Source organism: Reyranella sp. (assembly GCF_004297405.1).
Taxonomy (GTDB): domain Bacteria; phylum Pseudomonadota; class Alphaproteobacteria; order Reyranellales; family Reyranellaceae; genus Reyranella.
In genome coordinates this window covers 510,060-561,369 of sequence record NZ_SCVC01000006.1, presented here as the reverse complement: position 1 = coordinate 561,369, position 51,310 = coordinate 510,060, and the positions used below count along the sequence as shown (strand labels likewise).

Here is a 51,310-nt window from a genome sequence, read left to right as displayed (position 1 = left end):
AGCCAGAATTGAGCCCGGGCGGGCGTGTAGCCCTGCGAACGGCACCATTCGAGGTGGGCCGATAAAGGTTGGCCAACGGCCTCGTAGTAGTTCAGCCAGCGAATCTCGCGGCCGATGAATTGAGCCGCCCAGATCGTGAAAGCGTCCGCTCGTGCGCCCGTGCCGCCAATGTCGCAGAACAGGCGGATGGTCATCAGCGGATCGGCTGCGACCCTGCCAATGCGGCCCTCAGCGCGGGCCTGAGTCAGCGATTTGGCGTAGTACGCACCCTCGATGACCGAGACGTAGGCGCCTTCCCAAATGTGGTCGTACTGGTCCGGGCGGTCCCTGAGATCACGTTGACGAGCACGCTCCAGCGTTGCCGGGAAGCGCGGATTGTCCCGCCAGTTCATCTCGACAATGCGGATCAGGTTATCGTTGGCGTGCCGGAAACGGCTCTCAACAGCCGCGTTCTTGCGCTTGGGGTTCCACGTCACCCACAGCTCGGCATTCCAGCCGTCGCCTTCCTCACGCAGCGTCGGGATCAGGATCGACCAGGCCTCAGCCGTCACTGGCTCGGCTTCGTCCACCCAACAATTGAGAATCCGGCCCTTTGATTTGACGCTCTCGATGCTGCGATCAAGGCCAGCAAAGGCGAAGTCGATCCGGCCGTCGCGGCTCTTGATGAACTTCTCACCCACGTCGTAATAGGCCGACAGGAAGGGCTCTTCCTCGATCGCCCGCTTGACCTCCTCCAGTGAGGAATCGTCCAGCGAGTTCATGTACTGGCGGGCGCAGAGCATGATGCCGCTCTCGCCGCTCTCTCCGAACATGTAGCCACGAACGGCGGCCATCTTGGCGAAGCTGCGGGTTTTGGCCGAGCCACGGCCGCCATGGGCACCACGCACGTCAGCCGGGCCGACAAATAGGCTCTTGAGCTTCGGGGGGAGCGCGATCTGGGCTGTGGCGCTCATGCGCCACCCAGGTCGATAAGCTCAATGCGGGCGATGCGGATCGGCTGGCTGTCTTCGTCGCCGCCAACAATAGCCTGCGCTGGCTTGCCGTAACCGCGGTCCAGAAGCTCCTTGGCTGCCGCGACGCGCGCTGAGTCGCTGTCACCGCCCTTCATGATGCTGGCGAGCGTCTTCAGCGCCTCGCTGGTGTGCTTCTGGGCAAGAGCCTTGAGCTGGGCGGTGGCCTTGTTCGGCACGCCTTTGACGCGGCCCCCTGTCTTTCGACCGGCCGCCATCTATTTGGCTCTACTTTTCGAGTGGCCTGAGGCCATGGGCTGAACGCTCTAGGTTGTGGAGCTTCAGCCTTTCCAACTACGGACTGTGTATTAGAAATTGCAAGCGGTTTCTGTTATCGTCCGCGCGTGGGGCGGGAAGGACGAGAATGATTAAGACCGCCGTTGCTATCGTGTTGTTGGCCGCGTTGAGCGGCTGTGGATTGGCCAAGAGGAACGAGGCTCGGGCCACCTATGACAAGTCGCGAGAGGCTTACAAAGCCTGCCTTGCGAGCCAATCCGCCAGTTGTGAGCGCCAGCGTCTGGCTATGGAAGCCGACCGGCAGGCTTTCGAGAACGTTTGGTCTGGTGACAATGACGCCGTGGTGATTGTGGCGCCGGGGCGCTAACCGGCTTCGTTCTGGGCGGCAATAGCGCGCTTCAGCACGTGCTCCAGGTCTGGCAGGTCGTCAAAGCTGACGTTGAGACGTCCCACGACTTCATCACTGCCGTTGCGGTGCAGTTCCACAATCTCGGTGATCTGGCCGTTCTGAGCGCTGAGATAGCATTCGGCCCTGAAGCGGCCGGCGGTGAAGGTCTTCATGCGGCCCTCGCCATCCGTCGCTGAAGGTTCACCCTCGCCATCATTGCCTGCATGGCTGGGGATAGGCCGCGCTCCAGCCCCTTGGCTTGGCGCTTGCGGCAGATGAACGATCGGTCGCGGTGCATGATCTGGGCTATCTCGCCGTCGGTCATGCCAGCCGTCGACAATCTGGCGAGCCTTGCATCGTCCTCCGGTGTCCATTGGCGTCCGCGCATTAGGGGGTTCTCTGCTCTAGAGTAGAGGTGTGGTGGGGGAGCCACATTTTTCTAGGTTTTCTCATGTGTTCGCTCGTTCGCTGCGCTCACTCCGCACCTGTTCCGCTCCGGCATCAGCCACCTTCCTGCGCCTTAAGACGCGCTTCGGCAGCGAGAAGTGCGTCGGCAAGCCACTCCTCCCGGGTGCTCTCCAGACCCAATGGCTTTCTGCGTCGCTCCGCCATCACCTGCTCTGCCAAGGCAATCATCTGTGCGCGATGGCTGGCCCCATTCTCATGCGTAGGAGGCGCATCCATGCCCCGGGTAGCTGCCGGGAACTTGATGATACTCATGGCTTCACCTCGGGGGCGGCAGGCAATGGCATCCAGTGGGTCAGCCCCGCCATCGCCGCCTTCCACAGGTAGAAGCCACCTTCATCTGCCGGCATGTGCGAGCACCAGTCTCCGTAGATGTTCTGGTGCGCGACTATCACGGGATCGACGGCGCCGGGGCGGTACACCAACACATCGGAAAGATCCCTCGGCGCCGTTTCAATCGGCTGCCATCCGTTATCAGTCACGGCCCTCTCGTCGCGAGTGTTCGCTTCGCCTACTGGGGTGGCTGCCTGTGTTGCATTGGCGATGGCTTCAGCGGCGCGGCGCATCGCGTGGTTCGTGCCGGGTCCACCATCGTCGTTGTGCAGATGGTTGATGCGGCAGTACTCGACACAGTCGGCGTGAAGGTCCTTCAGCGCTTCCAGTACTTCACAGGTGATCGCGTCGCGCGGCGTCAGCACACTCCTCGTCACTACCACCCTTCCCAGGGAGGAGATGTGGGAGAGGGCGGCTCGGGCCAGAGGTTGAGCCTTCAGCCAATGGCTGCTTTCAAAGCCCTCGTACGCTTCACCCCAATCTAGCTTGGCGAGACGAATGGCAATCGCCCTCGCTATCCCCTCTACTAGATCTGAGTTGGCGGGTGCTTCGCCTACTGGGGCTGAGTCACGTGCTTTCATGGCTTCAGCTCGCCGCGATGTAGGCGTTGCATGGACTTCGCGATGGACCGCAAGCCGGGCCAGAACGACCAGTTCGGCCCCTTGCTTACGTGCCCGCAGCGTCCAGAGATGGCGCCCAACGCTTGCCAGTAGAAGCGAATGGCGGCCAGTTCATCCATGAGCGCCTTCATGGCTACACGCTTGCCACAAAAAACGCCGAGCCATCCGGCAGCACGATAGGGCCGCCACCGGTACGCACGTCGTGTGAATGCTCGATGGCATTAGCAAACCAGCCGATCATCCACTCTTCGTCGATGTCCTTGTCGCCCAGCTTCTTGGCGTGTTGGCAGAACGCAGCCGCCCACTTGCTGGCATCGTCGCGGCAGGCAGCCAGCATTTCGGGGCCGTTCATCTTCGTGTAATCGACGTCGCTCATTGCAAAATCTCCTGATGGTTAAGATTCACGTGCGTTGATCGAGCGATACGAAGTCACTCCCCTCCCTCTCGTACTTCCTTGGTCATGTGCGTGCTTCGCCTCGGGTAGTGCGGTCCGTGTCAGATGGCTCGCTCAGGGTGTATTTCAGCGCCCGACGAAGCCGCAGACGCCCGTCCATCCGCTTCTCGCAAATCTCACGAAGCTCCGGCCAAGACGGCGTGAACTTCGCATCGCCGCCGCCCTCGACCCAGTATTCGCAGGCGAACCGGACAACATCGATCGGATAGGCCGACAGGTCCGCCACCATCGTCTCGGCCATAAGGCGGCTCTCGCCATCGCCATGAGCGCGCGACTTGGTGCGAACCATGAGCTTGGCGACCTCGTGGGCGACTTCCGACTTCCTCGCGCCCCGGCATTGCTCGCGGACGATGGCCAGATCCTGCGTCAACGCCTGTCGGTCCCAGCCCTTCTTGATCGCGAAGGGACCCAGCTTCAGGCCCTCGAACTGGCCATCGGATCCGAATGCCGAGGTCTTACTCGTCACGAGATGCGATATCAGCGAGTTGCTGATAGAACGCATCGTTACCTCGGGGAGGTTGAACGGCCCGAGCTGTTCGCACACCCACCGGCCCAGACTCGACGGCGCGACGGCACCACGTTCGGAAGGCTGCATCCCAGTCGCGCTTGACGGCGTTGCTGCCGGTGGCCGCGGACCACCAGTCGACGAAGGCATCGGCGGTCGAATCTGGGTCCAACCCTCGGTCTGCTGCGAACGCTCGTCCTGCATTGCTCGGCCTCCAACCATCGGGGATGCGTGTTCCGGGTTTCGTTTTGTGCGCCTTCGTCTGTCGGGGCTGCGCGTCAGCGCACGCCCTCTCTGAAGGTCCTACGGTCCTAGGTACTGGTCCTAGGTCCAAGGTATGAGGCGCGAATGTCTCACGAGGTTTCGCGAAGTCTCCCGAGAACGCAGGCAGACGCGACTTGCTCGGGTGATCAATCTTCTGGTGTTTCAACCACTTAGGGATGTCGAGGTACGAGTCGCCATCGATCCCGTATATGCGGATGTGCCCGGCGGTCGCCAGCTCGTCGAGCCACGTGTCGATCCGCTCTCCAGCATCATCGTCGTAAGGGTAGAGACGACTCGCGAGGAGTCGCGAGGATGCGCGAGCCCTCCCCTCATCGTCGACAAAGGTCCAGAGGAGAATGAACAGCAACCGGGCGTCACGCGACAGCTTGCCGACGCTCTCGCTCTCGACGAACTCCGGCTTTATCGTGCGGATGCGCGCCATGCTACGCCGCCCTCTTCGATGTGAGATGGAAGCCGCCGCAGTACGGGCACTCGTAGGTCCGCATCTTCCTGAACTTGCGCCGCGCGATGTAGACTTGGGCATCGAAAGCCGTGGCGAACCGCTTCGCCTTCGCCGTGCACATGCGGCGATGCGCGTAAACGTCTTTCATGGTGAAGGGCGCGACGTTCACGAAAGCCTCCACTCGATCTCCGGGTGCAGGGCCTTGGCGAGCGCCCACTTGATCTTGAAGGCCGGCGTGAGAACGCCCTTGCGATCCTCGACCACGGCGGTGTTGGGATATCCAGGTTCGCCCTTCTCGATGTAGAACCAATCCCCCACGTATGTGCAGACCTTCGTCCCCTTCACGATCAGGTCGTATCTGGGCTGTCGCTTCAGGTCGCGGATCTGGCCAGCGCGGACAAGCAATTGAAGCTCGCCATCACGCTTCGCTTCGGCCTTGGACGCGAAGCGAACGCCGTCGATCACGACAGGTTGGTTCCGGTATTTTCTCTTCACGCTGACGCCTCGGATATCGAGGGCCGTGATGCGGGACGACGTACCGGGCCGATCTGAAGGGCCTTCAAGCGCGCTACTCGCAACGCGGCCGTCAGTCCGTGAGGAACCGGCTGCCGAAGGGCCAACATACGAAGTACACGCTCCTCCAACCCCTGTACTTCACGCTCTGCCCTGCGGCGCTCGGTGCGGGGAGTCATATCAACCTCCACACATGCCGCTGTCGCAGCCGCGGACAGGCGGCTCGTACTGCCCGCGCCCGCTATGCGCCCAGCGGTAGATTTCGCGAATACCTATGGCGCCCATGTGCTGCGCCGGCCTGAACATCACGCGCGGCTTGCCAGCGCCCGTGAACCCCAACTCGCCCTCGATGCGCTCTACCTTGGCGATATCCGGGTCGCCCAAGGCGCGTATGTCGCCCTTGTTAGAGTTGATGCATGGCTCACATTCTCGCGACCGGTGAGGCAGCGGCGCAAAACCCGCTCGCGACAGCAGGGCGTCCCGCTCAACTACCTGGGTGTTCACCAGCGGCGCCCACAGCGAGCGGTGACCATGCGCGGCGCTGTCCTCTGTCCATTCCGGGAAGGAGCGTCGCGCCACACTCTCCTCGCGACGCACTCCTACCAAGCAAATCGCCTCCCGCTCGGGATCGTTCTGCGCAAGCCATGCCAGCGATGGCCTAATCTTTAGCTTCTCGGTGCAGAACTGCATGCCGTTGCGTGGCCAGCCGCGCTCCTTCTTGACCAAGGCTTCCATGCCGATGGACTGAGTTCGGGCGGCCTTGAACCCAAGCCCCTCGACCCAGGCCTCGCACTGAGCAACACGAATTGCCCAGCACGCGGCGCCCCAACCGGTTTCGTTGTAGAGCACAGTGACGTCGCGCAGCTTCCGCTCGTATGCCCACCGAATGAGCGCGAGGCTGTCATTGCCGTAACTCGCGAAGATGACGTGTACAGGCGTCACAGCCCTATCGTCGCGCGGCGAAGCACGTTCCATGCTCATGCCACCACCCTCGTGCTGTCACGACGGAGGAAGGGTAAGATGTCCATGCCGTCTGCATTGGGTGCTTCGCCGCGCGTATCGCCAGACGTGCCGCAGTCACATGGTCCAGCCGGGTACGCTGGTTCGTTGTGAACCGCGCAGCCGGACGCGTGCAGGGTATCGTGCGGCCGCGAGGGTGCCGTTGTGAGTGTCAAGCTGTCCGCTAGGCCCTTAGCCCCCAAGGGCGCAAGACGCTCGCCGCACGATGAGCGAACCGGCGCCCCGGTCGGCCGACCGGAACACTCGTCAGTGCAGGTGTCGCCACCTACGCCGGTTTCTGGTTCGGCATCGTCTTTCCCGATGCCGGAAATGGTGCCGGTCCCTACCCCGCCATCGGGAGCCGGCATTGCGGGCGGCTCGGGCCGTTCCGCCTGAGGGGCATCATCAGGCGGCCGGCTGCTGCCGGCTGCGCCCTGTTCGGGGCCCTCGGTGTATTCCGAATGTTCATGTTCACCGTCATCGCATGAACTTGAACTTTTCTTCGCCAAGCGCGTCGCGGCCAGTGTGCGCAGCTTGTGCGCCTTCCCCTGGCTGCAGCCGAGCGCCTTCTTGATAGCTTCTATCTTCGGCGGCTTGTCCGTATTCGTGAGTGCCATGACGCGGGAGACCTCATCGTCGGCTTGCGTCCATGGACGCGCATCGCCTTCGCGGCCTTCACCCAGCAAGAACTGATAATCGACCATCAGGTCTTCGAGGCGCGTAGTCTCGGCGGGGTCTTTGGCGAGCTTCTTCCGGCGCGCAAGGATCTTCCGCACTACAGCCGGCTCAATGCCGTCGTTCTCCTTGCCCGCGTCGAGCGCGCCCTTCTGGATAAGCCGCTGCTCTTCGATCTGGGCATCCGCCGCCTCCCAGATATCGACGATGTTCTTCAGCTTCTTGGCGAGCGTCTTGCTCATGCGAGCACCTTGATCGCAGCAAGCGCCATCGCGTGGCGACGGTCGCGCTCGAACTCCTCGTAAGGGCCGCGCACCGAACGCGGCATGATGTACCGCTGCTTGACTGCATTCTTCTCGGCCTTCTCCATTGCGCGGAGAACCGCACGAAAACGCGGATGCTTCGGCTTACTGGCAGTATTGGCTTGAGATTTTGCCACTTCAGACCCCTCCCCTATCCGGGTTCGCCGTGTCGCTTTTCCAGCCCTGTTGATCCCGTGCGACCCGCGTTTCCATGGTGGCGCGGAGCTTCCGGTAGGCCGCCAGCATCCAGTCGCGCTCAAAGCTCACGGTGACGAAACCAAGCCGCAGGCCCATGTAGAAAAGGCTGAACTGCACGTCGGGGCCGATGCCACGCCACCAATGCAGTGAGACGGAGACGCCGGGGCTCATGCTGCCGCCCTCGTGCCCGCCTGACGGTAGGTAGCGGCGATGTGCCGACTGAGCGGCAGCGGAATCTTGGCGATCATTGCGCTCGCGAATTTGCGCGCCTTCCCACGAGATGTGGTCCGGGGGGCCTTCCAACCGAAGGCGTTGGGATGGCTGCGCTCATAGCCGTCCGTATCTCGGCTTTTGATCCCCTCGAGCGCATGCCGTCCGGCGAGGCGCGTAAAGTCTTGCCCCCGCTTTGCTGGGTCGCTCCAGTTCATGCCTGGCGCTTTCACGCCAGTGGCTTCAACAGACGCCGTCTGAAAGCTTCCACCGCTCCCATCGAACCGAAAGCCAGGCACCTTTGACGCCTTGAGCGCGATCGGCATCAGAGCCGGAACGTCTCCCCAAAGGTAGAACGAGCCAAAATTCCAGCGGGCGCGCCCCACCCATGGGACGGCTCCGCGTACGTTCTCCACGACCAGAGGGATATGTCGCCCTGATGCCTGACATGCCTCACGCTGTATGCGGAAGCAGGCATCGAACAAGGCCGTCAGATCCTTTACGTCGCGGGAGCCGCTACGATAATCCGCAGCCAGCGCTTTTGCCTTAGACCAAGGCATCGCCATATAGCTGTACTCTTGGCACGGAGGAGACGCGACGATCAGCGTAGCGCTCTTGAATTGTGAACCGTGGAGCGTAAGCACGTCCTGAACGACAAGCTGCGCCGGGTATCGGTGATCGCCATAGACATGCTGCTCGATGTCAAAGCCGACGACATCGTAATCCTCAGCAAGCAACCCCTCGGTCCAGCCGCCAAGTCCGCAAAATAGATCGATCGCCAAGGGCCTCATTTGCCCTCCAGCTCCTTGAGCTTCTTCCTGGTGGCGAGGACTTCCTGAGCATGTGCGAGGTCGGGACGGCCGGCGGCTTCCAGCAGCTTCGCGCAAAGCTCGTCATCGTTGAGCATCGCGACTGTGTGCTTCCAGGTCGGGCCGTTCACGCCGTCTTGCCAGTTCTCAACTGTGCGGGGCGATGCGCCGATGCGACGTGCGATGGCGCGCGGAGAGAACTTCCGCAACAAATCAGGCCAACGCGCAGCCAGTTCGTATGTGCTGCCAATCGCAATGTCGCTCACGCTACTCCCCCGAAATTTTCGAGTTGTCTTCGGCTCGTACTTTTCCATGCGCGATCTCCATGCTGTGTGCATGAAGACCGACACGTGGAAGCACATCGGCACTATCGCGAGCGCAGTCGTTGAGGCCGCCAAGCACAGGCGACTCGTTCGCGAAAAGGTTTCGGGCGCGGAAGACGCGACCTTCGCTGACAAAAAGCCCGCGCATGGAGCAGCGGGGAGTTTCCCAATCGCCCACGCCGGGGAGGAAACCGGCGTGAATACAGCGGCTGGGGGGCTCAATAGGGTTGCCCGGGAGACGGAGGGTTGGGGGTGTCTCCCGGGCGGTGCTGCGCGTGTCGAGGGAAGCGGAGAGCGCAGCGAAAGTGGAAATGCATCCAGGCCAAGCGACAATGCCCGGGTGATAGAGATCGCGTCCTTGACCCCCGTCGGGACGTGCGCCGCCGAGGCCATTTCGCCCCACGCACTTAGCCTCGGCGGCATCCCCTCGTGTGTTCTGTAGGGCGATCATGCGAGCGCCTGCCTAAGCGCTTCGTCGTACGGGACGCCAATGCTGCGGAGCTTGTGATAGAATGTGCGCCGTTGGGTCGGCAGTCGGCTAATGCTGATTGCGTTCTTGGGCTTGCCAGCTCCGCGCTGCGTCCAGCCGCCCTTCTCAATCCGCCGGTAGAGTGTCTTCTGGCCGATGCCGTAGCGCGCGCAGAGGGCATCGACAGGCTCTTTGCTGCTCTCGTATGCGGCTCTGATTTGCGCCCAGGTGTGATCGTCTACTCGCCGGGCGGGATTGCGACACCACCAGTTGTGAGGCAGGTGCTCCCGCATTTCCTTGTAAGCAATGCCAGCGATCGTGCAGGCGTCACGATAGTTGAGGCCGCAGATCACGAGGCCGCAGACCGTAGCGCGATGGGTATTGCGAACGCGATGGGGGCGCACAGGCATCTAGTGGATCTCCGCAGTCGGGACGACCGGCTGAAGGTCGCGAATCAGATCACCGAGGACGGCGAGCGCGATGTCCGGTCCCTGCTCCGCAAAGATGCGCGAGAACAGCTTCCGGAAATCATCGACGGACGCGTCTGGCTCCACGATCGAGATCGAACGACGAAGCCGCTGGCGCCGCTCGATAAAGCCGCGCTCCTCAAGGCCGCCGATGAGGCGATGAATGCCGGATTGCGACTTCAACCCCAGCGCACGCGCCATTTCCCGATAAGACGGCGACACGCCGCCGTTAGCCCGGATATAGCCCTCCAGGAACGTCAGGAGATCGCGCTGGCGCTGGGTGAGCATTCAGTAGCTCATCTCTTCAAAGTCCTCGTCGAGGACCCACGGCAGCGCGCTCGCTCCGATGCGCTGCGGCCGAGTGCGGCGCTTGTAGGCGGCCGATATCTTGTCTCCACGCTCGCCGCTGAACTTTCGCGGGTCATTGGAGGGACTGCCGAACGAGCGAGGCGAAGCACCCACATCCTCTTCCAGTTGCTTGGCGTCCATGGGTTAGGCTGCCTTTGCTTTGAGGGCGGCGGCGCAGAGTGCCATTGCCTCGGTTTCCGCAAATCCGAAGTGCTTCCGGCCAACCGTTGCATTCGCTCTGGCGCCCCCAACTTTGCTTTCCACGGTCCATCCGAACCTGTTCGGCGGCACGAGTGTTGCGGCAGCGTCGAGGCTGGTGCTGAAAAACGGTATCGTGTCCCAGTCATCCGGATAGCCCGGAAGCTCCCCAACGGGGGTGCCGTAATGGGTGTGGATGTGTTGCCATCCTGTAGCCGCCGCGATCGCCGCATCCAGTTTCCGACCCGGCTCCTCTCGCTGACAGCGCTCCGCGAGCGCGAGAAGTACGGCCCTATCGACGCGAGGCGAAGCCAGTTCCGTCATTGTGCCGCCTCCCCAAAATTAGGAGCCACCACAGCAATAGCGCTGAGCCAGATAAGGGTGAGGAGGATGGCGAGGGTCATGGGTCAGGCTGCCTTTCTCAGGCCGTCCGGGATCGCTGGATGAGAAAGGACGGAGCGCGGATAGAATTCACGGCAGCCGTATCCAGGCAGGTGATGCTCGCGCAGATCGATATGAAGATGGCGCTCTTGCTGATGAGAGCCGGGTGTCATGGTTTCGAGCGTCGCGGAGACGCCAAACCTTCCCTTGAGGTGCTTAACCCGCGCCTCAGGCCTGAGGGAGAAGCCAATCTTAATGATGTCGGCCCCCGTGACGGCAGCCACATACAAGAATCCTTCGCCCGCCTTCATGCGCTGCTGGGCCTTGCGCTGCCCCTCACGCAACAGCGCCATGTATTCAGGGCCGCCCCACCCAACGGCGTCTCGGCGAGACATTACGCGGCCCTCCGCTTGCGGGCGGGCGCCATGCGCTCGGTGAGCTCTTCGCGGGCCTTTTCAGCCGCCGCCTGCGCTGCCGCGACCTTGAATTGGCTCAACCGCCATTCGAGGGTCGCACCCTTCCCCGGCAATTTGTCGGCCTTACTCCAGTTGTACAGGGTGCGAATCGGAATGCCGGAAAAGCGATGCAGTCGGTCGACGCCGACGGTCTTGATGGTTTCTCGAACGGCAATGCTCATGGCCATGGATGATGCCGTATTGGCATTGCCACGTCAATACTTCTAGCCAATCTGGCAATATGGAAGATCAGCCCGTCACGGCATCATGGGGCATGGATGCAAAATGGCTTTCAAATCAACTCGCTAGCTCGGGCAAGAGTCAGGCCGACCTCGCGCGATACCTTGGGGTCGCGTCGACGACTGTTAACAAGATGGTGAAAGGGCGGCGCAAAATTCTGGCTAGCGAAGCAGAGAAGATGCGAAGGTTTTTTGCAGGCGATGCGGAGACTCTTGCTCCCGTAAGTCGCACTACGGCTGCGCCAAACATTGACGCAAGCCTAAACCCGCCCCTACGCTCTACCATGCCGCGGAATGTTCCGATTCTCGGAACGGTCTCCGGCGGTGGGGGCTTCTTTCAAATGAACGGCGATCCGATTGACTGGGCGCGCCGTCCGCCCAGATTAGAAGGAAGAGCCGATGTATTCGGCGCATACGTTGAGGACCTTTCAATGGTCCCGCGATACGAACCGGGGGAACTCGTCTTCATAGAGCGAGCCCGCCCGCCAGCTCCAGGCGATCACGTTGTTGTGGAGATTGTAGAGGGACCGACCTCCAAGGATGAGCGTAAAGCGCTTATCAAGAAGCTGGTCTCCGTCACGACCGCCACAGTTCGACTAGAGCAGTACAATCCACCCAAGGTGCTTGAGTATCAGCGTAAGCAGGTGCTTCACATGTACCGGGTCATGCCGCTGGCCGACTTGTTAGGTACCTAACAACGCCGCATACCTGACGACACTGTCACCGCGGGGCCAATTCCCGCGGTGGATACTTTGTGTTTCGGTAGATGCCATTTTGGCATTGCCATTTGATGCCAATACGGCAATACTCCTCCTGTCCTTAGACGGGAGTGAGAGATGCCACGTGATACCGTTGAAGAGTTGGAACTGACTTCGTTTCGCTCGATCGAGGGCCGTGTCCTTCCTGAAGCGAAGCCGGTTGAAACCGACAGTGTGCTCCGATTGCTCGTAATGGCTCGCGCCATCATCGCTGATGAGCGCGACTGGAGCCCCTGTGGCGCGGTTAGCGAAGGACCAGACGGTCGTGTCCAGCGATGCACTGTTATGGCCTGCGACGCGGCCTACAAGGCCATGGCCACGCACTCCGAAGTAATGCACGCGGCTCTCCACTGGCTGCGGGCATATCTTCCTCCCGAGCCGGAGGCGGCCGACATCATTGCGTTCAACGATGACGCCAACACCACCCACGCTGACGTGCTGGCGCTGTTTGATCGCGCCATCGCTCGCCGCTCCGAGATTGGAGCGTAGCATGGCGCCGGACAGCCTTCACATTGAACGAGGCGATGCACAATCGTGTGCGCTGACGCCTCGCGCATCGGACATCGCCATCCAGCAGGCCACGGGGTTTGTGGTCATCTCCAGGTGGCGGGATAAGTCACCTCTCCCTCCGTACAAGGAGTCGCTGGAGTTCAGCCACTACGACACGCTGAACGAGGCGTGGTGGGCATACGCCGAGTACGAACAGGGCGAATGGGAGCGCGCCGAACCCGTTGCTCTCATGGCCTGCAAGCGCGGCGTGCCCTTTGCCACGATCCTCTGCGCCGACCCCTCCCTAATCGCGGGAGACGCAGCATGAGCCGCCACAAGATGCAGGCCTTCGTGCCGTTCGGGTTAGGTGATCTGGAAGTGGAGATCGCGTTCGACTTCACGCGCGGACGCCCTGCCGCGATGTATCTCCGCAACGGCGACCCCGGCTATCCGGCAGATCCCGACGAAGTCGAGTTCGTGTCGGCCCGTCTCGTCGACCGTGAGGCCGATCCGGTCATGCAGAAGATGGCCGGTGAGTGGGCGGAAGAATATCTGGCGGGGGATGCCGGGCGCGCTCTTGCTCTGGAAGCTGCGGCCGACGCGGACGACCTAACCCGCGAATACGCTGCCGAACTGAGGAGGGATGCATGAGCGCCCGCGTCGAAGCCGCTGGTGGGGTGACGCAACAAGCGGATGTTTCGATGATCGAGGCAACCATCAGGCATCTAAAGCAGAGGATTGATTACCGCCTCAATGATCATCTTTGCGACATGAAAGAGGGATGGGATGACTCAGTAACTGGATTCAACGAGGCCTGGGATGTGGTCCGGGCGGTTCTTGATGATTCTTCCGCGAATCTCGCCGCCACCATGGCAATGGCTGCGGTCCGCTCTCCCTCCCCTCGCGATCAAGCCTGCAGTGCCATGCTGGGGGCGTTGGAGAGGCTAGCAAACGCCGCAGATGACGTAGGCGTCTCGTTCTTCGACACAGACACCATGTCCGCAGAGGTCAGCGAAATGCAGGCCGCAACAGAGCGCGCGAGGGCAGTAGCGTCTTCCGCCCGCTCTGCAGGCATAGAGCCTCTTGCCCTCCCCGTGGAAGGGAAGGTGATGACGTGAGGGAGTTCGCTTCGCCTCGATTCACCAAGACCTTTTGCTCCCAATGCGGAGCGTCGCTCGGTCCCGGAGATGCTGGCATCTCAAGGTGCGCCGACCACTACATGCGGCGACCGACCATCAGTAACGCCGACGAATGGCAGCTTTGGCTTGAGGAGCACCGAGATAGCGGCTCTGCGTTCATCGCCGTCCAAATTGTCGAAGCCATTGAGGAGCATAAAAAGGCCCTCGCTCGTGAGGTCTATGCCCTCGCTGAGGATACCGCCGAGCAATGCCACGATGTCGCTCAAAGGGACCTAGAAGGCAAGCAGGGGGCCTTTGCTCGCGGTCGCGTGCACGAAGCCAAGGGCATCGCCCGCGCCATCAACGCCATCATGCCCTACTCGCGCGATACGTCTGCCTTGAAGCCACGCGAGCCCGATACGCGCGGCGAAGCACCCCCGATTACTGACAGGAGATAGAGCCATGCCTGTCTGCATACAGGTCTATGAGTGCAAGAAGATTAAGAGGAGGAGAGCACGCTTCGCCTCGCTCGTTAGACGGTTTCTCAATCTGTTCAACAGGAGCTTTTGAAATGGACATCGCTGACATCAAGCAGCGCCTGGAAGCGCTTAGCACCGGGATGGTGGCAAAGGCCCTTCAGGAGCCCATCGCGGACTTCACCGTCAAGGCGAATGCAGAGCCGAACGTCTGTCTCGGCTGGCGCGGCAAGAGCGTGATCCATGACTACAAGTGGTTTCGGGGGGTCCCGGAACAGGCCCTCAAGGATGCCGAGGCGTACGTCGCGGCGCTCCCCACTCCCGAGCAAGCGCGCATGAAGGCATTCCTCGAATCCCTCGGCGCAACCATCGAGCTGGGCAAGAAGACCAACATCGATGTGGAGTTTGTGAACCCTCTCGTTGTGCTGATGAAGAAGCTCTCCAAGAACGCCCTCACTCACGCGGCACAGACCTAACAATCCGAGGCGAAGCCACCCCCTCGTTCTTCTAAGGAGCCGAATGCAATGAACATCCGCGATCATATCGAGGCAGGGCACTATCCGACCGACGAGAAGGGGCGCGCGTTGGTGCCGACCAGTCGGCCGAACGCGCACGCCGTCATTGCTGCCACGGACTGCCCGGTAGGTGACTGGCTGCTCGGCTGGGAGGTCACAACCAGCGCTCCAGTTGAAGGCGTTTCAGACGGCGGCAAACCTTATTGCTGGCGCATCTCTTGGTGGCGCTCAGATGGAGAAGTGACGAGATCAGACATTGATCGAGTCGGGCGCCTCCTTCCTCCCCCGCCGCGCAAGGTGAAGGTGACGGCCTACGGGCTCGTTGGGCGGAAGGGTTTGATCACAGCCACCGTCTTGCGTTCATCAGTCGAATCCGTTGCCGGGGCCCGCAGTACGCACATCGTCGAACTTACCGGTGAATACGACGAGCCTTGGGACACCAAGGCATAGCTCTCTCAACCCGATACGAAGTGAATCCCCTCCCCTAATAGGAGTGAAGATATATGGAAGAGAGTAGGAACAGGCTGACGCCTCGCTCAGTCGACGCATGTGAAGTCACGGAGAAAGCTCCTGCTGCATCTCACACGGAAGGTCCGTGGCGCTGGGATAGCGACGCCATCAAAGGCGATCCGCTTGGGCGCGTTCGCTATCGCATTGTAGCAATGGGGAAGACCGTCACGCAGCTCTACTACTCCAGTGACGACGCCAATGCCGAGGCGGATGCCCGCCTTATCTCCGCAGCGCCCGATCTGCTTCACCTCTGGGATACTTTCCCCATCTACAGACAGGGGGAGTCCTCTGGCGGCTATGCCGGTCGCCTAACGGCTTGGGCGTTCAACATCCGCGATGACGCCAGCGCCGCCCTTCGCAAGGCACGTGAAGCCACCCCAGTAGGCGAAGCGAATTCCCCCACCCTCTCAAAGGCAGGTGCGTGATGCCCGACTCTCTCAATCCTATTTCAACAGGAGGACCCCATGCCTGATACGATGATGACCGCAGAAACCCGGGTGCCCGAAAACCACTCCATGGAAGTGGCCAAGCTAGCGGCGGCTCTGGCGATGGCCCAGAAGAATTTCGCCCCGATCCCCAAGGATCGCGAGGTTAAGGTGCAGTCCGATCGTGGCAGCTACACGTTCAAGTACGCCACTCTGGACGCCATCCGGTCTGCCACCATGCCCGCCCTTGCCGAGCAAACGCTGGCCATCGTGCAGGGCATGATTGAATACGGAAACGGCTATGCCGTGGAAACCAAGCTGATCCATTCCTCAGGCGAATGGATTCGCAACGTGACGCCGATGTTCGTCAGCGGGCGCGTCAAGGACGGCCGCCAGTATCCGCCGACCAACCAGGAGCTGGGCTCGGCGCAGAGCTACGCGCGACGCTACGGCATCTCTGCCCTGCTCTGCATCACGGCCGATGAGGACGACGACGGCAACACCGCAGACGGCAACCACATCGAGGGCAGTTCGCGTGCGCCCTACACACCCCACAAGCCCGGCCCTGCAGGCTCGGCAAGCGGTGGCGCTGACTTCCGTCCTCCGGGGCCGCGTCGCACTGGCTGGGCCAAGGAAGCCGAGAACGACGGCACCCTCGACACGACCCGCAACAAGGGTGAGATGCCCGGCAAGCCTCCAGCCACCAACGGCAAGAAGTCGGCCGCTGAGAAGGCCAAGACGTGGACCGACAACGCCATCCAGACGATCAAGCTGCCCGGCCAGCATGTCGGCTCCCTCGACAAGTGGTGGAAGGACCAGCAGGCGGTCCCGGCTGGGGCCAAGTTCTCGCCCCTTGGCTGGCTGGAAGAGGCCGCGCCGGACGAGTACGAGCGCCTGCAGGCGGTCTTTGAGGAAGTCCGCACCAACGCCCAGCAGGTAGCAGCATGAACAAGCATCACAATATGCCGCCCCTGAGCGAACGGCTGGAGATCGACCACGCCTCGCTGGCTGAGCAGGCGGCGGAAATCCTCAACGTCGAGGCGCTTGCCCCGATCATGGTCGACGACGACCTGGCGGACTACTCCGAGCGTGCCAAGGCCCTGAAGGGCGTAGCGAGCATGGTCGAGAAGGCCCGCAAGGGCGAGAAGGATCAGATCCTGAAGGACGGACGCACGATTGACGGCTTCTTCCAGAAGCTCGCCAAGCCCGTGCAGGAAGCCGCCGACGCTGTCGTGGCTGCCATCAACACTTGGCAGCGCGCCAAGCTGGAGGAGCAGCGGAAGCGCGAGCGCGAGGAAGCCGAAGCTGCCGCGGCCCTCCAGATGGCAGACGAAGCCCCGGAGGCCCCTGCTCCGGTCAAGGAAGTGGCTCGCGTCGTTTCCTCGACAGGCCGCGTGACGGTCTCGGCAAACACCTTCTGGACGTTCCGCGTCATCGATCCGGCCAAGGTCCCGGCCCGCTATCTGATGGTCAATGAGTCGGCCATCAAGACAGCGATTGCCGGGGGCGTCCGCGAGATCGACGGCGTCGACATCTTCGAAGACGTGCGCACGGCGATCAGGTAGGCCATGACCGACGAACAGACATTCCGGCTGGTGCACACCCGAGCCCGAGAGGGCGCAATGCGCGCCGTCAAGACGGCCCCGGACGGCTATGTCTGTGTCGTGCGGCCGCCCAACCGCAGCAAGGACCAGAACGCCCTTCTACACGACGCCCTGACGGACATCTCAAAGCAGGTCGAGTGGAAGGGCCAGCGTTTCAGCGTCGTGACCTGGAAGCGCCTGTGCACGGCGGCGTGGCTGCGCGAGACTGGTGAGGCCCCAAGCCTGATACCAGCCCTCGACGGCAATGGCTTTGACATCATCTACGAACACACGTCGGACCTGAACGTAGCCCAGATGCGCGCCCTTCTCGATTGGGTGATGGCGTTTGGCGATCAGAACGGCGTCACCTTTGGAAAGCTGGGCACATGAAGCGCCGCGAGTTCACCCCAAAGCAGCGCTTTGACATCATCAAGCGCGCCACGACCGAAGACAATCGCATCCTCTGCGAAGGGTGCAGCCTCAACGTGACCTTCAAGAAGTGGGAGATCGATCACGTCGTGGCCGAGGCCCTGGTTGTCGACAAGTCCAAGCCGCTGACCATCGAGGATGGCAAGCTTTTGGGTCACTGCTGTCATCGAGGCGAGAACGGCAAGACCGCCAAGGACGTGAAGGCCATAGCGAAGTCGAAGCGGCGCGAGGCCAAGCACTTTGGGTTTGCCAAGCGCCGCTCCACATTCGCATGCAGCCGCAACGGTCCATTCAAGGCCAAGATTGGCGGCGGTGCAGTCAGGAGGGATGCATGAGGGATAGCACGCTAACGCCTCGCGACGATACGCATGTGACTATGTCATTGCTCCCGCCTGTGGTGGCTGGCGCTGTATTCGTGGTGCCGCATCCGTTCTGCTGGGAAATGGCATCCAAGCCCGGCGATGATCCTGAGGGGCCGTACAGCATCGAAATCATGTCGTGGCGGCCCGGCGTTCGGCCGGAGCTTCGCGGACACGGCGAGTATCACTACACCGTCGAAGAATACGAGGGCATGGGCTCTCAGATTCTGACGGTCGTCGGTGTCTTCCGCCCCGGCAAATACCCAACGCGGGTCTTCTACACGCGGCGCTGGCGCGATCCGGATGGCAAGGAGTTCGGCAAAGGCGGCCTGCGCATCAAGGTGATGTCAGCCTTCAAAAGGATCATCGGCGGTTACCGGCACCACGAAGAGCCATGCCTGATGGCACGTGAAGCGACCTCAGTAGGCGAAGCGAACACCACCACCAAGGAACTCACAGATGGGTAGTAGCCGCCGAGAGTTCGTATTCGGCCGATTAAATGACGGGGTCGACGCAATGAAGGTTTGGGGTGAGGCGCAGAAGCGCTTCGGGCACTGCACCTGGAACTACGTCGATCGATTGAGACGAGAGTGGGCCATGAAGGCACGTGAGTCTCAACTCGATACGAAGTCACCCCCACCACCGCCCAAGCCCAAGAAGGAAGGACGATGAGCGATACTCCGAAGTTTGCAGAAACCTACTGCAGCCAGTGCGGTGGCTCGTTCGGCCCTGGCGACAGCGGGTTCTCTCATTGTGACCAGCATTGGAGCCCAGGTGTGCGGAAGGCGATGGCCCGGTTCGACGCCGGAATAGCTGCGCGTCGCGCGCGAGAGGGGTATCGCGTATTAGCCACGGGAAGTCGGCTCTCCGTGAACAGCGGCCCCGTTGACCGCGTTTTGGGCGCCTATCTGGAGAAACACGGCTTGGACTTGCGGCTTGCAGCAGGCGGCGCTCCCGGCATCGACACCTTGGTCGAGGAGTGGGCGCTGAGCATGGGGGTGCCGTTCAAACGCTACGCGGTCGACCACAATCTGGACGGCCCCTGGCCCGGGGCGGGTCCGCGCCGCAACCAGCGCATGCACGACGACTTCAAGCCTCATGAGGTTGCCGCGTTTCCTGGCGGAAAGGGAACGGCCTCTATGTGCCGCATTGCCGAGCAAGCAGGAACACTTGTCACGAGGGTGCGATAGCCATGACCACAGCACCGAAGCTGGAGCCGACTGATCTGGTCGACGAACTCAAGGCGCTGTCCCGCGCCTATGTCAGCCTTCTCGAGCTTGGTAGGAACCGAATTCTCGATCTCGGCGGCACGTGCGATCCCGTCGATGTCATGGAAAAGGGCGACCCTGCGCTAGTGCGGGCACGCGCGGCCGTCGCCAACGCCGAGAGCCGCGCCGCCCCTTCGGCCGGGCTGCGGGAGGCGTTGACCGAGCTTGCCAGCGTGAAGCCCGCGCTCAAGGCGGAGCAGCGCAAGCACGCGAAGGCCCGGCGGCGCATCCATCAACTGGAACGCGCCATTGCGTGGGCGCTGGGTGAATCGCCGCCCGGTATACCGGAGTTCATGTGGCCTGAAGGCGATCGACGCCCGTACTGGTGGAGAACTCAGTTACGCGCCCTCACTCTCTCCAAGGAGAGAGGGGGAGTGGCTTCGCATCATCAGACTATTGCACGTGACGAATAATCAGCAGGAGTGATTGCAATGGGCGACGACAGTGTAGAACGGTTTCCTATTGAGAAGGCGCGCAAGTCGACTGCCGGAGCGCCCGCGCAAGCGGCGACGGTCGAAAGCGACCTGGACCCGGGCAATCCGTTCGAGGACAGCCTGCGCGGGTTGCTGCGTAAGCGTCGGAAGTTGATCGACGAATACGGCGATGGCGACGGCGCGGTTTGGGACGTAGAGCGACGGATTGCTGATCGTCTCGTGTCGTTCGTGGGCGATGAATAGCGCCGCTGAGCACGTGAAGCAGCCTCAGGATACGAAGTGAATCACCCCCACCCCAAGGCCCAGTAGATGACTGAGCGCGTACTGACCCCAGAGAAGCTGATTGAGCTGATCGAAGCCTCCCCCAACAACCCGAAGGCCAACAGCGCCGGAGTGTTGCGGAGCGGAAAGCAAATCGAGGTCTTGGCCAAGCTCGACATCGAGGCCCTGACCACCCGGATTAACAACTGGTTCAAGGAGGCATCATGCCGGACGTAGTAACGAACACCGCCGAAGTGGAGGAAGCATTGGCCCGACGCCACGCGCAATTTTCTATCAACCGGCGCGGGGAAGGCAAGGAAGCCCCTGCCGAGCCCCCCATAGCCGAATCTGACAAGACCCTCTACGGACGACCCGTCAGGATGGAAGTCGATGTCTGCGTGCCTCTGGCTGACCTCAGGAAGCTCCTCGTGGGCATACGGGCCGACATCGCGGATGCTATACTCATGCTGGATAGGCCGGGGACGCCCCACGACCGGCGCTTTGCCGCCTACCTGAAGCTATGCTCTGCTCGCGCCAAGGGCTACCAACTGAAGAAGGATTTGAAGCTCCGGGGAATTGCGTTCTGATCTCACAGTGAAGTCAGTGGCCACTGTCAATCCACTACAAATTGCGTGCGCTAAGTGATTGGTCCGATTATATATTATACGATAATTGGACTTGAGATCAAAACGTATGTCCACCGGACGCCCCACCGCCGACCGGCTCCCCAAAGAACCGCTCCAGCGCCTGCTGGCGGTGATGGCTTGGCTGCGTGACCGTGAGCATGGCTGCCCCTGGGACGTCGAGCAGACCTTCCAGACCATCGTGCCGTACACGATCGAGGAAGCCTACGAGGTCGCCGACGCCATCGAGCGCGAGGATATGCCAGCGCTCAAGGAGGAACTCGGCGACCTGCTGCTGCAGGTGGTCTACCACGCCCAGATGGCTAGCGAGGCCAAAGCGTTCGGCTTCGACGACGTGGCGGCCGCCATCGCCGACAAAATGGTCGACCGTCATCCGCACGTCTTCGGCGATCTCGACATCAAGACCGCCGACGCCCAGACGATCTCCTGGGAGGCGCGCAAGGCAGCTGAGCGGGCCGCCAAGCAGCAGCAGGGCGCCCAGAACGGCAGTCAGCCTGAGGGAGCCCTAGACGGGGTTGCCCGCGCCCTTCCCGCCTTGATGCGCGCCGAGAAGATCCAGAAGCGGGCGGCCCGGGTCGGCTTCGACTGGGCCTCGACCGGACCTGTCATCGACAAGATCGAGGAAGAGCTGGGCGAACTGCGCACGGAAATCGAAGCCGGCACGGTCGATCAAGCCCGGCTGACCGACGAACTGGGCGACGTGCTGTTCGCCGTCGCCAACCTGGCGCGCCACTGCAAGGTCGATCCCGAAGTGGCGCTTAGGGCGACCAATGACAAATTCGAGAAGCGCTTCCGCTACATCGAGAAACGCCTGGCCGAGCAAGGCCGCAAGCCGGCCGATGCCGGCCTCGAGGAAATGGAAGCCTTCTGGCAGGAAGCGAAAACGAAAGCCTAGGGCTTTGGCGCCAGCAGCGGGAGCTGGACGGCCTCTAATAGGGCCCTCGCCTCGTCGAGCGCCTCACTCGACGTCGAGGAGATCAGGCCGGCGGCCAGGCCCTGGGTCGGCACATAGGGCGAGCCGTTGAACTGAACCGAGCCACCGCCCGCCTCGCGCATCATCAACGAGCCCGCGGCATGGTCCCAGGGCTTGGTCATCCGGTAGAGATTGAAGTCGGCACGACCCGACAGGAGTTCGATGTATTCGAGGCCGGCGCAGCTCAAGGTCGATAGCCGGCCGAGCTTGGCTCGTTGCTCCTGGCGGAGTTGGCGGTCGAATTCCTTGATGACCCTGTAACCGACATAGCCGACCAGCGGCCGGTTGGGCGTCCCTCCTGCTACGGAAACGCCGTCGAGCATCACGCCGCCGTCGCGATGCGCTTCGGCCAGATGATTGCGCGGCACGTCGAGTATCCAGCCGGAGATCGGCATGGTGTCGTGCACCAGGCAGACGATGACGGCGAAACGGTCCCTGCCCGCGGCGAAGTTCGCAGTGCCGTCGAGCGGGTCGACAATCCAGCAGGTCTCGCCCGCCCGCGCGATCAGGTCGAGCAGGCTCGGATCCTTCTCGACCGCCTCCTCGCCTACCACCGGTACACCCGGCAGGATCTTGGCAAGACCGGTCGCCAAGCGTTGCTCTGCCGCCTCGTCGGCGACAGTCACGACGTCACCGGGGCGCTTCTGCCTGATGTCGCTCTTGGCGAGATTGCGAAACCGCGGCAGCAACTCGGCTGCCGCCGTCTCGCGAATAAGTTCGGCGACTCGAAGCGAATCGCCGTCCGTCAGCATCGGTTCAGCCGACGACGCCGAACAGATCCTCTTCCTTCAGGATCACGTGATCCTGGCCGCCGAGCTTCACCTCGGTGCCGGACCACTTGCCGTACAGAACCGTGTCGCCGACCTTGACGTCGAGCGCCTGCAGGCGGCCGTCTTCGAGGCGGCGGCCCTTGCCGACGGCCACGACCTTGCCCTGCATCGGCTTTTCCTGGGCGGTATCCGGAATGATCAGGCCGGCCTTGGTCCGGGTCTCGGCTTCAACCGGCTTCAGCAGCAGGCGATCGTGCAAGGGCTTGAATTTCATGGGGTTTCCTTTGTCTCGGGGTTGGGCGCTTATAGGTAGCGCGCCTGCCGGGTGTCAACGCGGCCGTCAGCGCGCCTGGCGGCGCTCGAACTGCGCAGAAGCGGCCTCGTCCAGCGCCACGGTCAGCCAGGCCGTGTCGCCCTCGTCCCGCCGGCTGCGGACCTCGCCGTGGCGGTAGAGCCAGGCGATGGTCGCACCATCAGACAGCGGCACGGAAACCTCGCGGGCTTCGCCAGCGTGGCTCAGGAAGGCACCGATGGCCTCCAGGAGCTGGTCGATCCCCTCCCCGGTCAGCGCCGACACTGGATACTGACGGGCTCGCTCCGCACCGGTCGCCGCCCTGTTCTCCAGGATGCCACGAACTTCCAGCGACAGCGCATCGATCTTGTTCAGGGCCTCGATCAACGGCCGCCCAGCCCCTTCATCGAAGGCGCCGAGGTCGCGCAGCACCTGTTCGACGTCGGCGCGCTGCTGCTCGCTGTCGGGATGGGCGATATCGCGTACATGTACGATCAGGTCCGCCTCGATCACCTCTTCCAGCGTGGCACGGAAGGCCGCAACCAGATGGGTTGGCAGGTCTGAGACGAAACCGACCGTGTCGGAGATCACGCAGCCCCTGCCGTTCGGCAGCTTGATCGACCGCATGGTGGGATCGAGCGTGGCGAACAGCAGATCCTTGGCCATGACGCCGGCGCCGGACAGGCGGTTGAACAGGGTCGACTTGCCGGCATTGGTGTAGCCGACCAGGGCGACCGTCGGCAGGCGTGCCTTCTTGCGACCAGCGCGATTGACGGCGCGCGTTTTGCGCACGCCTTCGAGGTCACGCTTGATGCGCACGATGCGCTCGCCGATCAGACGACGATCGATCTCGATCTGCGACTCACCAGGACCACCAAGGAAGCCGAAGCCGCCGCGCTGGCGTTCCAAGTGGGTCCACGACCGCACGAGGCGGCCGCGCTGGTAGTCGAGCGCGGCAAGTTCGACTTGCAGGCGCCCTTCATGCGTGCGGGCACGGGCGCCGAAGATCTCCAAGATGAGACCGGTCCGGTCGATCACCTTGGCCTGCCAGGCCTTCTCAAGATTGCGTTGCTGGACCGGCGTCAGCTTGTCGTCGACGACGACCAGACCAATACCCTGCTCCTCGACCGCAGCCTTGATACGCTCGACGACGCCCTTGCCGACGAGGGTTGCAGGCGTGATGCGGCGCAACGGTGCGGTCTGGGCCAGACGTACATCGAGGTCGATGGCGCGGGCCAGACCTACCGCTTCCTCGAGCTTGGCGTCGCTGTCTCTCGCGTCACCGCCATTACGCGGTCCGGCGACGAACGGACAGAGCACCGCAGCAACCGTTGCCGGTCGCGCGGTCTCGGTCGGTTGGCGCGTACGCTTGTGTTGGTCGTTCTGCTCGAGGTCGTCGATCAAATCAGCCCGCTGCGTCGGCTTTGTCCCCGTCGAACAGCTGCACCGGCGTGACCGGCATGATGGTCGAAATCGCATGCTTGTAGACAAGCTGCGAGTGTCCGTCACGGCGCAGCAGCACCGAGAAATTGTCGAACCACGTAACGATACCCTGCAGTTTGACGCCGTTCACGAGGAAGATCGTGACGGGGGTCTTGTTCTTCCGCAGGTGGTTCAGGAAGACGTCCTGAACGTTCTGTGCCTTTTCGCTCATGTTCTTGGCCTCTTGCTGGGCATCCGGCTGCCGAAGGGCGCCCGGTTCAGAAAGGTACGGGGTCTCTCCCCGCTACCGAGTTACGAGGAATATAGGGGACACTTTTCTCAAAGCAATGCCACCAGCTCATGACAATTACGCGCGCGCAGACGCGGCGGATATTCCATCAGTGCCGCGGACAATTGTTCCGCGCCACCGACCAGGACCGGCAAACAGCCCGCCGCATGGGCACATTTCAGATCAGCCAGAGTGTCACCGACCATCCATACAGTCTCGTCGGGCGCAATTCCCGTGCCATCCAGAGCCATGAAAATCGGATCAGGGGCCGGTTTGTCGCGGCGTGCGTCCTTCGCTCCGACCGCCCGAGTTATCCACTTCTGCCACCCGAGATGAGCGAGCTCTGCCCTGAGATTGTCCCCCACCTTGTTGCTGACCACCGCGATGTAGCATCCGAGGCTCTGGCAATGCGCTAACAGTGCTTCTGCATCAGGCAGCGGCTGCAGTCGCTCCAGGTGAATCCGATAGAAGGTCTCATAGAAGACCTTCTCGGCTTCACCGGCACGAGGTCCGAACAGGCTGGGGAAAAGATCGCGCAGCGAGCCATGTGCGAAGTCTTGCACCTCGCTCGCCGTCCACGGCTTTAGCCCCAGCGCGACAAACGTGTCGTGATAGCACTCAACAATCGTCGGCCAAGTATTGACCAACGTATTGTCCCAGTCGAACAGGATGGCGCGCGGCGGCTTCGCGCCGGCGGACAGGCTCACGTGACCGCCTCACCCGCCTCGGAGAAACGGACATACTCTTCGCGCAGGCGACGGGCTGTCTCTCCCACCTTGCCATCTCCTACCGGATCGCCATCGATCTTCACGACTGGCGTGACGAAAGAAGTGGCGCTGGTGATGAAGGCCTCCTTTGCCTTCTTCGCCTCTGCCAGGGTGAAAGGCCGCTCGACGAGCTTGAGCTGCAATGAATTGCAAATCGACTTCAGCGCGTGCCGCGTGATGCCGGCCAGGATGCCGTTGTCGGTTTGCCGCGTTACCAGCTCGCCTTCGCCCGTCACGATCCAGGCATTAGTCGATGCCCCCTCGGTGACACAGCCTTTGCCATCGACCAGCCAGGCTTCGTAGGCGCCGCTCTCGCGCGCTGCCTGCTTTGCTAGCACGTTGGGCAACAGGGCCACGGTCTTGATATCGCAGCGCCCCCAGCGAATGTCGGGCTGGCTCTTCACGGCGACACCGGGGCCAGGATCGGCGACGATGTGCTTTGTGTTCTTGGTCGTCAGTACCAGCGCCGGCTTCACCGGCACCGTCGGGAAGGCATGGTCTCGGCGGGCGACACCACGCGTCACCTGCATGTAGATCAGGCCGTCGTGCAAGCGGTTGCGCCGCATCAACTCGCGGAGGATGAAGCCCAAGGTCGTGCGCGATACCGGCCAGCCGATCCGGAGTTCACGTAACGAACGGTCGAGCCGGTCGATGTGCGGCACTTCGTCGATCAGCTTGCCGCTGCGCACGCCCACGACCTCGTAGACGCCGTCGGCGAGCTGGTAGCCGCGATCCTCGATATGAACACTCGCTTCGCGATGATCCACGTAGCGACCATTGACGTAGGCATAACGCGCCATAACGCTCTCCCCGGGAATCCTCAGTTCGTCGGCTCGGCGCCGTTACGATCGTCAGGCGAACTGCCATGCAGGCCGAGCGACTTCAGCTTGCGATGCAGCGCCGAGCGCTCCATGCCGACGAAAGTCGCGGTCCGCGAAATGTTGCCGCCGAAGCGAGTCACCTGGGCGAGCAGATACTCGCGCTCGAAAACCTCGCGCGCATCACGCAGCGGCAACTGCATGATTTCGCCACCCTTCTCCCAGCGCAGCACCGAGGGGGCATCCTCGCTCACATCGTTGGGCAGCATGTCGGCGCGGATCGGCGCTCCACCGGTCGGCGCCAGGATCAGCAGCCGTTCGATGACATTGCGGAGTTGCCGCACGTTGCCTCGCCAATCGTGTCCCTGCAGAGCAGCCAGCGTGTCCTCGCCGATGGTGCGCGGCGGCAGGCCCGTCGCATCGGCGACGCGCTGCAGCAGGTCGATCGCGATCTCGGGAATATCCTCACGACGCTCACTGAGGGACGGAACGCGCAATCCCACGACGTTCAAGCGATGGAACAGCTCCTCGCGGAAAGTACCCGCCGCGATCTCGTCCTGAAGCGTATGCGCCGTTGCGGCGAGTACGCGCACGTCGACCTCGACCTTGGTCTTCCCTCCGTCGCGCGCGAAGGACTGTTCCTGCAGCACACGCGCCAACCGGCTCTGCAATGCCACGGGCAGGTCGGCGACCTCCTTCAGGAGCAGCGTGCCGCCATGCGCCATTTCGAAGGCGCCCGAGACACGCAACGTCTCGCTATCGGCTTCCCCTTCGGTGCCGAACAGCTCGATCTCCAGACGTTCCGCTGGCATGGCCGAGCAATTCACCACGACGAACGGCCCTTCGGCACGCTTGGAGCCTTGGTGGATCAAGCGCGCGACCGTCTCCTTGCCGGCGCCGGAGGCGCCTGTGATCAGTACACGGCTGCCGGTCGACGCCACCTTCTCGATCTGGTTGCGCACGTTGGCCGCATCGCTCGAGGAGCCGACGAAAGTCACTTCGCCGCCGGCGCGGCGACGCAAGGTGGCGTTCTCTCGCCGCAGCTTGTCAGCCTCGATGGCGCGGTCGACGACCACCAGCAATCGGTCGGCTTTGAACGGCTTCTCGACGAAGTCGTAGGCGCCGGTCTTGATGGCCGATACGGCCGTGTCGATCGTGCCGTGACCGCTGATCATCACCACCGGCACCGGTGGATCTTCGCGGCGGATCACTTCGAGAAGCTGCAGGCCGTCGAGCTCGCTGCCCTGCAGCCAGACATCGAGGATCACCAGAGCTGGCCGGCGCTGGCGCACCGCATCTATCGCTTCCGTGCTGTTGTGGGCGCGGCGGGCGGTATGGCCTTCGTCTTCAAGAATGCCCGCGATCAGCGTGCAGATGTCGCGTTCGTCGTCGACGATCAGAATATCGTGGCCCATGTCACTTCAAGGTCACTTCATGCCCGCATTTATCGTGGCGGGTCGTTGTTAGGCTCTTCACTGAGCGGCTGTCGCATGCGGTCGAGCCGACGCGATTTCCTTCGCGTCACGTCGGAATACCAGACTGATGCGCGCACCGCCACCCTCGCGATCCTCGAGCGCCAGGAAGCCGCCATGGTCTTCCATGATCTTCTTGACGATCGCGAGGCCGAGTCCGGTGCCCTTGCTGCGCGTTGTCATATAAGGCTCGGTGAGGCGTTCACGTCCTTCCTGCGGCAAACCCTTGCCATTGTCCTCGACGACGATCCGCACCGTCGTGCCGTCGTCCTTGAGGGCCAGCGTGATTTCGCCTGGGGGCAACTGGCGCCCTGGTGCAGCCTCCCTGCCCTCGATCGCTTCGGCTGAATTCTTCAGGATATTGGTCAGAACCTGAGAAATTTGCCGACGATCGCAAATCAGCGGCACCGGCCGGTCGGGCAGGCGCGACGCGTAGCGGATGGTCGGATTGCCGTTGCGCTGCAGGAACAGCGCCTGCTGGCAGAGTTCCTTGGCGTCCTCGGGCAGCACCGTCGGCCGCGGCATGCGTGCGAAGGAAGAAAACTCGTCGACCATGCGGCCGATATCGCCAACCTGACGAATGATCGTGTCGGTACAGATCGAGAAGGTCTCGGGATCGTCCTTGATCTGCTTCAGGTAACGCCGCTTCAGCCGTTCAGCCGAAAGTTGGATCGGCGTCAACGGGTTCTTGATCTCGTGTGCGATGCGGCGCGCCACGTCGCCCCAAGCGGCCATGCGCTGGGCCGACATCAGGTCTGTCACATCGTCGAAGGTCACGACGAAGCCCGCGCCGGTCGCGGCGCTGATACGGACCAGCAGGATCTGGCGGGCGCCGCGCTGCAGGATCTCGACCTGACCTTGCGTCATGCGTTCCGGCCGTTCCGCAGCCTGCGCGACCAGCGACACCAGCTCCGGCATGACGGCGGTGAGTGGCCGGCCAAGCACGCCGTCCTCCGGCAAGCCCAGCAGGTCGAGCGCCGAACGATTGCTGCGCACGACGATACCGGCGCCATCGACGCTGAGGACGCCGGCCGAAACACCCGCGAGCACGGCGTCGGTCAGGCGACGCCTGGTGTCGAGTTCGGTATTGGCGTGCACCAGCTCGCCGCGTTGCGTTTCGATCTGGCTGGCCATGCGATTGAAGGAGCGCGCCAATTGGCCGAATTCATCGTTGGGCGGCCCCTCCTCCACGCGGACGCTGAGATCGCCACCACGCACGCGCTCGGCTGCCGCCATCAGTCCACCAATCGGCTGAGTGAGGCGCGACGCGAACAGGATTGCGAGCCATACCGCCGCCAGCAGCATCAGGAAGGCGATGGTGCCGCAGACTACGAAGATGATGAGTTGGCCACGTCGAAGCGCCGATTCGATCTGCGAATAGAACGAGCCCGCGAATTCGATGCTCTTGATATAGTCGACGACGCGCAGATCGACGGCATGCCCCGTCGCCAGGAACAGCGGCTCCCCGACGAAGAGCTGCATGACGAAATAAGCGCCGTTCGGCGATTCGAACTGCACGGGACGCGCCTGATTCACCGCCTGCCAGAGAAACTGGGCCGGTGGCACCGGATTGGCCATGCCTTTGGCATCCGGCGCCACGGCATTGGCAATCACGCCCTTGTCGGCGTCGAGTAGGGTGACTTCGGCGATGGGGCGGCCTTCGATCAGGCTTTGCAGCAGCACCTTGGTCGCTGGCCCGTCGCGCAGGGCGTCGATGCCCATAGCCTGCAGTGGGCCGGCGATGGCTGCGATATCGTTCAAGATCTCCTGCTCGCGCGCCCGGCGGACCGGCTCGCCGATAGTGCGCGCCGCCTCGTAGGAGGCCTGCGAAGGTTTCACGACGAAATCAGTAAGGCTGATGACCAGCATCGACAGGATGACAGTCATGATCAGCGTCGGCGTAATGGTGAAGACGCTGCAGACCAGCACCAGACGCATGTGCAGGCGCGAACCTGCCGCACCTCGCCGGCGGTCGAGCCAGAGCTGGGTGAGGCGGACCGCCAGCACCGAAACCAGCACGACAGCAATGACGAGGTCGGCGACCAAGAGACCGGTCATCCAGCTGCGCGTCACGAAGGCTTCCGGCACGAATCCGGCAAGCCATGCATAGGTGACGGCACCTGCGAGAATCGCGAGAACAGCCAAAGACGCAGCGGCGCCGCGGCCGGACAGGCCGCGAAGTACCGCGTTCATCATATCGCTCAAGCGTGAACCGCTCAGCGCTGCTGCCACCAAATCACCCGCCTCGGCGAACCTGCGGCGTGCGAACCACGGGGACGTCGAGGTCCTTAATTTTTTTACGCAACGTGTTGCGATTGAGCCCCAGGAGGCGGGCCGCACGCAACTGGTTCCCCCGAGTAGCCCCCAACGCGAGCGAGAGCAAGGGACGCTCGACCTCGGAAATGACACGATCGTACATGCCATCCGGCGGCAACCGGTCGCCGTGCGCGGCGAACAGGTTCTGCAGATGGCGATCGACGGCGTCGGCGAGTGAAATCTCCGCCGCTACATCGGCTGGAGCCGGGCTGTGTTCGAGCGCCGACATGGCATCGGCGAGTTCGGTTTCGATTGTCTCCACGCCGATCACTTCCTCGGAGTAGAGTGCCGACAGGCGCCGTACCAAGTTGACCAGCTCACGCACATTGCCTGGCCAGCGATGCTGTTTCAGCCGCGCCATTGCCTCAGGCGACAGAACCTTGGTCGGCAAACCGTCGGCGGTTGCTGCCTGCAGATAGTGATTGGCAAGCTCGGGAATGTCGTCGATCCGTTCGCGCAGCGGCGGCAGACGGATCGGCACGACGTTCAGGCGATAGAACAGATCCTCGCGGAACAGGCCCTGCTGGATCAGCCGGCGCAAGTCGCGATGGGTTGCAGCCACGATGCGCACGTTGGCCTTGATCGGCGTGCGACCGCCGACCGTCATGTATTCACCTTCCTGCAGGACGCGCAGCAGGCGCGTTTGCGCCTCGGGCGGCATGTCGCCGATCTCGTCGAGGAACAGCGTACCGCCGGCGGCCTGCTCGAACTTACCGGCGGAGCGCTGCACCGCGCCGGTGAAGGCGCCGCGCTCGTGGCCGAACAGTTCGCTTTCGATCAGCTCACGAGGGATAGCCGCCATGTTCAGCGCGACGAACGGACCTTTACGGCGCTTGCCGTAATCGTGCAGCGCCCGCGCCACCAGCTCCTTGCCGGCGCCGGACTCGCCCGTGACCATCACCGTGAGGTCGGTCGACATCAGGCGCGCCAGGGCGCGGTAGATCTCCTGCATGGCAGGCGACCGCCCGATCAGCGGCAGGCGCTCGCCTTCTTCCGGCGGCATTGCGGCGCGCGGCATCGACGCCGCCGGTGCAGACAGCGCGCGGTTGACCACCGAGATCAGCTCGTTGAGGTCGAAGGGCTTGGGCAGATATTCGAAAGCGCCGCGCTCAGTCGCGCGCACGGCCGTGAGAAGGGTCGACTGCGCGCTCATGACGATGATGCGGAGGTCGGGCCGGAGCTTGCGGATACGCGGCACCAGGTCGAGGCCGTTTTCGTCCGGCATTACCACGTCGGTGATGACGAGCTGCCCCTCACCTTCCTGGACCCATTGCCAGAGCGTGGCGGCCGCCCCCGTGCTGCGCACGGTGTGGCCCTGCCGGCCCAGCGCCTGATGCAGGACGGTCCGAATCGCACGGTCGTCGTCGGCAACGAGAATTGTGGAGGCCACGCTCATGGCGCGACCTTCGAGGAGACGGTGGACGAGAGCTGCAGCGGCAACATGACTCTGAACGTTGTGCGGCCGGGCTCGCTATCGAATTCGATGGCCCCGCCGTGGTCGTTGATGATCTTGGCAACCAATGCAAGACCCAGGCCGGTTCCTGTCGGCTTGTTGGTCACGAAAGCGTCAAACAGATGACTACGGATTTCATCGGACACGCCTCGGCCATTGTCGCGGACCGAAACGACTAGGGGCAGGTTCACCCTCGCCTGCTGGCCGGGCACCGCAAGCCGCAGCCCATGCTTGAAGGCGGTCGAGAGCTCGATTTCCCGGTCGTTGTCACCCGGCACCTCGCAGGCGTTCTTCACCAGATTCAGGAAGACCTGGATGAGCTGGTCGCGGTCACCATGGACGTCCGGCAACGATGGATCGTAGGTCTCGACGAAGCGCACGTTCTTGCCGAAGCCGTTCTGTGACAGCCGGCGAACATGGTTCAGCACCTGATGGATATTGATCGGCCCCCGCTCGATCGGCCGGCCGTCGGCGAAGGCCTCCATGCGGTCGACCAACGCCACGATGCGATCGGTTTCCTCGCAGATCAGGCTCGTCAGCTCGCGCTCGGAGTCGGGAACCGACTGTTCGAGGAGCTGGGCGGCGCCGCGGATGCCGGAGAGCGGGTTCTTGACCTCGTGCGCCAGCATGGCCGCCAGTGCGCTCACCGATCGGGCGGCACTGCGATGCGACATCTGCCGGTCGATGTTACGGGCGATGGTCTGCTCGACCAGCGACACCGCGACCAGCCCATCACCATCGACGATCGGGGAAAGGCGCAGGGCGCAGAAGCGGCTGCCGATGCGCGGCGAGGCAAGCGTCACGCCGTTTTCCGCGACGGCCCCACCGGTAGTCGTTACCTGCTCCAGCAACGAAAAAAGTGGCGTGTCTTCGGGAACGAACTCGCTCAGAGGATGGCCGACCAGGCGGGCGCGGCCGACACCGAAGAATTGCTCGGCCGAGAGGTTGGCGTAGTGAATGTGACCGCTCGGGTCGACGACAACCACAGCCTCCGACAACGAATCGAGAATGGCCGAGGGAAACTGCTCGCTCACGCCATTCGATCGCTTCAGGGAATGCAAGGCCATCTAGGCAGCCTGCCGCTCGAGCGCTGGCAGGAAGAAGGCGGACAGCATCGTTCGCACCTTGCCGGGATCGGGTTCGCGGTTCACGGCCGCCCGGAAATCGGCCGACGCCGGCAGCCCCTTGGAATACCAGCCGAGATGCTTGCGGGCCATGCGCGCGCCGGTTTCCGGCCCGTAATGCTCCAGCATCGATTCGTAGTGCGTCCGGACAGTCGCATACTGCTCGGCGAGCGTCGGATCGGACAGGCGTTCGCCCGTGCGCAGGTAGTGAATTGCTTGGTTCAGGAACCAGGGGCGGCCGTAAGCGCCACGGCCGATCATGATTCCATCGGCGCCGGATTGATCGAGCGCCTGATCGACATCGTCGAGCGTGTTGATGTCGCCATTGGCGATCACCGGCAGCTTGGTCACGGCCTTCACCTCGCGGATGAAAGCCCAGTCCGCGTGGCCGTCGTAGAACTGGCAGCGCGTGCGTCCGTGCACGGTCAGCAGCTTGATGCCGCACTCCTCGGCAATGCGCGCGAGATTGGGCGCGTTGCGGTTGGTCGAGTCCCAGCCCGTGCGCATCTTGAGCGTCACCGGCAGCTTTACGGCCTTCACGGTGGCTTCGAGGATCTTGGCGGCATGCACCTCGTCGCGCATCAGCGAGGAACCGGCATGGCCGTTCACGACCTTCTTCACCGGGCAGCCGAAGTTGATGTCGATGATGGCCGCGCCGCGGTCCTCGTTGAGTTTGGCGGCTTCGGCCATCACCTCGGGCTCGCAACCGGCGAGCTGCACCGACATCGGGAACTCCTCGGGGGAATTCTTGGCCATCAGGAGCGTCTTGCGGTTCTCCCGCACCATGGCGGCCGAAGCGATCATTTCGGAAACGACCAGGCCGGCACCGCCCCGCTTCACCATCTGGCGGAACGGCATGTCGGTGACACCCGACATCGGGGCCAGGATGACAGGGTCTTCGATGCGGACAGGGCCGATATCGACAGGTCGGAGACGGGGTGCGCTGTTCATTCCAGTGATCAGTTTATAGGCATCTTGTGCAGTGCACAATAATTGGGCGAGCAATAGCGGGTCCCACCGACCGGCGCAAGGGCTGCGAAAGTCTCGACGTGGACACCTCTCTGCCCGTGTTATTTAGGTCCGTGCCCACCTGCGTAGCCCTGATTGTCGCTGCCGGCCGGGGAAGCCGCTTTGGTGGCCCTCTGCCCAAGCAATATGCCCTCCTGGACGGCCAGCCCGTCCTCCGCTGGACCCTGCTCGCCTTCCGAGACGTTCCTGGCGTTAGCGGGCTGCGGGTGGTCATCAGCCCCGGTGACGATGCCCACTACGACAAAGCCACCACGGGGCTCGATCTGCCACCCCCCGTGCCGGGCGGGGCCAGCCGGCAGCAATCCGTCCTTCAAGGGCTGGAGGCCCTGGCAGCCGACCCACCCGACCTGGTAGCGATCCATGATGCTGCACGGCCGTTCGTTCGCGCCGCCGAAATCGCTGCCTGCCTGGAGGCCGTTGGAGCCCCGGGAATCGATGGTGCCGTTCTGGGGGTGCCGCTCGCCGATACGCTGAAGCGCGTGGGTGACGGCGGCGCCGTCGTGGAGACGGTGCCACGTCGCGACCTCTGGCGCGCCCAGACACCCCAGGTGTTCCACTTCGCCAAGCTGCTGGCCGCACACCGTGCCGCGGCGTCCCTTGGTGAAGCCGAAGCGACGGCCCTCACCGACGATGCCGCTGTGGCCGAGCGCGCGGGCCTCAAGGTCGTGATGGTCGCGGGCAGCGAGGATAATCGCAAGATCACGACGGCAGATGATCTACACTCCGCCGCCATGGAGACCCGCACCGCCTTCGGTTTTGACGTTCATGGTTTCGCAGCCGGCAGTGCCGTCATGCTGGGAGGGATCGCCGTCCCCCATAGCCAGGCGCTGGCCGGTCACTCCGATGCCGACGTAGTGCTGCACGCCCTGACCGATGCGGTGCTGGGAACCATCGGCGCCGGCGATATCGGCAAGCATTTCCCCCCCTCCGATCCGCAATGGCGCGGTGCCTCTTCGGACCGCTTCCTCCGCCACGCTGTCGAGTTGGTCACGGCACGGGGAGGACGCATCGTCCATCTCGACGTCACCATCGTCTGTGAAGCGCCCAAGGTCGGCCCGCATCGCACGGCGATGGCCCGCAGCATCGCGGACATCGCCGGCATCGCCGAGGATCGGGTGAGCGTGAAGGCGACGACGACCGAGGGTCTTGGCTTCACCGGCCGCCGCGAAGGCATTGCGGCCCAAGCGGTCGCCACCGTCGAACTCCCGAGGAGCTAGAGGCACGCATGTTCGATCATGAAATGAGGGATGCAGCGGAGCGCGTCCTGTTCGCCTGCCGCAAGCGCGGGCTCAAGGTGGTGACGGCCGAGTCCTGCACGGGCGGATTGATCGCGGCGACGCTGACGGCAATCGCCGGCTCCTCCGATGTCGTGGACCGCGCCTTCATCACCTATTCCAACGAAGCCAAGCGCGAGATGCTGGGCGTGCCCTGGGATGCGATCCTAGGCCATGGCGCCGTCAGCGATCCCGTGGCACGCGCCATGGCGGCAGGCGCCCTCGCCCGCTCCAATGCTCAACTCGCCATCTCCGTAACCGGTGTCGCAGGTCCCGGTGGCGGCTCATCCGAGAAGCCCGTCGGGCTCGTGCACTTCGGTGCCGCTCGCCAGGGCCAGGAGCCGGTCAGCGAACGTCACGTGTTTCCCGGCGATCGCGATGGCATCCGCCGTGTCTCCGTACTTACGGGACTCACGATGCTGGCGTCGCTGGTCGAAGGCTAGGCAGCAGCCTGGACCGGATGACTCTGTTCCAGCTTGTGGCCGGTATAGGTGCGGGTTTGCGGCGGCGGCAGCTTCGCCCCGTTCTCGAACTTGGCCTTCAGCTCCTCCTTACGCGCCATCAGTTTTTCGCATAGAGCGCTCATGTCGAGGCCCGCTTCCCGCGCCTGAGCAAACATACCTTCAGAGCGCTTTTCCTCCTCCTTGACGTGATGCTTGATCATCTCCGACAGCACCGTGACCTTGGCATCGTAGAACTCATCGGACGGTGAGCCATCGAGCAGTTCGGCGACCAAAACCTTGGCACCATCGTGCTCGACATAGCCTTCGTCGAGAAGGTCCTCGTCCTTTATCTTGCCCTTGCACGCTGGATAGAAGATTTCCTCCTCGATCGTCGTATGGATCGTCAGCTCGGTACAAATCTCGTGTACCAAGGCAATCTTGCGATCCTCTTCACGGGCGTGCTGAAACTTCTCGAAGAGGTCCTCGACCTTCCGGTGATCCGCCTTCAGCAAGGCGATTGCGTCGGCTGGCGCGCGGCGTGGCATTGGCTACTCCATTTGCAATGGTTGGCTAGGATTGGGCAGCGCCCGAAACGGGATATGCCGGCCAACGGACTCCTCTGCCGCACGTTGCACTATGGCAACGATTTGACTGGTCCCAGGCCATCAATGCCTTCCGGGCGGAAGGTTTGGTGGTCAACATAAGAAATGGACGTGTGGGAACTGCGCATGTAGCGGGAACGTTTATCCCTAACTCAATAGGGAGACCGATCATGAAGATTGCGACGTTCCTTGCGCTCGGCACGGCCATTATGGCGGCGGGTTGCTCTTTCCGGAGCGAGACGGTGGAAAGACCCACGCCTCCTCCGACAACCCAGCGTACGACGACCGTCTATAGCGACCCGTACACGCCGCCGACATCGACTACGACGACAACCGTCACGACTCCTGTGCGGTAGTCGGCTACGAGGAGGCAGCGGCTCCGCTGCTGCCTCCATAATCAGCTATCCCTGCCGGCCCCAGATGGGGCCGGCCCTATGTAATCTCTAATCTTTGAGGACTCTCTTAGGTCCAGTAGGTCGGTGCGCCGTAGTATTTATCGACCTCGCGGCCGTAATCCGGCGTCCACCGAAAATCGCGATCATCGTAGCTCGGGGCGCCTTCCAGCTGCTTCTTGTCGAGGTCGACGACGTAGCCTTCCTTGCTCGTGTCGTACTTCAGGCTGGACCAGGGAAGCGGGTGATGCTTCTCGCCCATGCCGAGAAACCCGCCGAACGACATGATGGCGTAGATCGCGTGGCCGCTCACTTTGTCGAGCATGATGTCCTCGACGCTGCCGAGCTTTTCTCCAGCAGGGTTGTAGACGTTCGTGCCGTTGACCCGTTCGGCCGCGATCAGTGTACCGGATGTGATGGAAGTGACGTCCGCCATGAGAACCTCCTTGATTGTTGGTGATCGTCCGCGCGTGCGGACTGCTGGTTGAACGTCACCCCCTGCCTCCGCGTTGCCGCAATGGCGCAAAAGTTGTTCTCCCAGGTCATTCGTTCCTCAAGGAAGATCCAGCAGGAGCAACCGATCGAGAGTGTCGACGTTGATGCCGATCAGAGAGGCCTTCGGTGTCCGAACAATCAGATTTGCCCGTGCCAACCGTCCATGTGCGCGGTGGATCGGCGATCCGTCGTCCGCTCATCCTGCTGGCGGTATGCGCTGTTGGTGTCGTGGCGTGGCTGGCGCGAGATTTCCTGATTCCAACTGCCGCTGCGATCGTGCTGGCCCTGATTTTGACGCCGGTCGCCAACACGTTCGAGCGCCTGCGGGTTCCGGTCATGGGAGCGGCCGCGGCATCGGTATCTCTGTTGGCTATAGTCACGGCCGGTTTGCTCGTCGTGGCGGCGCCGGCGGTGACGAGCTGGGCCGAGCAGGCCCCCTTCCTTGCCTATAACTTGGAGCGCAAGCTCGAAGGACTGCATAGATCGCTGGCGATCGTGAAACGAGTCTCCGAACGGGTCGAGCAGGCGACGACCGGCCCTGCCACCACGCCGCAGCCGCCAGAAAAAGTCGTCGTGCGCGACCAATCCCTATTGAGCGAGCTTGCCAAGACCACGCCCGCAATTCTGCTGCAGGTCGGATACGCTGCCGTGCTGGCGTTCATGTTGCTGGCCCATCGCAACGATCATCGCCGGCAGATCCTGCGGATTGCCGCGACCTTTTCCACGCGCGTGCGGCTGGCGCGGATCATGCGCGACATCAACGAGCGCGTCGGCCACTACCTGTTCGCGCTGGTCGTCATCTATTCCGTTGTTGCGGCGATTTCGACGGCAGCACTGATGCTGCTAGGCTTTCCCAATGCACTGTTGTGGGGGGTATTGATGGGGGTTGCCTCGTTCATACCCTTCATCGGCCCACCCGTCGCAATCGGTATCGTCGCCATTGTCGCGCTCCTGACTTACGAGGATTGGGGGTCCATGGTAGCCGCGCCGTTATCTTTGGCGGTCATTCACTTCATCGAATCACAACTTATTACCCCTGCCTTGGTCAGCAGGCGCTGTGCACTCAACGCCGTGGCCGTCTTCGCAGGCGTGGCGCTGCTCGGATGGATGTGGGGAGCCGTCGGTGCCATCGTGGCCGTACCACTCTTGATTCTTCTCAGCACAATCGCGGCGCATTTGCCATCATTGCGGTGGCTGGAGGTGTTGCTATCGGACGATCGGCCGGTGAGCGAACGGCTCGCAGTGAAACCGCCGCTCGCATCGGTTCCGCTCCGTCCGAGTCCACGCCGGCCGCAACGCATGACCTCGAGAACAATGAGAAGAGAAACGGCTTAGCTAACCGGAAGCGCGCTGGCGTTTCCGTAGAGCTTCCTGGCTCTTGCCTCGAAGGCCGAGACCATGCGGCGTACGGCCTCGGCGAACAGGAGCTGCACCGTCTTCTGCAGGATCAGCGAGCGGAAATCGAACTCCAGCTCGAAATCAATCAGCGTGCCTTCGGCATGTGGCTGGAACACCCAGCGGCTTTTCAGCAGCCGGAATGGTCCCTCGATGCCGGTCGTCTCGATACGTGGTCCACCGGGATCGTCCGGCGTGCGCACCACCCGCGACACGAACTTTTCATGGAAGGGACCGAAGCCAATCGCCAGCTCGGCGATCTCGATCGTCGGGCTCTCCTGGCGGCGGATACGCGCGGCGTGACACCAGGGCAGGAACTCGGGGTAACGTGCAACGTCGGCCACCAGCTCATAGAGCTGATGCGGCGGGTAGCCGACGACGCGGCGTTCGGCGTGACGGGTCGACAAGGGCCGGTCAGCGTCCCAGCTGAGCCGTACGCGCCGCCCGCAGCCGCGCGAAATCGTCGCCCGCATGATAGCTGGAGCGCGTCAGTGGCGAGGCCGACACCATCAGGAACCCTTTGGCGCGGGCGAGCTTCGCGAGCTCGTCGAACTCGGCCGGCGTCCAGAAACGATCCAGGGCGGCATGCTTGGGCGTTGGCTGCAGATACTGGCCCACCGTCAGGAAATCGACGTCCGCGGCACGCAGATCGTCCATCACCTGGAGGATCTCCTCGCGCGTCTCTCCCAGTCCGACCATCAGGCCCGACTTGGTGAACATCGAAGGATCGATCTCCTTCACCCGCGCGAGAAGGCGCAGCGAGGTGAAGTAGCGGGCGCCCGGCCGGATCGTCGGATAGAGCCGCGGCACCGTCTCGAGGTTGTGGTTGAAGACGTCAGGCCGCGCCGCAACGACCGTCTCGATGGCGCCGGGTTTGCGCATGAAGTCCGGTGTCAGGATCTCGACCGTGGTGTTGGGTGCCGACTTGTGGAGGGCGGTGATCACTTCCGCAAAGTGCCCTGCTCCGCCGTCGTCCAGATCGTCGCGATCGACCGAAGTCACCACGACATGGCCAAGGCCGAGCTTGCCGACGGCCTCGGCGACGTTGGCGGGTTCATGCGGATTCAGTGCACCCGGCTTGCCCGTGGCGACATTGCAGAAGGCGCAAGCCCGCGTGCAGGTCTCGCCCATGATCATGAAAGTCGCGTGCTTCTGCTTCCAGCACTCGCCGATGTTCGGGCAGGCGGCCTCTTCGCAGACGGTCGAAAGACCGTACTGGCGCATCAGCTTCTTGGTCTCAGCGTACTCCGGAGAATTCGGTGCACGCACCCTGATCCAATCCGGCTTGCGCGGAATCGGATTGTCCGGCCGGTGCGCCTTCTCGGGGTGGCGCTCGGCGCGGCTCAGCGAAAGTTTGTCGAGGGTCCCGTCCATGACGGCCTAGATATGGAGCGTCCGGCCGTAGGCCGCCAGTACCGACTCATGCATCATCTCCGACAGCGTGGGGTGCGGGAACACCGTCGCCATGAGCTCGGCCTCGGTCGTCTCCAGCGTCTTGGCGACACTGTAGCCCTGGATCAGCTCGGTCACCTCGGCGCCGATCATGTGCGCCCCCAGAAGCTCGCCGGTCTTGGCGTCGAAGATCGTCTTGATGAAACCCTCGGGTTCACCCAGCGCGATCGCCTTGCCGTTACCGATGAAAGGAAACTTGCCGATCTTGAGCTGCAGGCCCTTGGCCTTGGCCGCAGCCTCGGTGAGCCCGATGCTCGCCACCTGCGGCTGGCAGTATGTGCAGCCCGGGATGTTCTCGGTCTTCATCGGGTGTACGCCCTTCACACCGGCGATCTTCTCGACGACCAGCACACCCTCGTGCATCGCCTTGTGCGCGAGCCACGGCGGCCCGGCCACGTCGCCGATCGCGTAGACGCCCGGCTCGCCCGTGAAGCCCCATTGGTCGATCACGATATGGGTCTTCTCGACCTTCACCTTGGTGCCTTCGAGGTCCAGGTTCTCGACATTGCCCACGATGCCGACGGCGCTGATGACGCGATCGACGGTGATCTCCTGGCTCTTGCCACCCGTGGTGATCGTAGCCGTGACGTTGTTGGTGCCCTTCTTCAGGTTCGACACGGTGGCGCTGGTCAGGATCTTCATGCCCTGCTTCTCGAACGCCCGCTTGGCGAAGGCCGACACTTCTTCGTCTTCGACCGGCAGGACACGGTCCATCACCTCAGCCACAGTCACCTCGGCGTCCATGGTGCGGTAGAAGCTCGCGAACTCGATGCCGATCGCGCCAGAGCCGATCACCAGGAGCGACTTCGGGAACTCCGGCGGCACCATCGCTTCCTTGTAGCTCCACACCAGCTTGCCGTCGGATTCGAGGCCTGGAAGCTGGCGCGCCCGCGCGCCGGTCGCGAGAATCACGTTCTTGGCGGTGAGCGTCACATTGCTCTTGTCGTTCATCGCGACGGCGAGCTTGCGCTGCCCGCCCTCGCTGCCGGCGAGCTTGGCCGTGCCGTCGAAGACCGTGATCTTGTTCTTCTTCATCAGGCCTTTGACGCCGTTGCTGAGCTGGTTCGCGACCTTGCGCGAGCGCTCGACGATCTTCTTGGGATCGAACGACACGTCCTTGACCGAGAGGCCGAACGAATCGGCGTGCTTGATCAGGCCGAAGACCTCCGAGGTCCGCAGCAGTGCCTTGGTCGGGATGCAGCCCCAGTTGAGGCAGATGCCGCCCATGTGCTCGCGCTCGACGACGGCCGTCTTCATTCCGAGCTGGGCCGCGCGGATCGCGGCGACATAGCCGCCCGGTCCGCCGCCCACGACGATGATATCGAAGCTGGTGTCGGCCATGATCTGCTCCTAGGCCAGCATCGCGGCGGGCTGCTCGATGTAGCTCCGCAGGGTTTGCAGGAATTGCGCCCCCATGGCGCCATCGACGACGCGATGGTCGACCGCCAGGGTGCAGTTCATCATGTTGCGCACGGCGACCTGTCCCTTGCGCACGACCGCCCGCTCCTCGCCCGCCCCGACAGCCAGGATCATTGCCTGAGGTGGATTGATGATGGCGGCGAAGTCCTTGACCCCGAACATGCCCAGGTTGGAGATCGTGAAGCCGCCACCCTGGAACTCGTCGAGCTTGAGCTTGCCGACCTTGGCGCGGGCAGCAAGGTCTTTCATCTCGGTCGCAATCTGCGCCAGGCCCTTCATATCGGCATTGCGCACGATGGGCGTGATCAGGCCGCGGTCCGTGGCGACGGCGACGGAGATATCGACCGCGCCGTACTGGATCATCTCGTCTTCAGTCCACGAGGCGTTGCACTCGGGATGATCGCGCAGCGCCTTGGCGCAGGCCTTGATCACCATGTCGTTGACCGAGACCTTGGCGCCCTTCTTCTCCGTGACGGCATTGATGGCCTGGCGCGCCGCCAGCAGCGCGTCGATCTCGAGTTCGACCGTGAGATAGAAATGCGGCACGGTCTGCTTGGATTCGAGCATACGCCGCGCGATGACCTTGCGAACCGACGTATGTGGCACGCGGCTGTCGCCTGGCGCCACGAACACGGGTTGCCCACCGGAAGGTGCCGGCGCAGTAGCAGGCCGCGGCGCGGGAGCGGCAGCCGGCGCAGCGCCTGGCTTGGCATTCTCGACGTCGGCCTTGACGATACGGCCGTTCGGGCCGGAGCCCTTGATGCCTGCGAGATTGAGGCCCTTCTCCGCGGCAATGCGCTTTGCCAGCGGCGAAGCGAAGATGCGGGCGCCGCCACTCGATGCAGCAGGAGCAGCCGCTGGCGCTGGCACAGCTGCAGGGGCTGCGGCCGGCGCAGGAGCCGCGAGCTTTGCGGCGGGAGCCTGAGCTGCCGGTGCTGCAGCGGCAGGCGCGGCAGCGGGCGCCGCGCCCTTGGCGACTTCCGTTTCGCCTTCCTCCAGCAGGATGGCGATGACGGCATTCACCTTCACGCCTTCGGCGCCCTCGGCGATGACTATCTGGCCGATCTTGCCTTCGTCGACCGCCTCGACTTCCATGGTCGCCTTGTCGGTCTCGATCTCGCAGATCACCTGACCGGACTTGACCTCGTCACCCACCTTCACATGCCATTTGGCGAGCTTGCCTTCGGTCATGGTCGGCGACAGCGCGGGCATCAGGATGTTGATGGACATGCCTGCTCTCCCCGCGTCAGCGATTGCAGACCGCGCGGGCGGCCTCGACGATGTTGTCGGATTGGGGCAATGCCATCTTCTCGAGGTTGGCTGCGTAGGGCAGCGGCACGTCGAGACCGGCCACGCGCTTCACCGGCGCGTCGAGCCAGTCGAAGGCATGTTCCATCATCAGCGCCGATAGCTCCGAGCCGATGCCGGCAAAGGCCCAGCCTTCCTCGACGGAAACCAGGCGATTGGTCTTCTTCACTGAATTGACGATGGTCTCGGTATCGAACGGACGCAGGCTGCGCAGGTTGATCACCTCGGCATCGATACCGTGCTTGGCCAACTCCTCGGCCGCCTGCAGCGCCTTGCCGACCATGATCGAGAAGGCCGTGATCGTGACGTCCTTGCCTGGACGCTCGATTTTGGCTTTGCCGATCGGCAGGACGAACTCGGGATCGTCCGGCATGTCGAACGACTGGCCGTAGAGCAGCTCGTTCTCGAGGAAGATCACCGGATTGGGATCGCGGATCGCTGCTTTCAATAGTCCCTTTGCATCAGCTGCATTCCACGGCGCCACGACCTTCAGGCCCGGCACATGAGCGTACCAGCTCGCGTAGCATTGCGAATGCTGCGCGGCGACGCGCGAGGCGGCGCCGTTCGGGCCACGGAACACGATCGGGCAGGTCATCTGGCCGCCCGACATGTAATGCGTCTTGGCCGCCGAGTTGATGATCTGGTCGATCGCCTGCATGGCGAAGTTGAAGGTCATGAACTCGACGATCGGCTTCAGCCCACCGAACGCAGCGCCGACGCCCAGGCCAGCGAAGCCGTGCTCGGTGATCGGCGTGTCGATCACGCGCTTCTCGCCAAACTCCTCCAGCAGGCCCTGGCTCACCTTGTAGGCGCCCTGGTACTGCGCCACTTCCTCGCCCATCAGGAAGACGGACTTGTCGTTGCGCATCTCCTCGGCCATCGCATCGCGCAGCGCCTCACGCACGGTCACATGCGCAGTCTTGCCTTTCCATTCCGGTTCGGCGGCCGGTGCGGCAACAGCAGGAGCCGCCGGTGCTGCCGCACTTGCCGATGCGGGCGCTGGCGCCGGTGCTTCGGCCTTGGCGGCAGCGGCAGGTGCTTCGGCCGGTGTTGCCTGAGCCGCATCGGCAACACTCTCGCCGTCGGCCGCAAGCAGGCAGATCGGCGTGTTGACGGCGACGCCCTCAGCCCCCTCCTCGATCAGGATCTTGGCGACCGTGCCTTCGTCGACTGCTTCGACTTCCATGGTTGCCTTGTCGGTCTCGATCTCGCAGATCACCTGGCCGGACTTCACGGCATCGCCCACCTTGACGTGCCACTTCGCAAGCTTGCCCTCGGTCATGGTCGGCGACAGGGCAGGCATCAGAACCTGAATGGACATGGGATCAGGCTCCAACCAGGACGTCGGTCCACAACTCGGCCGGGTCGGGCTCAGGGCTGTGCTGGGCGAATTCAGCGGCGTCGTTCACGATCTTTCGGATCTCCGTATCGACCACCTTGAGCGCGGCTTCGTCAGCCATCTTGCCGTCGATCAGGCGCTTGCGGACGTGCTCGATCGGATCGCGCTCGTTGCGGTACTTGTCGACCTCTTCCTTGGTCCGGTACTTGGCCGGGTCGCTCATCGAATGGCCGCGATAACGATAGGTCTGCATCTCGAGGATGTACGGCCCCTGCCCGCTGCGCGCGTACTCCATCGCCCGCTCGCCGGCCTCCCGCACCGCCAGCACATCCATGCCGTCGACGCGCTCGCCCGGAATGCCGAACGCCTCGCCGTGGCGGTAAAGCTCGGTGGTCGCCGAAGCGCGCTCGACCGAGGTACCCATGCCGTAGCGGTTGTTCTCGATGATGTAGACGACCGGCAGCTTCCACAGCGCCGCCATGTTCATCGCCTCGTAGACCTGGCCCTGGTTGGCACTGCCGTCACCGAAATAGGTCAGGGAGACGTTCTTGTTGCCATTGTACTTGTGGGCGAACGCCAGGCCCGTGCCGATCGGCACCTGGGCACCGACGATGCCGTGGCCGCCGTAGAAATTCTTCTCGCGGCTGAACATGTGCATCGAGCCGCCCTTGCCCTTGGAGTAGCCTCCACTACGTCCTGTCAGCTCGGCCATGACGCCCTTGGGATCCATGCCGCAGGCCAGCATGTGGCCGTGATCGCGGTAGGAGGTGATGACGGCGTCACCCTCGTGGACATTGGCTTGCATGCCGATGACGACGGCTTCCTGGCCGATATAGAGATGGCAGAAGCCACCGATGAGGCCCATGCCATAGAGCTGGCCGGCCCGCTCCTCGAAGCGGCGGATCAGCAGCATTTCCCTGTAGTAAGACTTGAGCTCGTCGGCGGTCGCGCTGTTGTCGCCCGGTCCCGATGACTTCGAGGGCGGCTTCCCATTGTCCGGAAGTGATTCGACTTTCGGCTTCGTGGCCGGCTTCGCCATAGTACCCCCCTCGTGAGCCCACCCGGCTTATAGCATCGCTTATCGCGATGTAGTTGATCTAGCAGGAAAAAACAGAGTCGCCCCGAGTGCGCCGCAGCATTTGAGCGAATGTTTGCCAACGACGGAGTCGCTTGGACAGTTTCTTTCGGAGGGCCGCCCAGCGAACGCTGATCAACGCGTCATCAACGCGTCGGCGTGAAGACGATCAGGTCGTCCTTGCGGGCAAAGTTGAGCAGCACGCGTGCGCGCTCGTCGAGCATATCGGGGTCGAGGCTTTGATTGCGCAGCGCTGAAACGCGACGCTCCCAGATCTTCCGTGTCGTCTCCGCTTCGGCGAGATTTTGTTCGGCAACCAGTACTTCGCGCTGCAGATGGGCCATCGCCAAGAGTCCGCGATCGCCATTCACCAGGTGATATCCGAAATAACCGAATACCGTGGCGAAGATGACGGGAGCCAGAATTTGACGCGGTCTCAACAACATATGCGGCGTTCCTGACTCCATATGGCAATATATGGTGTTAGGAAGTCAAGGAATTTTCGTTCTGTCAGGGGCCTTTAGCGTCGGACAGGCCGATGCGGATCCGGCGGTTGTGGCGTCCCTTGTTATCGATCTTGAGGATGCGGACCGGGGGTGATGCCCCTGTCGAAGCGAGGTGCGTGCCGCCGCAGGCCTGACGATCGAGGCCCGCAATCTCGACGATGCGGATCTTGCCGTCCGGTGTCGGCGGTGGGGCTACCGAACGGCTACGGATCAGGCCGTGCTCGGCGTGAGCCTCGTGCATCGGCACGTAGGCGATCGATACAGCGATGTCCTGGCGAATGAGATCGTTTATCGGGCCTTCAAGACCGCGCAAGCGTTCGTTGTTGGCGCCTGGCAGGTCGAAATCCATACGCGCCGTCCCGTCCTCGGCCATCTGAACGCCTGTCACCAACGCGCCATCGAATTGCTGGAAGACCAGCGCGTTCAACACATGTGTGTCGGTGTGAAGCTGGCGCATCATATGACGGAAGCTGCTGTCGACGGCCGCTTCGACAGTGCCCGAGACCTCGGCCTGCGTGTCGAGCAGAAGCCAGACCTTGCCGGCAGAGAGGTCGAAGCCAGTTACCTTGGCCTCACCACCAGCCCAGCGGACGACACCGCGATCGGCAAGCTGTCCGCCCCCGCCGGGATAGAAAGGCGATTGCGCCAGCGCGACCTTGCCTGGCCGCGCATCGGTAACCGTTGTCTCGACGACAAGAGTATCGGGGTGTTCGTGACAGAAGAGATGCATCGCCGCGGACTACACGACCGCGGCGTAGCGGTATTGGCGAAAATTGACGTCAGGCCGCCGCGCGAGCGAACTGAAGCGGCGTAATTCCGTAGCAGCGCTTGAAATGTCGGGTGAGCGCGCTCTGATCGTAGAAGCCCACATCGGTCGCTACCTCGGCGATGGCCTGGGAGTGCCGCAGGCGGCGGCACGCCATGCCGAGCCTGATCTGAGTCAGGTAGGCGTGCGGCGTGAGTCCTGTCGTGCGCTTGAACAGTCCGATCAGTTGAAACGTCGTCAACCCGACACTGGCCGCCAGCTCCTCAAGGCGGAGATCGCTTGCATAGTCGGCACGCATTCGCTCGATAACCCGATTAAGCAGCATTCGATCGCGCGGCGCCGGTTCGATCCGACCACCACCACTGCCATGGCGCTGGAACAACCGGCTGAATGTCCCGACCAAGAGCTCGCGTTCACGGAAGACGTCGCGCCCCTGCTCGATGGCTCGGTGCATCGCGAGAAAGCCACTGATCAAGTCGGGATCGTCGAACATGTTACGCGTGAAGTACGGCACAGCTTCGATGCCCAACTCGCGCGCCACCCGATCAAGGGCCTCGCGTGTGAGGTAGAGTGATCGGTAGCGCCAACGTTCGCTCCATCCCATCCAGCCAGCATGTGGTTCGAGCGGATTGAAGACAAACAAGGTTGAGACACGCGCTTCCGTCACTTCGCCACGACTCTTGACGATCGAACCGCCCTGCTCGGTCGCAGCGACGACCAGAGCATCGTGTGTGTGCGGCGGATATTCGTGCGTGGTGAAGTCGGCACGAAGCAACGAAAGACCCGTCAGGTGACGGTCCCACCAATATTGGGTCGAGTTCCTAGGGTCGGTCCGGGCCACGCCTCAAGATATCGAGCCCGGTAATTCTAGCCAATACCGCTCCCGAGGAGTGCGGCCGGTGAGTTCCGTCGTGAAGTCCCGGTGAGGTCGCGTTCGGCGCCTGTCGCTGAGGCGCCGAACGCCTGGAGGCCTCAGGCGCCGCGCAGGATCGACGTGCCGGCGTAACGCGCCTGGGTGCCGAGCTGCTCCTCGATGCGCAGGAGCTGGTTGTACTTGGCGAGGCGATCCGAGCGGGACAGTGAGCCGGTCTTGATCTGACCGCAGTTGGTCGCGACCGCGAGATCGGCGATCGTGGCGTCCTCGGTCTCGCCGGAGCGATGGGACATCACCGCGCCATAGCTCGCGTTGCGCGCCATTGAAACGGCTTCCATCGTCTCAGTCAGGGTGCCGATCTGGTTCACCTTGACCAGGATCGCATTGGCGAGCCCGTCCTTGATGCCCTGGGCCAGCCTCTTCGGATTGGTGACGAAAAGATCGTCGCCCACGAGCTGGACCTTCTTGCCGAGCTTGTCGGTGATCGCCTTCCAGCCCTTCATGTCGTCTTCGGCCATGCCGTCCTCGATCGACACGATCGGGTAGCGCTTCACGAGGTCGGCGTAGTAGTCGACCATGCCGGCGGCATCGAACGACTTGCCCTCGCCTTCCATCTCGTACTTGCCCTTCTTGAAGAACTCAGTCGATGCCGGGTCGAGCGCCAGTACGACATCCTCGCCGGGCTTGTAACCGGCCTTCTCGATCGCCTTCATGACGAAGCTCAGGGCCTCGTCGGCGGTGGCGAGGTTGGGCGCAAAGCCGCCTTCGTCACCCACGTTGGTGTTGTGGCCCGCGTCCTTGAGCTGGCTGCGCAGCGCGTGGAAGACTTCGGCACCCATGCGCAGGGCGTCGGCGAAGCGCTCCGCCTTTACCGGCATGATCATGAATTCCTGGATGTCGATCGGGTTATCGGCGTGTGCGCCGCCGTTGATGATGTTCATCAACGGCACCGGCAGCACCGAAGCCTGGCTGCCGCCGACATAGCGGTAGAGTGGCAGACCACTATCCATCGCCGCCGCCTTGGCGACCGCCAGCGACGCACCGAGAATCGCATTGGCGCCGAGGCGACCCTTGTTCGGCGTGCCGTCGAGCTCGATCAGCGCCCGGTCGATCTTGATCTGCTCCAGTGCATCGAGCCCGGAGAGCAGATCCATGATCTCGCCGTTTACCGCAGCGACTGCTTTGAGCACGCCCTTGCCGCCGTAGCGCTTCTTGTCGCCATCGCGAAGCTCGACGGCTTCGTGTGCGCCGGTCGAGGCGCCGGACGGAACGGCCGCGCGGCCGATCGCGCCGCTGTCGAGTTCGACTTCCACTTCGACCGTCGGGTTGCCACGGCTGTCGAGGATTTCGCGGCCGCGGACTTCAGCTATGGCGCTCATGAGAAAAACTCCGGTTTGGGGCGCGGTTTCTCTAGCTCCGCGATGGCCTGCGAGCAAGTGACGGGATGGCGCGCGCTTCCTATAGTTCGCCTCTCTTTTTTGCAGCCGCCCGCGAGAAGCACATGCCCGACCAGCCCCATATCCAGATAACAGCCACCGTTGAACAGCGTGTCGACGCCATCCAGGCCGTTTTCGAAGAGCGCGGCATGAAGCCGGGCGAATTCATCGAGGAGTTCGAGCATCTCGCCGAGGAGCAGTGGGTGCCGCAGAACGGTGCCCGCGTCGTAGCGAAAGCCTGGACGGATCCTGAGTTCAAGCAGCGCCTGTTTGCCAACGGGCGCGATGCGGTTGCCGAACTTGGCCTATCGATGCCGGCGCATCACCGGCACCTGGTCGTCTTGGAGAATACGCCGACAGTGCACAATGTGATCTGTTGCACGCTCTGCTCGTGCACGGCCTTCTCGATCATCGGCTTGCCGCCCGACTGGTACAAGGATCTCGAATATCGCGCGCGCGTCGTTCGTCAGTCACGGACCGTGCTGAAGGAAATGGGCCTCGAACTGCCGCCCGAGATGGAGATCCGCGTGTGGGATACCACGGCGGATACCCGTTACATGGTGCTGCCGGTGCGACCGGAAGGTACCGAAGGCTGGTCCGAGGAGAAGCTCGCTTCGCTCGTGACCAAGGATTCGATGATCGGCGTGTCGCGCCTCTAGGAGCGGAGTTCAATCATGGACGGCATGCATGATCTCGGCGGCAAGCAGGGTTTCGGCCGCGTTCGTTACTCCTTGCGCGCAGCGACATTCCACGAGCCGTGGGAAAAGCGAGTCAACGCGCTTTATTCACTGGCGGTAAAGCTCGGCATCTTCAACATGGATGAGTATCGCCATGCCATCGAGCGCATGGAGCCACGGCATTACCTGACCGCGAGCTACTACGAGCGCTCGCTGACCAGCCTGGCGACGCTCTGTGTTGAGAAAGGCATCGTCACGCACGAGGAACTGGAGCGCCGCGCGCAAGGCTCCTTCCCGCTTTCGTCTGCCAGCGCTCCGGGCCGAGGTAACGTCGAGACCCGCGAGGTGCTGAAGCCTGGCGACAAGGTCAAGGTGAAGACCAACCATGTTTCTGGCCATGTCCGCATGCCCGGTTACATCCGTGGCAAGACCGGCGTCGTCGTCAATGTTTCGCCCGCCTATCCCTTCCCCGATGCTCACGCGCATGGAGTGAAGTCGGAGGACGAACCCACATACGATGTCCGGTTCGACGCGCAGGAGCTTTGGCCGAACTCGGCCGACCCGGCGTTCGTGCATGTCGGCGTGTTCGAAAGCTACCTCGAACGAGTCGACTGAGCCGGTGGCCGCAGAGGCAGCAAGCGCCAGCTAACGCCAGGCGCTCTTCAGCGCCTGATCGGTTTTCCATTTCTCGACGGCAGCGACGTCGTCGCAGGAGAAAGTCTGGGCGTTCTTGCGTGGGCTGCCCTCGATCCAGGCGAACATCAGGCACTGGTTGAAGGTGTTCGCGCCCTGCTTGGTCTCGAACTTGACCTCGGCCGTGGTCGCCGCACCGGCCTTGGCATCGCCGTAGTCGTCGATCGCAGGAGCAATCATGCCGAAGCTGCGGCCTGCCGCCTTGTTGTCACTGTACCATTTGGCGAAACCCGCGAACTGATCGCCCACCACGCCCTTCCCGTCGGCAGCGACATAGGCCTTGAGGTCGCCGATCAGTGCCTGCGCGGCAGCATTCGCCTTGGGTTCGGCCGCCTTGCGGCGTTCGGCAAGCCTTGCCTGCAGGGCTTTCAGCTGATCGGCATTAGAGGGTGGTGCGGCCGCGGTCTGCACCGGTGGCTCGATGCGCCGGATCGGCGCGCGGGCTGCTTCGGCATTCAACTGTGCGGCTTCCGGCGGTGTCAGCTTGCCGGCGGCCGCCGCACCGCGGCCCTTCTGCCAGTCGGCGATCGCCTTCGTCGTCGCTTCGGATTGCAGATTGCCGTCGATCGGTCCGTTGTACTTGTCGAGCGTACGCAGCGATTCCTGGATTTTCTTGCGATCGGCTTCGGAGCTGTTGAGTACCGTTGCATAGTCGGGCGCAGGAGCTTGCCGTGTCGTAACGGGGGCGGGCGTTTGAGCGGGCGCAGGCGCCGCCCCGCCGCCTCCCGAGGCACAGGCCGCAGGATTCTGGAAACAGCGCTCGACTTCACCGGCGCTCTGCGCCAGGACCGCCCCCGGAGCCAGGAGCGCGAAAGCAGCCAGCAGTGGGAGCGCACGCATCTCAGATGGCGCCGTAGGTATTGGCGGCGAGCTGCGCCGGCAGGCCGATCACCATCACGACAGGCTGGCCCCGCCCCGTCTGGCCGCGGGCAATGATGTGGTCGTTGGGAGCACCGAACTTGCTTTCATAGGAGCCCCTGCCACCGAACTTGCCGCCGAAGCAGGACAGGGAGAACTGCCCACTCGCCGGCCCCTCGTTGGTCATCGTCCCGTCGCAAACCCGATCGCCTCTCGGATTCTCGACCGAGAAGGTGACCGAACGATCGCGTCCGATCAGGGCGCCGTAGCGGACCACGCCATTCAACCGAGCCATGTTGCCGCGATCGTCGCGATAGAAGATCGATACCGGCCCGTAGGCGTCGTCCGGCAACAGGTTCTTCGGCACGAGATAGTTTTCGTTGCTGAGCACGACCTGGCAGCGGCAATCGATCATGTAGTTCTCTCCGAGCGGTCCCAGGTCGGCCAGCCGCCTGTTGCAGTTGGAGAGCGCCGTGTCCTGTACTTCGCGTGGGCTCATCTGGCCACGCGTGTAGGAGTCGGCGTAGAGGAAGGCGCACTGCTTGGGCATCGGGATCGCCACTACCTTGTTGCTGGCGGTGCTGGTCTCCGATCGTTCCCAATAGCGATCGGCCATTTCGGGAAAGCGCAGGAAGAGCGGATCGCGCCGTTCGGCCTTGCCGTACGACTGCTGGGCCCCGGCGCTTACGCCGAGGCAGACGATCCCGATCAGGGCAATGACGATGGTGCGGATCATGACGGCTCGATTCTGCCGAGAAACATGACCGAAATACGACCCGGCGACCATGGCCGCCCTGCTCTCCGCCCCGTTGCCTAGACCAGGCGGCTCTGCGTCTTGGCGGCACCGATGAACGAAGTGAACAACGGATGGGGCGCGAACGGCCGGGACTTGAGCTCGGGATGGTACTGGACGCCGATGAACCAGGGATGGTCCGGGATCTCGACAATCTCGGGCAGGATGCCGTCCGGTGACATGCCCGAGAAGCG

The 51,310-nt window shown here is 63.0% G+C and carries 75 protein-coding genes (2 of these 75 only partly in view); 26 read left to right on the top strand and 49 right to left on the bottom strand.

The annotated features are described in order from the left end of the window. Together EPO50_RS04980 and EPO50_RS04975 are read right to left on the bottom strand one after the other, a co-directional pair. Positions 1-953: the 5' portion of a phage terminase large subunit gene (locus EPO50_RS04980; protein ID WP_296341589.1), read on the bottom strand. It extends 370 nt beyond the left edge of the window; the window shows 953 of its 1,323 coding nt (coding positions 1-953); the start codon lies at positions 951-953; its stop codon lies beyond the left edge, outside the window. Then, positions 950-1,228, bottom strand: coding sequence for a hypothetical protein (locus EPO50_RS04975; RefSeq protein WP_296341587.1), 279 nt, complete (start codon positions 1,226-1,228; stop codon positions 950-952). The genes EPO50_RS04980 and EPO50_RS04975 overlap by 4 nt, the downstream gene beginning before the upstream one ends. Positions 1,229-1,374: 146 nt before the next feature. On the opposite strand from EPO50_RS04975, the gene EPO50_RS04970 reads away from it, so the two are divergent. Next, complete coding sequence (locus EPO50_RS04970; protein ID WP_296341585.1) at positions 1,375-1,614, top strand: hypothetical protein; 240 nt, start codon at positions 1,375-1,377, stop codon at positions 1,612-1,614. Here EPO50_RS04970 and EPO50_RS04965 read toward each other — a convergent pair. The 21 genes from EPO50_RS04965 to EPO50_RS04865 form a co-directional block, all read right to left on the bottom strand. Then, positions 1,611-1,808 carry a hypothetical protein gene (locus tag EPO50_RS04965; RefSeq protein ID WP_296341583.1) on the bottom strand — a complete coding sequence of 66 codons (198 nt, stop codon included), beginning with the start codon at positions 1,806-1,808 and terminating at the stop codon, positions 1,611-1,613. The genes EPO50_RS04970 and EPO50_RS04965 overlap by 4 nt on opposite strands. Positions 1,809-2,136: 328 nt before the next feature. Further along, complete coding sequence (locus tag EPO50_RS04960) at positions 2,137-2,355, bottom strand: hypothetical protein (protein WP_296341581.1); 219 nt, start codon at positions 2,353-2,355, stop codon at positions 2,137-2,139. After that, on the bottom strand, positions 2,352-2,798 hold the full coding sequence (locus tag EPO50_RS04955; RefSeq protein WP_296341579.1) for a DUF551 domain-containing protein: 447 nt from the start codon (positions 2,796-2,798) through the stop codon (positions 2,352-2,354). Before EPO50_RS04955 ends, EPO50_RS04960 begins: the two co-directional genes overlap by 4 nt. Before the next feature lie 212 nt (positions 2,799-3,010). After that, complete coding sequence (locus EPO50_RS04950) at positions 3,011-3,184, bottom strand: hypothetical protein (RefSeq protein WP_296341577.1); 174 nt, start codon at positions 3,182-3,184, stop codon at positions 3,011-3,013. Positions 3,185-3,186: 2 nt separating this feature from the next. Beyond that, on the bottom strand, positions 3,187-3,429 hold the full coding sequence (locus EPO50_RS04945; RefSeq protein WP_296341576.1) for a hypothetical protein: 243 nt from the start codon (positions 3,427-3,429) through the stop codon (positions 3,187-3,189). An 82-nt stretch (positions 3,430-3,511) separates the two neighbouring features. Continuing rightward, positions 3,512-3,973 (bottom strand): hypothetical protein, encoded by a 462-nt coding sequence (locus EPO50_RS04940; protein ID WP_296341574.1) that lies wholly within the window; start codon positions 3,971-3,973, stop codon positions 3,512-3,514. Then, entirely contained in the window at positions 3,963-4,718 is a 756-nt protein-coding gene (locus tag EPO50_RS04935; protein ID WP_296341572.1) for a hypothetical protein, read from the bottom strand. Before EPO50_RS04935 ends, EPO50_RS04940 begins: the two co-directional genes overlap by 11 nt. A gap of 1 nt (position 4,719) precedes the next feature. Next, a complete protein-coding gene (locus tag EPO50_RS04930) occupies positions 4,720-4,908 on the bottom strand; it encodes a hypothetical protein (RefSeq protein ID WP_296341570.1) in 189 nt (62 codons plus the stop codon). Continuing rightward, complete coding sequence (locus EPO50_RS04925) at positions 4,905-5,234, bottom strand: DUF1064 domain-containing protein (RefSeq protein ID WP_296341568.1); 330 nt, start codon at positions 5,232-5,234, stop codon at positions 4,905-4,907. Before EPO50_RS04925 ends, EPO50_RS04930 begins: the two co-directional genes overlap by 4 nt. Before the next feature lie 198 nt (positions 5,235-5,432). After that, positions 5,433-6,233 carry a phosphoadenosine phosphosulfate reductase family protein gene (locus EPO50_RS04920; RefSeq protein ID WP_296341566.1) on the bottom strand — a complete coding sequence of 267 codons (801 nt, stop codon included), beginning with the start codon at positions 6,231-6,233 and terminating at the stop codon, positions 5,433-5,435. Further along, on the bottom strand, positions 6,230-7,168 hold the full coding sequence (locus EPO50_RS04915) for a hypothetical protein (protein WP_296341564.1): 939 nt from the start codon (positions 7,166-7,168) through the stop codon (positions 6,230-6,232). The genes EPO50_RS04920 and EPO50_RS04915 overlap by 4 nt, the downstream gene beginning before the upstream one ends. After that, the gene (locus EPO50_RS04910) at positions 7,165-7,296 is read right to left on the bottom strand and encodes a hypothetical protein (RefSeq protein ID WP_296341563.1); all 132 of its coding nucleotides are present in this window, start codon (positions 7,294-7,296) and stop codon (positions 7,165-7,167) included. Before EPO50_RS04910 ends, EPO50_RS04915 begins: the two co-directional genes overlap by 4 nt. A 70-nt stretch (positions 7,297-7,366) precedes the next feature. Continuing rightward, a complete protein-coding gene (locus EPO50_RS04905; RefSeq protein WP_296341561.1) occupies positions 7,367-7,597 on the bottom strand; it encodes a hypothetical protein in 231 nt (76 codons plus the stop codon). Beyond that, positions 7,594-8,418 carry a DNA cytosine methyltransferase gene (locus tag EPO50_RS04900; RefSeq protein WP_296341559.1) on the bottom strand — a complete coding sequence of 275 codons (825 nt, stop codon included), beginning with the start codon at positions 8,416-8,418 and terminating at the stop codon, positions 7,594-7,596. Before EPO50_RS04900 ends, EPO50_RS04905 begins: the two co-directional genes overlap by 4 nt. 5 nt (positions 8,419-8,423) lie before the next feature. After that, on the bottom strand, positions 8,424-8,759 hold the full coding sequence (locus EPO50_RS04895) for a hypothetical protein (protein ID WP_296341557.1): 336 nt from the start codon (positions 8,757-8,759) through the stop codon (positions 8,424-8,426). Positions 8,760-9,215: 456 nt separating this feature from the next. Further along, entirely contained in the window at positions 9,216-9,647 is a 432-nt protein-coding gene (locus EPO50_RS04890; RefSeq protein ID WP_296341555.1) for a hypothetical protein, read from the bottom strand. Further along, a complete protein-coding gene (locus EPO50_RS04885; protein WP_296341554.1) occupies positions 9,648-9,992 on the bottom strand; it encodes a hypothetical protein in 345 nt (114 codons plus the stop codon). Next, entirely contained in the window at positions 9,993-10,193 is a 201-nt protein-coding gene (locus tag EPO50_RS04880) for a hypothetical protein (RefSeq protein WP_296341551.1), read from the bottom strand. A 3-nt stretch (positions 10,194-10,196) separates the two neighbouring features. Further along, complete coding sequence (locus EPO50_RS04875; RefSeq protein WP_296341550.1) at positions 10,197-10,574, bottom strand: hypothetical protein; 378 nt, start codon at positions 10,572-10,574, stop codon at positions 10,197-10,199. Between the two features lie 83 nt (positions 10,575-10,657). Beyond that, positions 10,658-10,984, bottom strand: a complete 327-nt coding sequence (locus tag EPO50_RS04870; protein ID WP_296341548.1) for a GIY-YIG nuclease family protein — start codon at positions 10,982-10,984, stop codon at positions 10,658-10,660. Positions 10,985-11,025: 41 nt separating this feature from the next. After that, entirely contained in the window at positions 11,026-11,274 is a 249-nt protein-coding gene (locus EPO50_RS04865) for a hypothetical protein (RefSeq protein WP_296341546.1), read from the bottom strand. A gap of 2 nt (positions 11,275-11,276) precedes the next feature. On the opposite strand from EPO50_RS04865, the gene EPO50_RS04860 reads away from it, so the two are divergent. The 20 genes from EPO50_RS04860 to mazG all read left to right on the top strand — a co-directional run bounded on the left by EPO50_RS04860 (position 11,277) and on the right by mazG (position 21,489). Next, positions 11,277-12,020 (top strand): S24 family peptidase, encoded by a 744-nt coding sequence (locus EPO50_RS04860; protein WP_296341544.1) that lies wholly within the window; start codon positions 11,277-11,279, stop codon positions 12,018-12,020. A gap of 141 nt (positions 12,021-12,161) precedes the next feature. Next, positions 12,162-12,572, top strand: coding sequence for a hypothetical protein (locus tag EPO50_RS04855; protein ID WP_296341543.1), 411 nt, complete (start codon positions 12,162-12,164; stop codon positions 12,570-12,572). Position 12,573: 1 nt separating this feature from the next. Continuing rightward, positions 12,574-12,900, top strand: coding sequence for a hypothetical protein (locus tag EPO50_RS04850; RefSeq protein WP_296341541.1), 327 nt, complete (start codon positions 12,574-12,576; stop codon positions 12,898-12,900). Further along, the gene (locus tag EPO50_RS04845; RefSeq protein ID WP_296341538.1) at positions 12,897-13,223 is read left to right on the top strand and encodes a hypothetical protein; all 327 of its coding nucleotides are present in this window, start codon (positions 12,897-12,899) and stop codon (positions 13,221-13,223) included. Before EPO50_RS04850 ends, EPO50_RS04845 begins: the two co-directional genes overlap by 4 nt. After that, complete coding sequence (locus EPO50_RS04840) at positions 13,220-13,690, top strand: hypothetical protein (protein WP_296341536.1); 471 nt, start codon at positions 13,220-13,222, stop codon at positions 13,688-13,690. The genes EPO50_RS04845 and EPO50_RS04840 overlap by 4 nt, the downstream gene beginning before the upstream one ends. Before the next feature lie 101 nt (positions 13,691-13,791). Next, the gene (locus tag EPO50_RS04835; protein WP_296341534.1) at positions 13,792-14,148 is read left to right on the top strand and encodes a hypothetical protein; all 357 of its coding nucleotides are present in this window, start codon (positions 13,792-13,794) and stop codon (positions 14,146-14,148) included. A gap of 113 nt (positions 14,149-14,261) precedes the next feature. Continuing rightward, a complete protein-coding gene (locus EPO50_RS04830; protein ID WP_296341533.1) occupies positions 14,262-14,642 on the top strand; it encodes a hypothetical protein in 381 nt (126 codons plus the stop codon). Between the two features lie 48 nt (positions 14,643-14,690). Beyond that, on the top strand, positions 14,691-15,131 hold the full coding sequence (locus EPO50_RS04825) for a hypothetical protein (protein WP_296341531.1): 441 nt from the start codon (positions 14,691-14,693) through the stop codon (positions 15,129-15,131). Positions 15,132-15,343: 212 nt separating this feature from the next. Continuing rightward, a complete protein-coding gene (locus EPO50_RS04820) occupies positions 15,344-15,616 on the top strand; it encodes a hypothetical protein (RefSeq protein ID WP_296341529.1) in 273 nt (90 codons plus the stop codon). Positions 15,617-15,655: 39 nt separating this feature from the next. After that, positions 15,656-16,564: an ERF family protein gene (locus EPO50_RS04815; protein ID WP_296341527.1), complete on the top strand. Its 909-nt coding sequence runs from the start codon at positions 15,656-15,658 to the stop codon at positions 16,562-16,564. Beyond that, positions 16,561-17,181 (top strand): hypothetical protein, encoded by a 621-nt coding sequence (locus EPO50_RS04810; RefSeq protein ID WP_296341525.1) that lies wholly within the window; start codon positions 16,561-16,563, stop codon positions 17,179-17,181. Before EPO50_RS04815 ends, EPO50_RS04810 begins: the two co-directional genes overlap by 4 nt. A gap of 3 nt (positions 17,182-17,184) precedes the next feature. Further along, on the top strand, positions 17,185-17,589 hold the full coding sequence (locus tag EPO50_RS04805; protein ID WP_296341524.1) for a recombination protein NinB: 405 nt from the start codon (positions 17,185-17,187) through the stop codon (positions 17,587-17,589). After that, positions 17,586-17,963, top strand: coding sequence for a hypothetical protein (locus tag EPO50_RS04800; protein WP_296341522.1), 378 nt, complete (start codon positions 17,586-17,588; stop codon positions 17,961-17,963). Before EPO50_RS04805 ends, EPO50_RS04800 begins: the two co-directional genes overlap by 4 nt. 41 nt (positions 17,964-18,004) lie before the next feature. Continuing rightward, entirely contained in the window at positions 18,005-18,454 is a 450-nt protein-coding gene (locus tag EPO50_RS04795; protein ID WP_296341520.1) for a hypothetical protein, read from the top strand. Positions 18,455-18,655: 201 nt separating this feature from the next. Next, positions 18,656-19,177, top strand: coding sequence for an SLOG family protein (locus EPO50_RS04790; protein ID WP_296341518.1), 522 nt, complete (start codon positions 18,656-18,658; stop codon positions 19,175-19,177). A gap of 2 nt (positions 19,178-19,179) precedes the next feature. Next, positions 19,180-19,668 (top strand): hypothetical protein, encoded by a 489-nt coding sequence (locus EPO50_RS04785; protein ID WP_296341516.1) that lies wholly within the window; start codon positions 19,180-19,182, stop codon positions 19,666-19,668. Positions 19,669-19,686: 18 nt separating this feature from the next. Then, positions 19,687-19,932, top strand: coding sequence for a hypothetical protein (locus EPO50_RS04780; RefSeq protein ID WP_296341513.1), 246 nt, complete (start codon positions 19,687-19,689; stop codon positions 19,930-19,932). A 66-nt stretch (positions 19,933-19,998) separates the two neighbouring features. Then, complete coding sequence (locus tag EPO50_RS04775) at positions 19,999-20,187, top strand: hypothetical protein (protein WP_296341511.1); 189 nt, start codon at positions 19,999-20,001, stop codon at positions 20,185-20,187. Continuing rightward, positions 20,175-20,537, top strand: a complete 363-nt coding sequence (locus EPO50_RS04770) for a hypothetical protein (RefSeq protein WP_296341509.1) — start codon at positions 20,175-20,177, stop codon at positions 20,535-20,537. Before EPO50_RS04775 ends, EPO50_RS04770 begins: the two co-directional genes overlap by 13 nt. A gap of 106 nt (positions 20,538-20,643) precedes the next feature. Continuing rightward, positions 20,644-21,489 (top strand): nucleoside triphosphate pyrophosphohydrolase, encoded by an 846-nt coding sequence (gene mazG, locus EPO50_RS04765; protein ID WP_296341507.1) that lies wholly within the window; start codon positions 20,644-20,646, stop codon positions 21,487-21,489. Here mazG and EPO50_RS04760 read toward each other — a convergent pair. The 11 genes from EPO50_RS04760 to dusB all read right to left on the bottom strand — a co-directional run bounded on the left by EPO50_RS04760 (position 21,486) and on the right by dusB (position 33,241). Further along, positions 21,486-22,319, bottom strand: a complete 834-nt coding sequence (locus EPO50_RS04760; RefSeq protein ID WP_296341505.1) for an inositol monophosphatase — start codon at positions 22,317-22,319, stop codon at positions 21,486-21,488. The genes mazG and EPO50_RS04760 overlap by 4 nt on opposite strands. 4 nt (positions 22,320-22,323) lie before the next feature. After that, a complete protein-coding gene (locus tag EPO50_RS04755; protein WP_296341502.1) occupies positions 22,324-22,611 on the bottom strand; it encodes a co-chaperone GroES in 288 nt (95 codons plus the stop codon). Between the two features lie 66 nt (positions 22,612-22,677). Then, entirely contained in the window at positions 22,678-23,949 is a 1,272-nt protein-coding gene (gene hflX, locus EPO50_RS04750; RefSeq protein WP_296342333.1) for a GTPase HflX, read from the bottom strand. Positions 23,950-24,034: 85 nt separating this feature from the next. Then, complete coding sequence (gene hfq, locus EPO50_RS04745; RefSeq protein ID WP_020696000.1) at positions 24,035-24,283, bottom strand: RNA chaperone Hfq; 249 nt, start codon at positions 24,281-24,283, stop codon at positions 24,035-24,037. Between the two features lie 107 nt (positions 24,284-24,390). Next, complete coding sequence (locus tag EPO50_RS04740) at positions 24,391-25,047, bottom strand: HAD family hydrolase (RefSeq protein ID WP_296341499.1); 657 nt, start codon at positions 25,045-25,047, stop codon at positions 24,391-24,393. After that, positions 25,044-25,907, bottom strand: coding sequence for a D-amino-acid transaminase (locus tag EPO50_RS04735; protein ID WP_296341498.1), 864 nt, complete (start codon positions 25,905-25,907; stop codon positions 25,044-25,046). Before EPO50_RS04735 ends, EPO50_RS04740 begins: the two co-directional genes overlap by 4 nt. Before the next feature lie 20 nt (positions 25,908-25,927). Then, the gene (locus EPO50_RS04730) at positions 25,928-27,340 is read right to left on the bottom strand and encodes a sigma-54 dependent transcriptional regulator (RefSeq protein WP_296341497.1); all 1,413 of its coding nucleotides are present in this window, start codon (positions 27,338-27,340) and stop codon (positions 25,928-25,930) included. A gap of 57 nt (positions 27,341-27,397) precedes the next feature. Then, positions 27,398-29,590 carry an ATP-binding protein gene (locus EPO50_RS04725; protein ID WP_296341496.1) on the bottom strand — a complete coding sequence of 731 codons (2,193 nt, stop codon included), beginning with the start codon at positions 29,588-29,590 and terminating at the stop codon, positions 27,398-27,400. 43 nt (positions 29,591-29,633) lie between these two features. Further along, complete coding sequence (ntrC, locus tag EPO50_RS04720) at positions 29,634-31,109, bottom strand: nitrogen regulation protein NR(I) (RefSeq protein ID WP_296341495.1); 1,476 nt, start codon at positions 31,107-31,109, stop codon at positions 29,634-29,636. After that, on the bottom strand, positions 31,106-32,233 hold the full coding sequence (locus tag EPO50_RS04715) for an ATP-binding protein (protein ID WP_296341494.1): 1,128 nt from the start codon (positions 32,231-32,233) through the stop codon (positions 31,106-31,108). Before EPO50_RS04715 ends, ntrC begins: the two co-directional genes overlap by 4 nt. Continuing rightward, on the bottom strand, positions 32,234-33,241 hold the full coding sequence (gene dusB / locus EPO50_RS04710; protein ID WP_296341493.1) for a tRNA dihydrouridine synthase DusB: 1,008 nt from the start codon (positions 33,239-33,241) through the stop codon (positions 32,234-32,236). A 131-nt stretch (positions 33,242-33,372) separates the two neighbouring features. Between dusB and EPO50_RS04705 the strand changes: the two genes are divergently transcribed. Together EPO50_RS04705 and EPO50_RS04700 are read left to right on the top strand one after the other, a co-directional pair. Next, positions 33,373-34,536, top strand: coding sequence for a bifunctional 2-C-methyl-D-erythritol 4-phosphate cytidylyltransferase/2-C-methyl-D-erythritol 2,4-cyclodiphosphate synthase (locus EPO50_RS04705; RefSeq protein ID WP_296341492.1), 1,164 nt, complete (start codon positions 33,373-33,375; stop codon positions 34,534-34,536). Between the two features lie 8 nt (positions 34,537-34,544). Next, on the top strand, positions 34,545-35,036 hold the full coding sequence (locus EPO50_RS04700) for a CinA family protein (RefSeq protein WP_296341491.1): 492 nt from the start codon (positions 34,545-34,547) through the stop codon (positions 35,034-35,036). Here EPO50_RS04700 and EPO50_RS04695 read toward each other — a convergent pair. Together EPO50_RS04695 and EPO50_RS04690 are read right to left on the bottom strand one after the other, a co-directional pair. After that, positions 35,033-35,581 carry a hemerythrin domain-containing protein gene (locus EPO50_RS04695; protein ID WP_296341490.1) on the bottom strand — a complete coding sequence of 183 codons (549 nt, stop codon included), beginning with the start codon at positions 35,579-35,581 and terminating at the stop codon, positions 35,033-35,035. The two genes, EPO50_RS04700 and EPO50_RS04695, sit on opposite strands and share 4 nt — an antisense overlap. 519 nt (positions 35,582-36,100) lie before the next feature. Next, a complete protein-coding gene (locus EPO50_RS04690; protein WP_296341489.1) occupies positions 36,101-36,466 on the bottom strand; it encodes a PRC-barrel domain-containing protein in 366 nt (121 codons plus the stop codon). Between the two features lie 185 nt (positions 36,467-36,651). On the opposite strand from EPO50_RS04690, the gene EPO50_RS04685 reads away from it, so the two are divergent. Continuing rightward, a complete protein-coding gene (locus EPO50_RS04685; RefSeq protein WP_367268025.1) occupies positions 36,652-37,860 on the top strand; it encodes an AI-2E family transporter in 1,209 nt (402 codons plus the stop codon). Here the strand turns inward: EPO50_RS04685 and EPO50_RS04680 are convergent. From EPO50_RS04680 to eno, 10 genes are all read right to left on the bottom strand, one after another. Next, positions 37,857-38,327 (bottom strand): type II toxin-antitoxin system RatA family toxin, encoded by a 471-nt coding sequence (locus EPO50_RS04680; protein ID WP_296341487.1) that lies wholly within the window; start codon positions 38,325-38,327, stop codon positions 37,857-37,859. The two genes, EPO50_RS04685 and EPO50_RS04680, sit on opposite strands and share 4 nt — an antisense overlap. Positions 38,328-38,334: 7 nt before the next feature. Continuing rightward, the gene (lipA, locus tag EPO50_RS04675; RefSeq protein WP_296341486.1) at positions 38,335-39,294 is read right to left on the bottom strand and encodes a lipoyl synthase; all 960 of its coding nucleotides are present in this window, start codon (positions 39,292-39,294) and stop codon (positions 38,335-38,337) included. A gap of 6 nt (positions 39,295-39,300) precedes the next feature. Continuing rightward, positions 39,301-40,713 carry a dihydrolipoyl dehydrogenase gene (lpdA, locus tag EPO50_RS04670; protein WP_296341485.1) on the bottom strand — a complete coding sequence of 471 codons (1,413 nt, stop codon included), beginning with the start codon at positions 40,711-40,713 and terminating at the stop codon, positions 39,301-39,303. A gap of 9 nt (positions 40,714-40,722) precedes the next feature. Further along, the gene (locus tag EPO50_RS04665) at positions 40,723-42,021 is read right to left on the bottom strand and encodes a pyruvate dehydrogenase complex dihydrolipoamide acetyltransferase (RefSeq protein ID WP_296341484.1); all 1,299 of its coding nucleotides are present in this window, start codon (positions 42,019-42,021) and stop codon (positions 40,723-40,725) included. 16 nt (positions 42,022-42,037) lie between these two features. Beyond that, a complete protein-coding gene (locus EPO50_RS04660) occupies positions 42,038-43,420 on the bottom strand; it encodes a pyruvate dehydrogenase complex E1 component subunit beta (protein ID WP_296341483.1) in 1,383 nt (460 codons plus the stop codon). Between the two features lie 4 nt (positions 43,421-43,424). Continuing rightward, on the bottom strand, positions 43,425-44,477 hold the full coding sequence (gene pdhA, locus EPO50_RS04655) for a pyruvate dehydrogenase (acetyl-transferring) E1 component subunit alpha (protein WP_296341482.1): 1,053 nt from the start codon (positions 44,475-44,477) through the stop codon (positions 43,425-43,427). Positions 44,478-44,659: 182 nt separating this feature from the next. Beyond that, positions 44,660-44,959, bottom strand: coding sequence for a septum formation initiator family protein (locus tag EPO50_RS04650; RefSeq protein WP_296341481.1), 300 nt, complete (start codon positions 44,957-44,959; stop codon positions 44,660-44,662). A 64-nt stretch (positions 44,960-45,023) separates the two neighbouring features. Then, positions 45,024-45,749 carry an alanyl-tRNA editing protein gene (locus EPO50_RS04645; protein ID WP_296341480.1) on the bottom strand — a complete coding sequence of 242 codons (726 nt, stop codon included), beginning with the start codon at positions 45,747-45,749 and terminating at the stop codon, positions 45,024-45,026. A 49-nt stretch (positions 45,750-45,798) separates the two neighbouring features. Next, positions 45,799-46,626: an AraC family transcriptional regulator gene (locus EPO50_RS04640; RefSeq protein WP_296341479.1), complete on the bottom strand. Its 828-nt coding sequence runs from the start codon at positions 46,624-46,626 to the stop codon at positions 45,799-45,801. Positions 46,627-46,757: 131 nt separating this feature from the next. Next, positions 46,758-48,038, bottom strand: a complete 1,281-nt coding sequence (gene eno, locus EPO50_RS04635) for a phosphopyruvate hydratase (RefSeq protein ID WP_296341478.1) — start codon at positions 48,036-48,038, stop codon at positions 46,758-46,760. Positions 48,039-48,160: 122 nt separating this feature from the next. Between eno and nthA the strand changes: the two genes are divergently transcribed. Both nthA and nthB read left to right on the top strand, forming a co-directional pair. Further along, on the top strand, positions 48,161-48,754 hold the full coding sequence (gene nthA / locus EPO50_RS04630; RefSeq protein ID WP_296341477.1) for a nitrile hydratase subunit alpha: 594 nt from the start codon (positions 48,161-48,163) through the stop codon (positions 48,752-48,754). Positions 48,755-48,769: 15 nt separating this feature from the next. Then, on the top strand, positions 48,770-49,387 hold the full coding sequence (gene nthB, locus EPO50_RS04625; RefSeq protein WP_296341476.1) for a nitrile hydratase subunit beta: 618 nt from the start codon (positions 48,770-48,772) through the stop codon (positions 49,385-49,387). Positions 49,388-49,417: 30 nt separating this feature from the next. Here the strand turns inward: nthB and EPO50_RS04620 are convergent, their stop codons facing one another. The 3 genes from EPO50_RS04620 to EPO50_RS04610 form a co-directional block, all read right to left on the bottom strand. Beyond that, positions 49,418-50,305, bottom strand: a complete 888-nt coding sequence (locus EPO50_RS04620) for a hypothetical protein (protein ID WP_296341475.1) — start codon at positions 50,303-50,305, stop codon at positions 49,418-49,420. A 1-nt stretch (position 50,306) separates the two neighbouring features. Continuing rightward, a complete protein-coding gene (locus EPO50_RS04615; protein ID WP_296341474.1) occupies positions 50,307-51,059 on the bottom strand; it encodes a hypothetical protein in 753 nt (250 codons plus the stop codon). Positions 51,060-51,136: 77 nt separating this feature from the next. Continuing rightward, a protein-coding gene (locus EPO50_RS04610; RefSeq protein ID WP_296341473.1) for a CTP synthase crosses the window boundary here: on the bottom strand, positions 51,137-51,310 show its 3' portion. It continues 1,458 nt past the right edge of the window; only the last 174 of its 1,632 coding nucleotides appear in the window; its start codon lies beyond the right edge, outside the window; the stop codon is at positions 51,137-51,139.

What these genes read in the sequence shown, in the direction of transcription:
- EPO50_RS04950 (WP_296341577.1), bottom strand. Translation starts at nt 3,184, where the DNA reads ATGAAGGCGCTCATGGATGAACTGGCCGCCATTCGCTTCTACTGGCAA.
- EPO50_RS04770 (WP_296341509.1), top strand. Translation starts at nt 20,175, where the DNA reads ATGCCGGACGTAGTAACGAACACCGCCGAAGTGGAGGAAGCATTGGCC.
- EPO50_RS04790 (WP_296341518.1), top strand. Translation starts at nt 18,656, where the DNA reads ATGAGCGATACTCCGAAGTTTGCAGAAACCTACTGCAGCCAGTGCGGT.
- EPO50_RS04855 (WP_296341543.1), top strand. Translation starts at nt 12,162, where the DNA reads ATGCCACGTGATACCGTTGAAGAGTTGGAACTGACTTCGTTTCGCTCG.
- EPO50_RS04775 (WP_296341511.1), top strand. Translation starts at nt 19,999, where the DNA reads ATGACTGAGCGCGTACTGACCCCAGAGAAGCTGATTGAGCTGATCGAA.
- EPO50_RS04615 (WP_296341474.1), bottom strand. Translation starts at nt 51,059, where the DNA reads ATGATCCGCACCATCGTCATTGCCCTGATCGGGATCGTCTGCCTCGGC.
- EPO50_RS04965 (WP_296341583.1), bottom strand. Translation starts at nt 1,808, where the DNA reads ATGAAGACCTTCACCGCCGGCCGCTTCAGGGCCGAATGCTATCTCAGC.
- EPO50_RS04890 (WP_296341555.1), bottom strand. Translation starts at nt 9,647, where the DNA reads ATGCCTGTGCGCCCCCATCGCGTTCGCAATACCCATCGCGCTACGGTC.
- EPO50_RS04870 (WP_296341548.1), bottom strand. Translation starts at nt 10,984, where the DNA reads ATGGCGCTGTTGCGTGAGGGGCAGCGCAAGGCCCAGCAGCGCATGAAG.
- EPO50_RS04805 (WP_296341524.1), top strand. Translation starts at nt 17,185, where the DNA reads ATGACCGACGAACAGACATTCCGGCTGGTGCACACCCGAGCCCGAGAG.
- mazG (WP_296341507.1), top strand. Translation starts at nt 20,644, where the DNA reads ATGTCCACCGGACGCCCCACCGCCGACCGGCTCCCCAAAGAACCGCTC.
- eno (WP_296341478.1), bottom strand. Translation starts at nt 48,038, where the DNA reads ATGAGCGCCATAGCTGAAGTCCGCGGCCGCGAAATCCTCGACAGCCGT.
- EPO50_RS04850 (WP_296341541.1), top strand. Translation starts at nt 12,574, where the DNA reads ATGGCGCCGGACAGCCTTCACATTGAACGAGGCGATGCACAATCGTGT.
- EPO50_RS04660 (WP_296341483.1), bottom strand. Translation starts at nt 43,420, where the DNA reads ATGTCCATTCAGGTTCTGATGCCTGCCCTGTCGCCGACCATGACCGAG.
- EPO50_RS04730 (WP_296341497.1), bottom strand. Translation starts at nt 27,340, where the DNA reads ATGGGCCACGATATTCTGATCGTCGACGACGAACGCGACATCTGCACG.
- EPO50_RS04700 (WP_296341491.1), top strand. Translation starts at nt 34,545, where the DNA reads ATGTTCGATCATGAAATGAGGGATGCAGCGGAGCGCGTCCTGTTCGCC.
- EPO50_RS04795 (WP_296341520.1), top strand. Translation starts at nt 18,005, where the DNA reads ATGTCATTGCTCCCGCCTGTGGTGGCTGGCGCTGTATTCGTGGTGCCG.
- EPO50_RS04735 (WP_296341498.1), bottom strand. Translation starts at nt 25,907, where the DNA reads ATGGCGCGTTATGCCTACGTCAATGGTCGCTACGTGGATCATCGCGAA.
- EPO50_RS04960 (WP_296341581.1), bottom strand. Translation starts at nt 2,355, where the DNA reads ATGAGTATCATCAAGTTCCCGGCAGCTACCCGGGGCATGGATGCGCCT.
- EPO50_RS04690 (WP_296341489.1), bottom strand. Translation starts at nt 36,466, where the DNA reads ATGGCGGACGTCACTTCCATCACATCCGGTACACTGATCGCGGCCGAA.
- lpdA (WP_296341485.1), bottom strand. Translation starts at nt 40,713, where the DNA reads ATGGCCGACACCAGCTTCGATATCATCGTCGTGGGCGGCGGACCGGGC.
- EPO50_RS04875 (WP_296341550.1), bottom strand. Translation starts at nt 10,574, where the DNA reads ATGACGGAACTGGCTTCGCCTCGCGTCGATAGGGCCGTACTTCTCGCG.
- EPO50_RS04695 (WP_296341490.1), bottom strand. Translation starts at nt 35,581, where the DNA reads ATGCCACGCCGCGCGCCAGCCGACGCAATCGCCTTGCTGAAGGCGGAT.
- EPO50_RS04905 (WP_296341561.1), bottom strand. Translation starts at nt 7,597, where the DNA reads ATGAGCCCCGGCGTCTCCGTCTCACTGCATTGGTGGCGTGGCATCGGC.
- pdhA (WP_296341482.1), bottom strand. Translation starts at nt 44,477, where the DNA reads ATGGCGAAGCCGGCCACGAAGCCGAAAGTCGAATCACTTCCGGACAAT.
- EPO50_RS04820 (WP_296341529.1), top strand. Translation starts at nt 15,344, where the DNA reads ATGGGGAAGACCGTCACGCAGCTCTACTACTCCAGTGACGACGCCAAT.
- EPO50_RS04830 (WP_296341533.1), top strand. Translation starts at nt 14,262, where the DNA reads ATGGACATCGCTGACATCAAGCAGCGCCTGGAAGCGCTTAGCACCGGG.
- EPO50_RS04860 (WP_296341544.1), top strand. Translation starts at nt 11,277, where the DNA reads ATGATGCCGTATTGGCATTGCCACGTCAATACTTCTAGCCAATCTGGC.
- EPO50_RS04835 (WP_296341534.1), top strand. Translation starts at nt 13,792, where the DNA reads ATGCGGCGACCGACCATCAGTAACGCCGACGAATGGCAGCTTTGGCTT.
- EPO50_RS04800 (WP_296341522.1), top strand. Translation starts at nt 17,586, where the DNA reads ATGAAGCGCCGCGAGTTCACCCCAAAGCAGCGCTTTGACATCATCAAG.
- hfq (WP_020696000.1), bottom strand. Translation starts at nt 24,283, where the DNA reads ATGAGCGAAAAGGCACAGAACGTTCAGGACGTCTTCCTGAACCACCTG.
- EPO50_RS04645 (WP_296341480.1), bottom strand. Translation starts at nt 45,749, where the DNA reads ATGCATCTCTTCTGTCACGAACACCCCGATACTCTTGTCGTCGAGACA.
- EPO50_RS04725 (WP_296341496.1), bottom strand. Translation starts at nt 29,590, where the DNA reads ATGAACGCGGTACTTCGCGGCCTGTCCGGCCGCGGCGCCGCTGCGTCT.
- ntrC (WP_296341495.1), bottom strand. Translation starts at nt 31,109, where the DNA reads ATGAGCGTGGCCTCCACAATTCTCGTTGCCGACGACGACCGTGCGATT.
- EPO50_RS04650 (WP_296341481.1), bottom strand. Translation starts at nt 44,959, where the DNA reads ATGTTGTTGAGACCGCGTCAAATTCTGGCTCCCGTCATCTTCGCCACG.
- EPO50_RS04910 (WP_296341563.1), bottom strand. Translation starts at nt 7,296, where the DNA reads ATGGAGAAGGCCGAGAAGAATGCAGTCAAGCAGCGGTACATCATGCCG.
- EPO50_RS04935 (WP_296341572.1), bottom strand. Translation starts at nt 4,718, where the DNA reads ATGGCGCGCATCCGCACGATAAAGCCGGAGTTCGTCGAGAGCGAGAGC.
- dusB (WP_296341493.1), bottom strand. Translation starts at nt 33,241, where the DNA reads ATGAACAGCGCACCCCGTCTCCGACCTGTCGATATCGGCCCTGTCCGC.
- EPO50_RS04785 (WP_296341516.1), top strand. Translation starts at nt 19,180, where the DNA reads ATGACCACAGCACCGAAGCTGGAGCCGACTGATCTGGTCGACGAACTC.
- EPO50_RS04760 (WP_296341505.1), bottom strand. Translation starts at nt 22,319, where the DNA reads ATGCTGACGGACGGCGATTCGCTTCGAGTCGCCGAACTTATTCGCGAG.
- EPO50_RS04815 (WP_296341527.1), top strand. Translation starts at nt 15,656, where the DNA reads ATGCCTGATACGATGATGACCGCAGAAACCCGGGTGCCCGAAAACCAC.
- EPO50_RS04840 (WP_296341536.1), top strand. Translation starts at nt 13,220, where the DNA reads ATGAGCGCCCGCGTCGAAGCCGCTGGTGGGGTGACGCAACAAGCGGAT.
- EPO50_RS04845 (WP_296341538.1), top strand. Translation starts at nt 12,897, where the DNA reads ATGAGCCGCCACAAGATGCAGGCCTTCGTGCCGTTCGGGTTAGGTGAT.
- EPO50_RS04665 (WP_296341484.1), bottom strand. Translation starts at nt 42,021, where the DNA reads ATGTCCATCAACATCCTGATGCCCGCGCTGTCGCCGACCATGACCGAA.
- EPO50_RS04715 (WP_296341494.1), bottom strand. Translation starts at nt 32,233, where the DNA reads ATGGCCTTGCATTCCCTGAAGCGATCGAATGGCGTGAGCGAGCAGTTT.
- EPO50_RS04825 (WP_296341531.1), top strand. Translation starts at nt 14,691, where the DNA reads ATGAACATCCGCGATCATATCGAGGCAGGGCACTATCCGACCGACGAG.
- EPO50_RS04945 (WP_296341576.1), bottom strand. Translation starts at nt 3,429, where the DNA reads ATGAGCGACGTCGATTACACGAAGATGAACGGCCCCGAAATGCTGGCT.
- EPO50_RS04970 (WP_296341585.1), top strand. Translation starts at nt 1,375, where the DNA reads ATGATTAAGACCGCCGTTGCTATCGTGTTGTTGGCCGCGTTGAGCGGC.
- nthA (WP_296341477.1), top strand. Translation starts at nt 48,161, where the DNA reads ATGCCCGACCAGCCCCATATCCAGATAACAGCCACCGTTGAACAGCGT.
- EPO50_RS04755 (WP_296341502.1), bottom strand. Translation starts at nt 22,611, where the DNA reads ATGAAATTCAAGCCCTTGCACGATCGCCTGCTGCTGAAGCCGGTTGAA.
- EPO50_RS04620 (WP_296341475.1), bottom strand. Translation starts at nt 50,305, where the DNA reads ATGCGTGCGCTCCCACTGCTGGCTGCTTTCGCGCTCCTGGCTCCGGGG.
- EPO50_RS04915 (WP_296341564.1), bottom strand. Translation starts at nt 7,168, where the DNA reads ATGAGCAAGACGCTCGCCAAGAAGCTGAAGAACATCGTCGATATCTGG.
- EPO50_RS04885 (WP_296341554.1), bottom strand. Translation starts at nt 9,992, where the DNA reads ATGCTCACCCAGCGCCAGCGCGATCTCCTGACGTTCCTGGAGGGCTAT.
- EPO50_RS04920 (WP_296341566.1), bottom strand. Translation starts at nt 6,233, where the DNA reads ATGAGCATGGAACGTGCTTCGCCGCGCGACGATAGGGCTGTGACGCCT.
- EPO50_RS04895 (WP_296341557.1), bottom strand. Translation starts at nt 8,759, where the DNA reads ATGGAAAAGTACGAGCCGAAGACAACTCGAAAATTTCGGGGGAGTAGC.
- lipA (WP_296341486.1), bottom strand. Translation starts at nt 39,294, where the DNA reads ATGGACGGGACCCTCGACAAACTTTCGCTGAGCCGCGCCGAGCGCCAC.
- nthB (WP_296341476.1), top strand. Translation starts at nt 48,770, where the DNA reads ATGGACGGCATGCATGATCTCGGCGGCAAGCAGGGTTTCGGCCGCGTT.
- EPO50_RS04975 (WP_296341587.1), bottom strand. Translation starts at nt 1,228, where the DNA reads ATGGCGGCCGGTCGAAAGACAGGGGGCCGCGTCAAAGGCGTGCCGAAC.
- EPO50_RS04865 (WP_296341546.1), bottom strand. Translation starts at nt 11,274, where the DNA reads ATGGCCATGAGCATTGCCGTTCGAGAAACCATCAAGACCGTCGGCGTC.
- EPO50_RS04810 (WP_296341525.1), top strand. Translation starts at nt 16,561, where the DNA reads ATGAACAAGCATCACAATATGCCGCCCCTGAGCGAACGGCTGGAGATC.
- EPO50_RS04880 (WP_296341551.1), bottom strand. Translation starts at nt 10,193, where the DNA reads ATGGACGCCAAGCAACTGGAAGAGGATGTGGGTGCTTCGCCTCGCTCG.
- EPO50_RS04780 (WP_296341513.1), top strand. Translation starts at nt 19,687, where the DNA reads ATGGGCGACGACAGTGTAGAACGGTTTCCTATTGAGAAGGCGCGCAAG.